The 57,671-nt window shown below is 46.3% G+C and carries 52 protein-coding genes, 5 tRNA genes, 1 pseudogene and 1 riboswitch (1 of these 59 only partly in view); of the genes and pseudogenes, 29 read left to right on the top strand and 29 right to left on the bottom strand.

Annotated features, from left to right (window positions below):
* Positions 1-64, bottom strand: partial view of a hypothetical protein gene (locus J3U76_RS05650; protein ID WP_208004944.1) — the start only. 1,010 nt of this gene lie to the left of the window's left edge; 64 of the gene's 1,074 nt are visible here — the first part of the coding sequence; its start codon is at positions 62-64; the stop codon falls past the left edge of the window.
* A 144-nt stretch (positions 65-208) separates the two neighbouring features.
* On the opposite strand from J3U76_RS05650, the gene J3U76_RS05645 reads away from it, so the two are divergent.
* Together J3U76_RS05645 and J3U76_RS05640 are read left to right on the top strand one after the other, a co-directional pair.
* Positions 209-736 carry a transposase gene (locus J3U76_RS05645; protein WP_208004943.1) on the top strand — a complete coding sequence of 176 codons (528 nt, stop codon included), beginning with the start codon at positions 209-211 and terminating at the stop codon, positions 734-736.
* 40 nt (positions 737-776) lie between these two features.
* Positions 777-1,211: a hypothetical protein gene (locus J3U76_RS05640; protein ID WP_208004942.1), complete on the top strand. Its 435-nt coding sequence runs from the start codon at positions 777-779 to the stop codon at positions 1,209-1,211.
* A 396-nt stretch (positions 1,212-1,607) separates the two neighbouring features.
* On the opposite strand, the gene J3U76_RS05635 is transcribed toward J3U76_RS05640, so the two are convergent.
* Both J3U76_RS05635 and J3U76_RS05630 read right to left on the bottom strand, forming a co-directional pair.
* Positions 1,608-2,585, bottom strand: a complete 978-nt coding sequence (locus tag J3U76_RS05635) for a zinc-binding dehydrogenase (protein WP_208004941.1) — start codon at positions 2,583-2,585, stop codon at positions 1,608-1,610.
* A gap of 31 nt (positions 2,586-2,616) precedes the next feature.
* Complete coding sequence (locus J3U76_RS05630; RefSeq protein WP_208004940.1) at positions 2,617-3,594, bottom strand: alpha/beta hydrolase; 978 nt, start codon at positions 3,592-3,594, stop codon at positions 2,617-2,619.
* A 116-nt stretch (positions 3,595-3,710) separates the two neighbouring features.
* Here J3U76_RS05630 and J3U76_RS05625 point away from each other — a divergent pair, with 116 nt between their 5' ends.
* The gene (locus tag J3U76_RS05625; RefSeq protein ID WP_243454092.1) at positions 3,711-4,625 is read left to right on the top strand and encodes a LysR family transcriptional regulator; all 915 of its coding nucleotides are present in this window, start codon (positions 3,711-3,713) and stop codon (positions 4,623-4,625) included.
* Positions 4,626-4,678: 53 nt separating this feature from the next.
* Here the strand turns inward: J3U76_RS05625 and J3U76_RS05620 are convergent, their stop codons facing one another.
* Entirely contained in the window at positions 4,679-5,095 is a 417-nt protein-coding gene (locus J3U76_RS05620; protein WP_208004939.1) for a TnsA endonuclease N-terminal domain-containing protein, read from the bottom strand.
* Between the two features lie 1,286 nt (positions 5,096-6,381).
* A riboswitch (glycine riboswitch) is annotated at positions 6,382-6,487 on the top strand.
* A gap of 171 nt (positions 6,488-6,658) precedes the next feature.
* Here J3U76_RS05620 and J3U76_RS05615 point away from each other — a divergent pair.
* Entirely contained in the window at positions 6,659-7,888 is a 1,230-nt protein-coding gene (locus tag J3U76_RS05615) for a D-amino acid dehydrogenase (protein ID WP_243454091.1), read from the top strand.
* 74 nt (positions 7,889-7,962) lie between these two features.
* On the opposite strand, the gene J3U76_RS05610 is transcribed toward J3U76_RS05615, so the two are convergent.
* Positions 7,963-10,329 carry a fatty acid cis/trans isomerase gene (locus J3U76_RS05610; protein WP_208004938.1) on the bottom strand — a complete coding sequence of 789 codons (2,367 nt, stop codon included), beginning with the start codon at positions 10,327-10,329 and terminating at the stop codon, positions 7,963-7,965.
* Positions 10,330-10,396: 67 nt separating this feature from the next.
* Here J3U76_RS05610 and J3U76_RS05605 point away from each other — a divergent pair, with 67 nt between their 5' ends.
* The 4 genes from J3U76_RS05605 to J3U76_RS05590 all read left to right on the top strand — a co-directional run bounded on the left by J3U76_RS05605 (position 10,397) and on the right by J3U76_RS05590 (position 12,111).
* The gene (locus J3U76_RS05605) at positions 10,397-10,666 is read left to right on the top strand and encodes a DUF1496 domain-containing protein (RefSeq protein WP_243454090.1); all 270 of its coding nucleotides are present in this window, start codon (positions 10,397-10,399) and stop codon (positions 10,664-10,666) included.
* A 308-nt stretch (positions 10,667-10,974) separates the two neighbouring features.
* Positions 10,975-11,547 carry a hypothetical protein gene (locus J3U76_RS05600; RefSeq protein WP_208004937.1) on the top strand — a complete coding sequence of 191 codons (573 nt, stop codon included), beginning with the start codon at positions 10,975-10,977 and terminating at the stop codon, positions 11,545-11,547.
* A gap of 52 nt (positions 11,548-11,599) precedes the next feature.
* Complete coding sequence (locus J3U76_RS05595; RefSeq protein ID WP_208004936.1) at positions 11,600-11,758, top strand: YqaE/Pmp3 family membrane protein; 159 nt, start codon at positions 11,600-11,602, stop codon at positions 11,756-11,758.
* On the top strand, positions 11,755-12,111 hold the full coding sequence (locus J3U76_RS05590; RefSeq protein WP_341534308.1) for a DUF4112 domain-containing protein: 357 nt from the start codon (positions 11,755-11,757) through the stop codon (positions 12,109-12,111). Before J3U76_RS05595 ends, J3U76_RS05590 begins: the two co-directional genes overlap by 4 nt.
* Before the next feature lie 83 nt (positions 12,112-12,194).
* On the opposite strand, the gene yfaE is transcribed toward J3U76_RS05590, so the two are convergent.
* From yfaE to ubiG, 4 genes are all read right to left on the bottom strand, one after another.
* A complete protein-coding gene (yfaE, locus tag J3U76_RS05585) occupies positions 12,195-12,467 on the bottom strand; it encodes a class I ribonucleotide reductase maintenance protein YfaE (RefSeq protein ID WP_208004935.1) in 273 nt (90 codons plus the stop codon).
* Complete coding sequence (gene nrdB / locus J3U76_RS05580; RefSeq protein ID WP_208004932.1) at positions 12,464-13,597, bottom strand: class Ia ribonucleoside-diphosphate reductase subunit beta; 1,134 nt, start codon at positions 13,595-13,597, stop codon at positions 12,464-12,466. Before nrdB ends, yfaE begins: the two co-directional genes overlap by 4 nt.
* 46 nt (positions 13,598-13,643) lie before the next feature.
* On the bottom strand, positions 13,644-15,917 hold the full coding sequence (gene nrdA / locus J3U76_RS05575) for a class 1a ribonucleoside-diphosphate reductase subunit alpha (RefSeq protein ID WP_208004928.1): 2,274 nt from the start codon (positions 15,915-15,917) through the stop codon (positions 13,644-13,646).
* 478 nt (positions 15,918-16,395) lie between these two features.
* Positions 16,396-17,109: a bifunctional 2-polyprenyl-6-hydroxyphenol methylase/3-demethylubiquinol 3-O-methyltransferase UbiG gene (gene ubiG, locus J3U76_RS05570; RefSeq protein ID WP_208004927.1), complete on the bottom strand. Its 714-nt coding sequence runs from the start codon at positions 17,107-17,109 to the stop codon at positions 16,396-16,398.
* Positions 17,110-17,268: 159 nt separating this feature from the next.
* On the opposite strand from ubiG, the gene gyrA reads away from it, so the two are divergent.
* The 4 genes from gyrA (at position 17,269) to aroA (ending at position 23,918) form a co-directional block, all read left to right on the top strand.
* Positions 17,269-20,031: a DNA topoisomerase (ATP-hydrolyzing) subunit A gene (gyrA, locus tag J3U76_RS05565; protein ID WP_208004925.1), complete on the top strand. Its 2,763-nt coding sequence runs from the start codon at positions 17,269-17,271 to the stop codon at positions 20,029-20,031.
* A 206-nt stretch (positions 20,032-20,237) separates the two neighbouring features.
* Positions 20,238-21,329, top strand: a complete 1,092-nt coding sequence (serC, locus tag J3U76_RS05560) for a 3-phosphoserine/phosphohydroxythreonine transaminase (RefSeq protein WP_208004923.1) — start codon at positions 20,238-20,240, stop codon at positions 21,327-21,329.
* A 66-nt stretch (positions 21,330-21,395) separates the two neighbouring features.
* Positions 21,396-22,496: a histidinol-phosphate transaminase gene (hisC, locus tag J3U76_RS05555; protein WP_208004921.1), complete on the top strand. Its 1,101-nt coding sequence runs from the start codon at positions 21,396-21,398 to the stop codon at positions 22,494-22,496.
* A 141-nt stretch (positions 22,497-22,637) separates the two neighbouring features.
* Complete coding sequence (aroA, locus tag J3U76_RS05550; RefSeq protein ID WP_208004919.1) at positions 22,638-23,918, top strand: 3-phosphoshikimate 1-carboxyvinyltransferase; 1,281 nt, start codon at positions 22,638-22,640, stop codon at positions 23,916-23,918.
* A gap of 28 nt (positions 23,919-23,946) precedes the next feature.
* Here aroA and J3U76_RS05545 read toward each other — a convergent pair whose 3' ends face one another.
* The gene (locus tag J3U76_RS05545; RefSeq protein WP_208004917.1) at positions 23,947-24,339 is read right to left on the bottom strand and encodes a MerR family transcriptional regulator; all 393 of its coding nucleotides are present in this window, start codon (positions 24,337-24,339) and stop codon (positions 23,947-23,949) included.
* Between the two features lie 170 nt (positions 24,340-24,509).
* Here J3U76_RS05545 and J3U76_RS05540 point away from each other — a divergent pair, with 170 nt between their 5' ends.
* The gene (locus J3U76_RS05540) at positions 24,510-25,004 is read left to right on the top strand and encodes a hypothetical protein (RefSeq protein WP_208004915.1); all 495 of its coding nucleotides are present in this window, start codon (positions 24,510-24,512) and stop codon (positions 25,002-25,004) included.
* A gap of 19 nt (positions 25,005-25,023) precedes the next feature.
* Here J3U76_RS05540 and J3U76_RS05535 read toward each other — a convergent pair whose 3' ends face one another.
* The 5 genes from J3U76_RS05535 to J3U76_RS05515 form a co-directional block, all read right to left on the bottom strand.
* Positions 25,024-26,841, bottom strand: coding sequence for an EAL domain-containing protein (locus J3U76_RS05535; protein ID WP_208004913.1), 1,818 nt, complete (start codon positions 26,839-26,841; stop codon positions 25,024-25,026).
* Positions 26,842-26,955: 114 nt separating this feature from the next.
* Positions 26,956-27,031: transfer RNA gene (locus J3U76_RS05530), tRNA-Asn, on the bottom strand.
* Between the two features lie 56 nt (positions 27,032-27,087).
* Positions 27,088-27,163 (bottom strand) — tRNA-Asn (locus tag J3U76_RS05525).
* Between the two features lie 42 nt (positions 27,164-27,205).
* Positions 27,206-27,281: transfer RNA gene (locus J3U76_RS05520), tRNA-Asn, on the bottom strand.
* A gap of 42 nt (positions 27,282-27,323) precedes the next feature.
* Positions 27,324-27,399: transfer RNA gene (locus tag J3U76_RS05515), tRNA-Asn, on the bottom strand.
* A gap of 339 nt (positions 27,400-27,738) precedes the next feature.
* Between J3U76_RS05515 and glnS the strand changes: the two genes are divergently transcribed.
* Positions 27,739-29,403 (top strand): glutamine--tRNA ligase, encoded by a 1,665-nt coding sequence (gene glnS, locus J3U76_RS05510; RefSeq protein ID WP_208004911.1) that lies wholly within the window; start codon positions 27,739-27,741, stop codon positions 29,401-29,403.
* A gap of 85 nt (positions 29,404-29,488) precedes the next feature.
* Here glnS and fur read toward each other — a convergent pair whose 3' ends face one another.
* A complete protein-coding gene (fur, locus tag J3U76_RS05505; RefSeq protein ID WP_208004910.1) occupies positions 29,489-29,926 on the bottom strand; it encodes a ferric iron uptake transcriptional regulator in 438 nt (145 codons plus the stop codon).
* Positions 29,927-30,101: 175 nt separating this feature from the next.
* Here fur and J3U76_RS05500 point away from each other — a divergent pair, with 175 nt between their 5' ends.
* On the top strand, positions 30,102-30,566 hold the full coding sequence (locus J3U76_RS05500) for a DUF4442 domain-containing protein (RefSeq protein WP_243454103.1): 465 nt from the start codon (positions 30,102-30,104) through the stop codon (positions 30,564-30,566).
* A 131-nt stretch (positions 30,567-30,697) separates the two neighbouring features.
* Positions 30,698-30,940: an LPP leucine zipper domain-containing protein gene (locus tag J3U76_RS05495; RefSeq protein ID WP_208004904.1), complete on the top strand. Its 243-nt coding sequence runs from the start codon at positions 30,698-30,700 to the stop codon at positions 30,938-30,940.
* 263 nt (positions 30,941-31,203) lie between these two features.
* Here J3U76_RS05495 and J3U76_RS05490 read toward each other — a convergent pair whose 3' ends face one another.
* From J3U76_RS05490 to J3U76_RS05470, 5 genes are all read right to left on the bottom strand, one after another.
* Positions 31,204-32,109, bottom strand: a complete 906-nt coding sequence (locus J3U76_RS05490) for a L,D-transpeptidase family protein (RefSeq protein WP_208004903.1) — start codon at positions 32,107-32,109, stop codon at positions 31,204-31,206.
* 126 nt (positions 32,110-32,235) lie between these two features.
* On the bottom strand, positions 32,236-32,763 hold the full coding sequence (fldA, locus tag J3U76_RS05485; protein WP_208004899.1) for a flavodoxin FldA: 528 nt from the start codon (positions 32,761-32,763) through the stop codon (positions 32,236-32,238).
* Positions 32,764-32,808: 45 nt separating this feature from the next.
* Positions 32,809-33,093, bottom strand: a complete 285-nt coding sequence (gene ybfE / locus J3U76_RS05480) for a LexA regulated protein (protein WP_208004897.1) — start codon at positions 33,091-33,093, stop codon at positions 32,809-32,811.
* A gap of 3 nt (positions 33,094-33,096) precedes the next feature.
* Positions 33,097-33,318: a DUF2788 domain-containing protein gene (locus tag J3U76_RS05475; protein ID WP_208005022.1), complete on the bottom strand. Its 222-nt coding sequence runs from the start codon at positions 33,316-33,318 to the stop codon at positions 33,097-33,099.
* 56 nt (positions 33,319-33,374) lie between these two features.
* Positions 33,375-34,145, bottom strand: coding sequence for an alpha/beta fold hydrolase (locus J3U76_RS05470; RefSeq protein ID WP_208004895.1), 771 nt, complete (start codon positions 34,143-34,145; stop codon positions 33,375-33,377).
* Between the two features lie 133 nt (positions 34,146-34,278).
* Here J3U76_RS05470 and seqA point away from each other — a divergent pair, with 133 nt between their 5' ends.
* From seqA to J3U76_RS05450, 4 genes are all read left to right on the top strand, one after another.
* Positions 34,279-34,794, top strand: a complete 516-nt coding sequence (gene seqA, locus J3U76_RS05465) for a replication initiation negative regulator SeqA (RefSeq protein WP_208005021.1) — start codon at positions 34,279-34,281, stop codon at positions 34,792-34,794.
* Between the two features lie 38 nt (positions 34,795-34,832).
* The gene (pgm, locus tag J3U76_RS05460) at positions 34,833-36,476 is read left to right on the top strand and encodes a phosphoglucomutase (alpha-D-glucose-1,6-bisphosphate-dependent) (protein ID WP_208004893.1); all 1,644 of its coding nucleotides are present in this window, start codon (positions 34,833-34,835) and stop codon (positions 36,474-36,476) included.
* 71 nt (positions 36,477-36,547) lie between these two features.
* Positions 36,548-37,618 carry a succinylglutamate desuccinylase gene (astE, locus tag J3U76_RS05455; RefSeq protein ID WP_208004891.1) on the top strand — a complete coding sequence of 357 codons (1,071 nt, stop codon included), beginning with the start codon at positions 36,548-36,550 and terminating at the stop codon, positions 37,616-37,618.
* 219 nt (positions 37,619-37,837) lie between these two features.
* On the top strand, positions 37,838-38,695 hold the full coding sequence (locus J3U76_RS05450; protein ID WP_208004888.1) for an outer membrane protein OmpK: 858 nt from the start codon (positions 37,838-37,840) through the stop codon (positions 38,693-38,695).
* Between the two features lie 253 nt (positions 38,696-38,948).
* Here J3U76_RS05450 and J3U76_RS05445 read toward each other — a convergent pair whose 3' ends face one another.
* A complete protein-coding gene (locus J3U76_RS05445; protein ID WP_208004887.1) occupies positions 38,949-39,452 on the bottom strand; it encodes an HPP family protein in 504 nt (167 codons plus the stop codon).
* Between the two features lie 118 nt (positions 39,453-39,570).
* Here J3U76_RS05445 and J3U76_RS05440 point away from each other — a divergent pair, with 118 nt between their 5' ends.
* Positions 39,571-39,786, top strand: coding sequence for a hypothetical protein (locus tag J3U76_RS05440; protein WP_208004885.1), 216 nt, complete (start codon positions 39,571-39,573; stop codon positions 39,784-39,786).
* Positions 39,787-39,852: 66 nt separating this feature from the next.
* A tRNA-Ser gene (locus J3U76_RS05435) sits at positions 39,853-39,943 on the top strand.
* 563 nt (positions 39,944-40,506) lie between these two features.
* Here J3U76_RS05435 and J3U76_RS05430 read toward each other — a convergent pair.
* The 3 genes from J3U76_RS05430 to J3U76_RS05420 form a co-directional block, all read right to left on the bottom strand.
* Entirely contained in the window at positions 40,507-41,643 is a 1,137-nt protein-coding gene (locus tag J3U76_RS05430) for a MalY/PatB family protein (protein WP_208004884.1), read from the bottom strand.
* A 66-nt stretch (positions 41,644-41,709) separates the two neighbouring features.
* The gene (locus J3U76_RS05425) at positions 41,710-42,603 is read right to left on the bottom strand and encodes a LysR family transcriptional regulator (RefSeq protein WP_208004883.1); all 894 of its coding nucleotides are present in this window, start codon (positions 42,601-42,603) and stop codon (positions 41,710-41,712) included.
* Positions 42,604-42,693: 90 nt separating this feature from the next.
* Positions 42,694-43,461, bottom strand: a complete 768-nt coding sequence (locus J3U76_RS05420) for a YciK family oxidoreductase (protein ID WP_208005020.1) — start codon at positions 43,459-43,461, stop codon at positions 42,694-42,696.
* 191 nt (positions 43,462-43,652) lie between these two features.
* On the opposite strand from J3U76_RS05420, the gene sohB reads away from it, so the two are divergent.
* Entirely contained in the window at positions 43,653-44,672 is a 1,020-nt protein-coding gene (gene sohB / locus J3U76_RS05415) for a protease SohB (RefSeq protein WP_208005019.1), read from the top strand.
* Between the two features lie 204 nt (positions 44,673-44,876).
* Here sohB and astB read toward each other — a convergent pair whose 3' ends face one another.
* The gene (astB, locus tag J3U76_RS05410) at positions 44,877-46,244 is read right to left on the bottom strand and encodes an N-succinylarginine dihydrolase (RefSeq protein WP_243454088.1); all 1,368 of its coding nucleotides are present in this window, start codon (positions 46,242-46,244) and stop codon (positions 44,877-44,879) included.
* 332 nt (positions 46,245-46,576) lie between these two features.
* Between astB and topA the strand changes: the two genes are divergently transcribed.
* Both topA and J3U76_RS05400 read left to right on the top strand, forming a co-directional pair.
* Positions 46,577-49,207 carry a type I DNA topoisomerase gene (topA, locus tag J3U76_RS05405; RefSeq protein WP_208004882.1) on the top strand — a complete coding sequence of 877 codons (2,631 nt, stop codon included), beginning with the start codon at positions 46,577-46,579 and terminating at the stop codon, positions 49,205-49,207.
* Positions 49,208-49,280: 73 nt separating this feature from the next.
* Entirely contained in the window at positions 49,281-49,457 is a 177-nt protein-coding gene (locus J3U76_RS05400) for a hypothetical protein (RefSeq protein WP_208004880.1), read from the top strand.
* A 103-nt stretch (positions 49,458-49,560) separates the two neighbouring features.
* On the opposite strand, the gene lysC is transcribed toward J3U76_RS05400, so the two are convergent.
* On the bottom strand, positions 49,561-50,898 hold the full coding sequence (gene lysC / locus J3U76_RS05395; RefSeq protein ID WP_208004879.1) for a lysine-sensitive aspartokinase 3: 1,338 nt from the start codon (positions 50,896-50,898) through the stop codon (positions 49,561-49,563).
* Positions 50,899-51,034: 136 nt separating this feature from the next.
* Complete coding sequence (argA, locus tag J3U76_RS05390) at positions 51,035-52,363, bottom strand: amino-acid N-acetyltransferase (protein ID WP_208004878.1); 1,329 nt, start codon at positions 52,361-52,363, stop codon at positions 51,035-51,037.
* A gap of 301 nt (positions 52,364-52,664) precedes the next feature.
* Here argA and nhaD point away from each other — a divergent pair, with 301 nt between their 5' ends.
* From nhaD to J3U76_RS05375, 3 genes are all read left to right on the top strand, one after another.
* A complete protein-coding gene (gene nhaD, locus J3U76_RS05385; protein WP_208004877.1) occupies positions 52,665-54,110 on the top strand; it encodes a sodium:proton antiporter NhaD in 1,446 nt (481 codons plus the stop codon).
* 367 nt (positions 54,111-54,477) lie between these two features.
* Complete coding sequence (locus J3U76_RS05380) at positions 54,478-54,756, top strand: pirin family protein (RefSeq protein ID WP_208004872.1); 279 nt, start codon at positions 54,478-54,480, stop codon at positions 54,754-54,756.
* A complete protein-coding gene (locus J3U76_RS05375) occupies positions 54,753-55,418 on the top strand; it encodes a pirin family protein (RefSeq protein WP_208004870.1) in 666 nt (221 codons plus the stop codon). The genes J3U76_RS05380 and J3U76_RS05375 overlap by 4 nt, the downstream gene beginning before the upstream one ends.
* A 54-nt stretch (positions 55,419-55,472) precedes the next feature.
* Here the strand turns inward: J3U76_RS05375 and J3U76_RS14425 are convergent.
* Positions 55,473-55,640 (bottom strand): annotated as a pseudogene (locus tag J3U76_RS14425) (ISAs1 family transposase); the annotation flags it as partial.
* A gap of 310 nt (positions 55,641-55,950) precedes the next feature.
* On the opposite strand from J3U76_RS14425, the gene J3U76_RS05370 reads away from it, so the two are divergent.
* Complete coding sequence (locus J3U76_RS05370) at positions 55,951-57,465, top strand: catalase (RefSeq protein WP_208004868.1); 1,515 nt, start codon at positions 55,951-55,953, stop codon at positions 57,463-57,465.
* The last annotated feature ends 206 nt before the right edge of the window (positions 57,466-57,671 follow it).

Raw genomic sequence — 57,671 nt, 5'->3', positions numbered from 1 at the left:
TGGTAAAGTGAAAGTTGAATCTCTCTAGCAGAGTGTCAAGTTGATGTCCGTATGATGTTGGCATATAAGTCCTTCTGGTTACTACCGATAATAACAGTCGAAGCTATCACGTTTAGCCAAAGCTAACTAGACACCCATGTTAGTTGGTTAGCTTTTGGCTTAGCACCTACACTTGAAAGGTGTGTTTTTGTAGAGTGAGGAGGCTCTGATGCCTAGACCACGTTCTGCACAAGTGAGCTTGGAAGATACGCCCTTTTATCATTGTGTCAGTCGCACGGTGAGGAGGGCTTTTTTGTGTGGTATTGATCACTACTTTCTCCTCATCAATATGGGTCAATCCTTTGAGCATCGCCGAGGTTGGGTAGAGCAACGCTTGCTGCGGCTATCTCGGGTGTTTGCCATTGATATCGCCGCTTATGCCGTCATGTCCAATCACTTGCATGTAGTGTTGAGAATTGATGCGGAGACGGCACAAGCCTGGTCAAGTAATGAGGTGGTTCATCAATGGCATCAGTTGTTTAAAGGCACCTTGCTGACCCAAAAGTTCGCTAAAGGTGAGCCTATTGCAGGTTATGAGCTCGATAGTCTTAACGACACCATTGCCGAGTATCGCCGTCGGTTGCTAGATATCAGCTGGTTTATGCGAGCCTTGAACGAGCCTATCGCCCGCCAAGCCAACAAGGAAGATAACTGCACCGGGCCATTACTTTATGAAATAGCGGGAAGGGCGCTTTAAGTCCCAAGCATTACTGGACGAAGCGGCCGTGCTGGCGTGCATGACCTACGTCGACTTGAATCCTGTTCGCGCCAAAATGGCGACTACCCCAGAGCAATCACACTTCACCAGTATTCAGCGTCGTATAAAAGCCGCGATGCGTGGCAAGCAACCCGAGAGGCTGTTACCTTTTGTGGGTAATGAGCATCAAGCAATGCCCAAAGGATTAACGTTTGACGTAACAGACTACCTGGCACTGGTGGATGATACCGGTCGGAGCCTGCGTAGTGACAAGCGCGGTGCTATTGCATCGGGTACTGCCAACATACTGAACCGGCTTAATATTCCGCTTGAAAGCTGGCTTAAAATCACCCATGAGTTTAAGACCCTTTTTACAGGCCCAGTCGGCACACTCGAAGACTTAACCCGATATTGTGCGCATTTAGGTAAGAAGCGTATTGCGCATGCTAGCAGCTGCCGACATTGGCATAACTGACGACTTGTTGAGAGTTAAGCCGCGGCTTAAATCGCAAGCATACTTTGTTACGCTCCTGCTGGCGTGCACGAATGCTGCCAGAATGAGGCTCATTTCTCGTGTGCGGCATCAAAACCAGTACCAAGCCCTCATTTGTTTAGTTATTCCTCGTTATTCACCTTGCTGATGATGATCGTCAACTCAGGTTGTTGGTTCTTCAGGGCGCTTGTCGGTCGAACTTTTTACATGGGTGTCTTGTTAGTTTTTTAGTTTTGTTAGTTTGGGCAGTTACACAATTTGGTTTGCAGGCTCCCTCAGGCTCAAGGTGGGTTGGCCCAGAAGAAGCGCAGGCATTTCTTATCTGGCTCGACTCCACAGGCCAGATAAAATGACGGCTCTTGACTTGTGGGTCATTCATTATGGACGAAGCAGTACTTTACCCTTGCGCGATGACTGCAGGCTTGCGGTTAGCGCACTCTTTACATCATTCATCGGGTAAATCGCATCCACTGGCAACTTCAGTTTCCCGGTTTCTGCCAAGCCGATCAGTTTCGCCATCATTGACTTCCTCTTTTCCACGGCCATGGACTGATTGATCTTCTTCTGCCAAAAGCCTTTGACCGTAATCTGCTTGAAAGCAATGTCAGCAGCAGGAATATGCATCGGCTCCCCTGACATGGACCCAAAGGAAACCAGCAGGCCATTTTCTCCTAATAATCCAGTCAGCGCTTCAGTTGCAGCACCTCCTACAGAATCAAGGGCATAACTGATAGAGGCGCCACCGGTCAGCTCATGAACACGTTGTTGCCAGTCTTGATTGCCGGTCGAAACGACATGCTCAATGCCTTGCGCTGTCAACTCTTTTTCATTGTCACTATTACGAACGAGACTGATGGTGTTCACACCCTGCTCCCTTGCAAGGATCGATACTGTTTTGCCAATCGCTCCACCTGCCGCATTTTGAATGATCCATTGCCCTGCTTCCGCATTCAGAAACTCAAGTAATAACAGCGCACTAAATGGCATAGAAGCAAGCTGCGCACCAAGCTCATCACTGACGGTGTTGGGAACGACCGTTAATAATTCTGCTGGGGCCAAGAAATATTCGGCCCATACCCCCATAATGGGTGACCCCACAACACGCTGGCCCGGTGAGAGTTCTTTGACCCCATCACCGACCGCATCGATGATCCCCAAGGCCTCGCTACCACCAATGGCTGGCAAAGTAGGCTTGTGGCCATAGGTTCCACGGAGTGTCCATAGGTCGTGGTTATGAATAGGGGATAGAATCGTCTTGACTCTGACCTGATTAAAGCCGGGTGCTGGCAGAGCTGTTTCTTCTTCATTAATGACCTCGGAAGGCTCACCAAATTGATGATAAATCGATGCTCGCATAAAGCCCGCTCCTCATAGTGGTATTGTTCAGTTAATCTTTTGTGATGCGCTTTATTAAATCGCTGTCTGGTTCTGTAAAAAGAGAGGTGAGTATTTCAAAGTGGTTTGCACCACCCACCTCTGTCACAGTCATACGGTAATCGTGTTCTTGTAATTTACCAGCATAGTTGAGAGTTTGCTCTTTGAGCTCTGGTTGCTCATCACCCCCATAGTAAATATAAATAGGTAGTGAGCTCTTGTTTGCTGGGTGAATGTTGTTGATTGGGCTTAGCTTGACAATTTCATTGTCACTCAGTTGTAAGGCGGCACCTATCTTCTTTGTCGCAGCAATAGGCGATAGATTAAACAGGCCACTGATAGGCAATACGGCTGAGTTGACAACCGGGTGATCTTTCCAGAGGGCGGCAAGATGACCACCTGCAGAGTGTCCAGACAAATAAGTTGGCAGTCCAGACATATTATTATCTTGCATATACGCCTGTAGGGTATCAAGAGCCCGGCCAACCTGATTAACCAAGGCTGTCATGCTCACTCGTGGAATAGTTTTCCCATCGACCACATTTTCTTTTGTGAGGTCGTACTCAATTAACATAACATCAATATTCTTTGCTAGCAGCTGCTCTGCGATAAAAGCATAAGACTCTTTAACTTCACCTTGCCAATAACCACCATGAATAAAAATAAATACACCACGGGTGTCTTTGTGGTTGAATGTTGGATTATGGAAATGATCAAAGGTTTCTCTAGGGCCAAGACCATAAGGAACATTTTTTTTATAAAGGTATTTATCGTAAACACCCTTGCTTTTGTCTTGAAATACACTCAGTTGCTGCTTGGCTTTGTCTAAGCCAATGTAATTCAAGGTGTCGTAATCCTCAACATCTGGTTTATTACCGATATGCGAACTATGCATTCTTGTTTTTTCTTGAGTGACGGGTTCACTCGCTTGTATCGACGCAGCAAAGACGAGGCTCAACGCAACAATCAGACTCACAGGTTGAAGGCTCACAGGTGCTCCAGTAGCTTGTTTGTAATAGGTTTTAAAGATAACAGAAGCTGTTGATGAATAAACGCAGTATTATTGCATCCAGCTAATGCAAAAATGCATCATGACAGGCAGCTAAGATGAATTGGGACGACGCCAAAATTTTTCTGGCCCTCTATCGCGAAGGCACCCTGAGGGGCGCAGCCCGCAGAGTGGGGGTTGATCAGGCCACGATCGGTAGACGTATCGCCGCTATGGAGCACGCGTTATCAGCCACGTTATTCCTACGTACCTCAAAAGGTTATCGTCTGACCCAGGTCGGTGAGGTGGTGCTCGCCAGCGCCCAGCAGATGGAGTTGGCAGCGACTGATTTCGTTCGCGCCGCACAAGGTGTCGATAACCGATTGGTAGGAGAAGTGAATGTGGCAACAACAGACACCCTGGGCACGGATTTCCTGCTACCAGCCTTAGCGGCTTTGCATCGCGACCATCCTGATATAAGAGTGATCCTCAAGACTTCCACGCAGGTGGTTAACCTGCCCCTTCGTGAGGCCGACATAGCCATTCGCACGGTGAGGCCGTCCAACCTCGACTTGATCATCCGCAAGCTGGCCTCTTGGCCGATCGGTCTCTATGCTTCCCAGGACTATCTGGCTTGGCATGGTCTGCCGAAGATGGGTAGCGGCTTTAATGGTCACTCCTTGGTCGTTTACGAGCCCCATTGGCAGAGCTCCCGCGTCGCCACTCTACTGGATGAGCCTGCTGATGGCGCTAAGATAGTTGCAGGGGTAGATACCAGCCTGATGTTACGCCAAGCGCTTTTGATGGGGCTGGGGCTTGGCGAGATGGTTGTACCGCTGGCAGAGCGAGCGGGATTGGTGCGGATCTGGCCAGAGCGGCAACGCCCCAACCCCCCAACCCCTACGAAATATGGCTGGTCACCCATCAGGATGTGCAGCAAGCTGCACGAGTCAGGGCAGTTATTCATGCCATCGAAACGGTATTCGAGGCGGTGTTGTAAACCTTGGCTGAAATGGGTATCGAGGGTTGCATGATATCCATCGATTGGCATTTGCCTTTGAACGAGGCCGCTTAGCAGACTGTCACTTTATACTCTGGCGGCATAGAGCGTTTCCAGGTTCTTCACCACGGTTCCCGGGATCTGCTTTTCCGTTACCAGGCACCAAGAGATGCCTTTCTGTTTCCAGTACCGGCGCTCAAGCTCCAGCTTCTCGATGGTTCTTGAATCTTTTAGATCGGATGAGCTTTTAACCTGAATGGCTATTCGCTGTGCCCCGGAGGAGGCCGAGAAATCAACAACGAAATCGGTGGACATGACTTGTGTATATCCACCGATTTCCGGGTGCCGTATGTTGGCTTCTTCAGCTAGGCGGAGCGTGTCTTCTACGTGAAGGGGAAATTGCTCCCAGATGTCACTGACCGTTGAGTTCCATTCAAGCAAAAAGAAAGTCGCCAGGTCCAGGTCAGAGAGAAAGTGATGGGTACGTTGCGTCAGGTGGCCCATTACTCGGTGTGAACGGCCTTGGGAGGGTAAATCTCTGACAGTGAGCCAGGGGCGGTAGTCCTTACCATTTCCCTTGCCCTTCTTTGACCCACTTCTTGGCACGGTTGTCGAGCTTATAGTCGGTCATTCCCTAGATTCCTGAGAAGAATGCCCCGACTTTGCCACAACGTTCGGTAGTTACCAACTTTATTATGATCCCACAACTACTGCCCGGGCCCATTCTCACACCAGTAGGCAAGTGAGGCCGGAAAGCGTGACGTTCTTCGTCATGGCCTACAGCTTGGCCAATGCGGTTTGTGCATTCTTCTTCGGCGTGTTGTCGGATCGGTCGGGAACAATGAAGATTCTCATCCCGGCGTCAATTATCTTCGCTGAGGCCAAAGCCGGGTGGCGAACCTACCGTGCGCCGCTTGACCCCGGATGAGCTAGCTGGGCTACGGCGAGAGATGGCGGAAGCGTCAGCTTGGGCGCGTACTGAATTGAAACGGCGGAGAGCCGCTGTACAATCACAGGCAAATATTTCTGAAAATGGTATTTATAATGGTATTGTTAGCTAGTCTGTTTTTATGTGTTTGATTTTAAATGAAAATTATCTTCTATCTACAATAGAGTGGAATCAGCAAGCCTGAATAAGGCAAGCTGTAAATGACAAAGGGGCGCTTAGGCGCCCCTTTTTGTTTTCAAGAAAAGATCTTTTGCCACGACTTTTTGTATGTGAGTCACGGAAGAACACGGAAAAGTTAATAGCTAGTATCTAGACAGGCATAGCTGGGTGCAAAGAGTCAGTAGGACTGCCTCCATGCGACGCTCGGTAAATGCCGTCCATAGGCATTTCATGGCAAGCTCTATGAATCGTTTAGCCATAAACGGCTAATTCTCAATTATTAGCCAAAAGTGGCTAAATTGATATCTAGATGCAAGAAGGAGCTTAATGGGGAAGATGTTTCCTGGCGTTTTGTTATCACGTTGACGTTGATTTGGCTTGTCTGTTGAATCGGCTATTGGCTTTGGTCTTGGTTTAAAACTTATTATTTTATCCTTGTCTTTACTAAGTACATCCATCGTTATTGGATAACGGTTGCGAAAATTTACTGGATGTTGGTGCTATTTTCCCTTTACTCGGCTGCTACAGGTGCGCTGAATATAAGCATGACTTTTTCAGCTTGATACAAAGCGGTTAAAAAGTGGTGAAAAAGGAGAGATATCGCACAAAGCATTACTTTGTTGGTGGGTAACAGCATATTTAGATTGAATCGTTGCTGGTTTGTTAATAACCTGTAGGTCAATCAGGCCATCCGGGAGAGAGCGTTGACTTATCTTGGTTAAGATAATCGCGCCGCCGAAGGAGCAACGACCCCGTAAACTCTCAGGCAAAAGGACCGGTGGCTGTAGGCATATCCGAAGAGTAGTCTGTGCACTTTAGACTCGCCGAAGGAGCAAGCCGCTTTACACAGGTGTAAAGTTGGTGAATCTCTCAGGCACCCAGACGGATGGGGAGGTCAGGCAAATACAGTTGCGCTGTTTATTACATGCAACCGCCTGCAAAAATAAGAGTGCTTTGCTATGTCTAAAATGCAAACAATTGCTGTATTAGGTGCTGGAATTACCGGTATTACCACTGCTGCTAAATTAGCCGAGCAGGGATTTGATGTAACTGTAATTGATCGCCAACGTTATGCGGCCATGGAAACCAGCTTTGCGAACGGCGGCCAGTTGTCTGCCTCTAACGCGGAAGTATGGAATACGTGGGGAACGGTATTAAAAGGCATTAAGTGGATGCTGCAAGCCGATGCGCCGCTGCTGGTTAACCCTAAACCGAGCTGGCACAAGATAAGCTGGATGCTCGAGTTTATGAGCAATATTCCTCATTACGAACGTAATACCATTGAAACGACTCGCTTGGCCATTGCTGCTCGTCAACATTTGATTGACTTAGGGCAGAAATGGGGCGTGAAGTTTGATTATTCTGAATGCGGTATTATGCATGTTTATTCAGATCAGAAAGAGCTTGAGCATGCGCGCAATGTCACTCAGTTATTAGCAAAAGGGGGCCTAGAGCGCTCTGAGCTAACAGCGGAGGATATTAAGCTAAAAGAGCCGACCTTACAGGGTAACTACATTGGCGGCTTTTGGACGCCCAGTGATAGTACGGGTGATATTCATAGCTTTACCTTTGGCCTAGCTGAAGCTGTTCGCAAAGCCGGCGTTCAGTTTATGATGGAAACTGAATTGTCTGATGTCAGCATTGAAGGCAAGGGCGTGCGGGTAACAGACGATAAAGGTCAGTCTCACTACTTTGATGGCGTGGTGGTGTGTGCGGGTGTAGGCAGCCGTGCGTTGGCGAAAAAGCTAGGGGACAGAGTGAATATCTACCCCGTCAAAGGCTACTCGATTACGGTGAATTTGCGTGATGAATTAAGCCGCAACAGTGCGCCGCAGGTATCTTTGTTAGATGAAGAAGTGAAGATTGTTACCAGTCGCTTGGGGCCAGATCGTTTCCGTATTGCAGGGACTGCCGAGTATAACGGCGATAACCGTAATATTCGTCAAGACCGTATCGACCCACTGATCAAATGGTGTAATCGACACTTCCCTGATGTGTCTACCGAGAGCGTAGTGCCGTGGGCTGGCTTAAGACCTATGATGCCAGACATGATGCCTAAAGTAGGGCGCGGGCGTCATCCGCAGGTGTTTTATAACACAGGCCATGGTCACTTAGGCTGGACCTTAAGTGGTATTACCGCTGATACGGTTGCCGGTGTGGTGGCAGCAGAGCGTGATAAACAGCGCTAATTGACACAACGACCGCTTTTAAAAAATGCCAGTCAGTTAACTGACTGGCATTTTTTTGGCTTGATGTTTACCCCTTATAGGTTCTGATAGCGGTTCATATCTAATAGCCCTGCTTCTATGGGGGTGGTTTCTTTCATGTAGCTGTGCATATCGTGAAAGTAAAACCAAAAGTCGGGATGCGTCCGCCTAATACCATATTGGTCGGCGATTGCATGTAGCCCTTCAGGATCCCTTAAGCTGGTGAGGGCACTAATAAAGTTAGCAAGCTCGGTTTGTTTGACGTTAAAGATAAAGTTGGGATAACTACTGATCACGCCGGGTAAAATGCTCAGGGTGTCGTTTTCTGGGCGTAGGCGTAAACCTTCCCCCATCATAAAGGCGACGTTACTGTGGTCGCGGTTATGCAATAGGCTAAATACTTGCCTCTCGCCACTGTGCTCGTCTTCAATGCGCAACAACGTTACTTCGGGCAGCCATTTAATAACGGGTAATAAACGAGCACTAAAGCCGGTTAAACGCCTGAGTTGGTCATTAATACGCGCTTGTTGACTCTCTAATTTATCGCTGTTGTCTGGGTTACAGTCAATTTGCTGACACCGGTTAATAAGATCGGTGGGGCCTGCCACGGCTGCGAGCTTGTGCAATACCTGTTGGCTAAAGTCAGCTAAGGGTCGCTTGGCATCGGTGTAAATACGACTTGGGGTGGTTTCATCAACATCGGCATAGCTGGTAAACAATTTAATACGCCCGCTGTTATCGTACCACTGATGTAATAAGGGATTACGTTGCGCTGGTGGTAAAAAGCGCAACAAGTTAGCTTCGGCTCCGTTGCGGATCAGGTCAAAGTAGAGCCGCGTTTGTGCTTGATGAGACACACTGCCATACACATCAAAGTTGGCCACCAGTGAGTAATAAGAACGTTCTAGCAATGGATAATCCATCACCCACATGGTTTTAGGGGTATCGCCTTGCCAGCCTTTTACTACACTGGCGCTGTCGTGGTGACGAAACACTGTGAGTAAGGCTTGGTCGTTATACTGGTCACCATTCCATAGGTGGCTAAGGCTTGGGCCTTGGGGATAGTGATCAGCATAAGCGAGCTTTCGTTGCTGTAAATAATTATTACGGTCGGCTTTATAAGAAGCCCAGTCCGCGCCTAGGCTAAGCAGGTTGGTATCTAGGCCGGGTACGCCCAACCAAGGTCTAACTTGAGTCTGGTGGCTGGCATCGGTAATAAAAATATCATGCTCGGGGGCTTGAAACGCCACCCAAAACTGATCGCGGATCACATCGGTGGCTATTTGGCCACGACACACAGGGCCACGAATAAAAGAGCGTACAAAGTATTCCGCATTATCGAGTAAAAATTGATAGCGCGCTTTTACAGGAATGGCGTTGTAAGTAAAAAAGGGATTGGCAGCATAATCTTTGTTATAGCGCGGCATTTTTTTAATATGCCAGTCGGTGCTAAAAAACAACGTATTAAGACGCTGCATTTTCTGATCACTAAGAGGATAAGTGATATGAGTTTTGTGGATACGACTTTCTAACTGTGGCCGCAGACGGTAATAAACAGGCCCATTAGGGTTATCGGTAGGGCGAGTGGTGGCGATAATATCAATGGGCTCGCCGGGGGGCGTATAAGAGCGGACGAGCTCAAAGAAAATATCCTGTTCGCTTTCATCTTGATCGCTAAAATATAGCTGTGCTAAAAACCAGTGCTCGTATAAATAGCGCGCCACCAGCTGGTAACGATGACTCCTTCGATTTAGCCAGTCTTCCCATTTTTTAACCATGGCGGTTTGTGCCAGAGATAAGGTGACAACCTGCTCGGGGACGTCGGCACCCTGTGCCATCCAACGACTCACAGTTAAATATTCTTGATCGGTTAAGCCTGTCACCGCAAACGGCATACCCATTTGTGGGTGTTTACGCGTAAACTGGTCAAACTCATTGGGGTTGCTGCATTGGTTGGTACGATTAATTGACAAATCTAGCGCTTCGGGCAGGCGTTGATTATTGCCCCAATTTGACTGTTTCCCTAGTGCTAGGCTGCGTAGCATCACCGCCGCTTGGCCATCTTTACTGTCGAGTACACTAAAAAAATTACGTTTACGCCACGCTTGTTCGCCTTGGGCATCAACATATAGTCGAGAGGGGGAGGCATTTTTAGCGCGCGCGCCATTGTAAACCACATCTTTGCTGGCGCCACGCAGTACGCCTTCGTTACTGGAAAGTTTAAGCTGACAGGGGGCATCGTAGCAGGCATGGCAGGCAATACACTTTTTTTCAAAAATAGGCTTAATATCTTGTTGATAATCAACAAGTTGGTTGTTTGAATTAGCCGCTGCAATATCGCTGTGTTGTGCCGCTTTGGCGGTGGCAAAAGAAAATGTGGCGCTGAGAGCGAGTACTAGCAGTAGCCAATATCGTTTGGTCATTGTTAAGCCTTATTCTATGTTCTAGGGTGTTACTATGTATTTATATTAAGCGAAAGGGAAGGGTATCATGATGAAGGTCTTAGTTTTTTTTCTACTCATTATTTCAGCATCGGTAGCTGCTAATACAGTTAGCACACAGCCTTCGTTAGAGCTAAACGTAAACTCTGGGCTAGAGCGAGTATGCTTTTATGCTAATCAACGCTACTCCAAAGGTGCGGTTATTGAGGTTGGAACACAGCTGTTTGTGTGTGAGCGGGAAAAGTCGTATGAGCAAAACGGTCGGTTAGGCTGGCTCCCTTTTCCTGCTGCTTCTGCAGATAGTACTAAGCGTAATTAAGTGCGCTGCTAATTTTTAAGTGTTAAATATATAGCAGCTTAATTAGTTGTATTTTATATGCCAAATAAATTTTATATTATAAAAATTATTAATCCGTTATAAGACTTATGTTGGGTTATTCTTCATTAACTCATTTAACGACTCTTAATTAACTGTTCCCCTGTTATTTGAACAATATAATAGTCAGTGTGATTTTAAATTTTCTAAGCAATACCTTCTATTGCTCAGTCACCAAAAATTGCTTGAGTGTTCAGCGATACGGTGTGATTATACATAAAATTCAATGAGCAAAATGCCTAGGAGATTATATGTTAAAACTAAAACAGCGATACATGAAAACGCTTTTGTTAGCTTTATCGATGGCTTTTGGTTTAACCGCCTGTTCTACTCCTTCAGCTACATTATCAACCGGTGCCCAGCTCGCTTACACGGATAGCTGGTGGTATGACGATTACTGGTATTATCAATATCACATGTACCCCAATTGCTGTGATAGTGATGGTGATTTTAAAGATGCCGTTAATAGTTGGTGGAATACGTTAGACGCAGATAAGCAAGCTGAGATTAAAGATAAAGTTGATAACTGGCGGGGTGATGGACCAGACTTGTCTGCACTCAAGACAGATTTTAATAAAAAATGGCAAGCCTTACCCGCAGATAAAAAACAAGAGGTAACGCAAAAACGTCAGCAAATTCAAGATAAAATGAGTGGGAATAGCCTTTCTGTTGAACAGAAACAAGCAGTAAGACAACAATGGCAAAGCAAGCAGCGGCCAACACTGCAAAGAGCCCCTCAGCGGCGAATGAGTATGCCAAGCGCACGCCCTCAAATTAGAAGCCATATTCCACGTGCAAGATTGGGTGGCGGTAGAAGACATTAATTTTTCAGGTGTCATTAAACGTGAATTTAATTGGTAATAAAAGGAGGCTGTTATGGACTTATTACGCATTATTATTGCAATTTTACTCCCACCGTTAGGGGTGTTTTTGCAAGTAGGACTCGGCAAGCACTTTTGGATAAATATTATACTGACCTTGCTAGGTTACATTCCGGGCATTGTGCATGCGGTATGGGTGATTGCTAAAAAGTGAATGATAATGCGTTGCTTCGCAACGCAGCAGTTAAGCGACGCATAGAGCGTTTAGCTTGGTTGTTGGATGCTGGGATTAGATTACCTGGCGGCTTTCGAATTGGTTTAGATGGCATTATCGGACTAATTCCCGGCATAGGTGATCTGGTTGGCGCTGTTTTGTCATCTTATATCGTTGTTGAAGCTGCGCGATTAAAAGTGCCGCTTAGAATACGCGCACGTATGGTGCTTAACATACTCATTGAGCTGGTGGTGGGAGTGCTCCCCATAGCTGGTGATCTATTTGATTTTGCGTTTAAAGCGAACTTGCGTAATGTAGGTTTACTAAATGCGTATTTAAGTAAAGGCGAGTAGAAGCTATCGGCGTGAAGTGAAAAGCCGGAAGAAAGACCCAATATATTGCTCTAATATTTAGGTGTCATCCCTTCCGACTATCTTTAAGCGTGTTGTTTGATTTGCACCATATCAATATCTAATTCCACTTCGCCTTTGGGGTGGCAGCAACAAGGCAGTACTTCGCCTGCGCTAACAAATGCGAGTGGGGGAGTGATGTAGCTGACCTCACCGGAAATAAGCGTGGTGCGACAAGAGCCACAGTAGCCACCACGACATTGGTATTCTACATGGTGACCGGTGCGCTCAAGACCATCAAGCAGGGTTTCCCCTGCTCTTAGTTCAAAGTGGGTGGCTTGGGTGCACACTTTGCTCACAGTTCAAAGTCACCTAGGTCGTCTTGATCCATTTGCGAGTCAATTTGCCCAATCAGGTAGGAGCTAATTTCCACCTCTTGTGGCGCAACTTGTACATTATCTGACGATAACCAAGCGTTAATCCAAGGGATCGGATTTTGTTTCGCGCTGTCAAACGCTGGCTCTAAGCCCACCGCTTGCATGCGCAAGTTAGTAATGTATTCCACATATTGGCATAAAATATCTTTGTTTAAACCAATCATAGAGCCATCTTTAAACAGATATTCAGCCCACTCTTTTTCTTGAATGGCAGCATCGCGAAAGATGTCAAAGCATTGCTGTTCACACTCTTTAGCAATTTGTGCCATTTCAGGGTCGTCTTCACCGGCGCGCAAAATATTAATCATGTGCTGGGTGCCGGTTAAGTGTAGGGCTTCGTCACGGGCAATCAGCTTAATAATTTTGGCGTTACCTTCCATCAGCTCACGCTCGGCAAAGGCAAACGAACAGGCAAAGCTGACATAAAAGCGAATGGCTTCTAACACGTTGACACTCATTAAGCATAAGTAAAGCTTTTTCTTTAGCTCGTAGCGGCTAATGTTGAGCGGCTTGCCTTTATGCTCAAGTGAGCCTTCACCATGTAAATGATACAGGCTGGTGTAGCGGATCAGCTCATCATAGTAGTGAGCAATATCGCCGGCACGTTTAAGAATTTCTTCATTGGCCACAATGTCATCAAACACCACGCCGGGATCATGCACTATATTACGAATAATATGGGTATAAGAGCGTGAGTGAATGGTTTCAGAAAAGGCCCAGGTTTCTACCCAAGTTTCTAACTCAGGAATAGACACTAACGGCAGTAACGCCACGTTAGGGCTGCGACCTTGAATGGAATCCAGCAAGGTTTGATATTTTAAGTTGCTGATAAAAATATGCTTTTCATGATCAGGCAGCGCTTGATAATCAATGCGGTCTTGAGACACGTCCACTTCTTCTGGACGCCAGAAAAAGGACAGCTGCTTTTCAATCAGCTTTTCAAATACATCGTATTTTTGTTGATCATAACGCGCCACGTTAACGTGATTACCGAGAAACATCGGCTCTTTCGTATGATCGTTTTGTAATTGACTAAAAGTAGTATAAGACATAATACAATCTCACTTAACATGGCGAGGGAATCCCTCGCCATTCATATTAAATTTTGCAGGCGCCACCGGCACAATCATCTTCTTGCATGTCGTTTTGGGCGTCGGCTGCACCATCGCGAGTATTGTGGTAATACAGCGTTTTAAGGCCAAACTTATACGCAGTCAGTAAGTCTTTTAATAGCTGCTTCATGGGCACGCGGCCTGCGTCAAATCGGCTTGGGTCGTAACTGGTATTGGCAGAAATAGCTTGGTCAACAAACTTCTGCATCACACCTACCAAGTGTAAATAGCCATCGTTAGACGGCATTTGCCATAACAGTTCATATTGATTTTTTAGCTCAACATAATCCGGCACCACTTGCTTTAAGATACCGTCTTTAGATGCCTTCACCGATACCAAGCCCCGTGGTGGTTCAATACCATTGGTGGCGTTAGAAATTTGGCTCGAGGTTTCTGATGGCATTAAGGCTGTTAGGGTACTGTTACGTAGCCCCTTGGTTTTAATTTGTTCACGCAAGCTTTCCCAATCTAGGTGCAAGGGCTCTTGGCAGATCGCATCTAAATCTTTCTTATAGGTATCAATCGGTAAAATACCTTGCGCGTAAGTGGTCTCGCCAAAAGAAGGGCAGGGGCCAAACTCTTCGGCAAGTTTAGAAGATGCTTTCAATAAATAATATTGAATGGCTTCAAAGGTTTTATGGGTTAGTCCTAATGCACTGCCATCGGAATACTTCACCCCGTGCTTGGCCAAGTAATAGGCATAGTTAATGACGCCTATGCCTAAGGTACGGCGATTCATTGAGCCATTTTGCGCAGCCAACAGCGGATAGTCTTGATAATCAAGCAAGGCATCTAGGGCACGCACGGCTAAGTCTGCCAAACCTTCTAGCTCACTTAAATCGTTAATGGCACCTAAATTAAAGGCTGACAGCGTACAAAGGGCAATTTCTCCCTCAGCGTCATTCACATCCGTTAGAGGCTTAGTCGGCAAGGCAATTTCTAAGCACAGGTTACTTTGGCGAATAGGTGCAACGCTTGAATCAAACGGGCTGTGAGTATTGCAGTGATCCACGTTTTGAATATAGATACGACCCGTGCCCGCGCGCTCTTGCATCATTAATGAAAACAGTTCTAAGGCTTTAATGGTGCGCTTGCGAATGCTGGCATCTTGTTCGTACTGTAAATACAGGGCTTCAAACTTAGCCTGATCTTCAAAGAAGGCATCATATAGACCTGGCACATCTGAGGGCGAGAACAAGGTAATATCGCCGCCTTTAATTAAGCGCTGATACATTAAGCGGTTAATTTGCACGCCATAATCCATGTGGCGTACACGGTTTTCTTCTACGCCCCGGTTATTTTTTAACACTAACAGTGATTCTACTTCTAGGTGCCACATAGGGTAGAATAAGGTGGCCGCCCCTCCGCGTACACCGCCTTGCGAGCAGCATTTAACCGCCGTTTGAAAATGCTTATAAAAGGGAATACAGCCAGTGTGAAAGGCTTCGCCATTACGAATAGGGCTACCCAAAGCACGAATACGGCCCGCATTTACCCCAATGCCTGCGCGTTGCGATACGTAACGCACAATGGCGCTAGAGGTGGCATTAATAGAGTCTAGGCTGTCGCCACACTCAATAAGTACACATGAGCTAAATTGGCGAGTAGGAGTGCGCACACCGGCCATAATGGGCGTTGGCAATGACACCTTAAACTGTGAAATGGCATCATAAAAACGGCAAATATAATCAATACGCGTGTCAGCAGGATACTTTGAAAATAAGCAAGCAGCCACCAACATATATAAAAACTGTGGGCTTTCGTAAATATCGCCATTGATGCGATTTTGCACCAAGTACTTACCTTCTAACTGCTTGACTGCAGCATAAGAGAAGTTAAGGTCGCGGTCATGATCGATATAATTATTTAAGGTGTCGAGCTCTTCACGGCTGTAGTCGGCCAAAATATGCAGATCGTACTTACCTAGCTCGGTTAAGCGTGCAACATGATCATACAAGTGTGGTGGGGTAAAGCGACCATAGGCTTTTTTACGTAAATGAAACACCGCTAAACGCGCCGCTAAATATTGGTAATCTGGGGTCTCTTCCGAGATCAGATCTGCGGCAGCCTTAATAATGGTTTCATGAATATCTTCGGTACGAATACCTTCATAAAATTGGATATGTGAGCGCAACTCAACTTGAGACACAGACACATTATCTAATCCTTCTGCTGCCCAATCGAGTACACGATGGATTTTGTCCAGATCAAGGTGTTCTTTGACACCAGAGCGCTTGGTGACCAGCAGATTTTTATTCATGAAACAGCCCTTTTAGTCGTAAATGTCGTTGTTCTGTATGAGGTGCATTTGTCAATGCATTTCACTATATAGTGTGTTTAGTTAACAAAGTTAACACAATATATAGTTGTTGAAGTCGTTGTGCGTGCACAATATAGAACCTAGTGAGAAAATTCTCAAGTCGGGTAAGTGGTGCAAAAGAGGCTTGATGAAGCAAAAGGTTTGCACTTGCTAACGGCTACCCCTTTGGGGGGCTGGTGTTGGCGAAAGGTTGCTGTTTTTCTGCACGGTGAGAAAGATTTAAAAAAATATTTGGCTTGCAAAAATGCCGAATTAACGATCTTGTTTGATCTTTCAGCGCTTGGCTTCAAGTGCGTCTTTTTACGCGGCATACGATGACAAATGACCATGGTCTTATCACGGCTGAGATATTAGCCTAGGTGCCATGCAAATGACACTGCATGGCCTGACATATTATACGCGCGCTAGGTAGTGTATTTTAAATTACTGTGGTGGGATGAGGTTTAATCGCATGCACCATATAGTTAACGTCGGCGTCATGACTGAGCTTAAACTGGCCACTTAACGGTTGATAAACGGTGCCGCTAATATCTTGCACCACTAAGCCGGCCGCCTCTATATACTGGCAAAGTTCAGCGGGAGTAATAAACTTTTTATGATCATGGGTGCCTTTAGGTACCATGTTAAATACATACTCAGCCCCAGCAATCATCATTAACCAGGCCTTAGGGTTGCGGTTAATAGTGGAAAACACCAAGGTGGCGCCCGGGGTGGCTAAATCGGCACAGGCCTGCACAACGGATGCAGGGTTGGGCACATGCTCAAGCATTTCCATGCAGGTGACCACCTCAAATTGCTCGGCATGTTCTGTGGCTACTTGCTCGGCTGTGCCTTGGCGGTAGTCGACACTGACACCGGCTTCTAGGGCGTGTAGGCGCGCCACGGCTAATGGCTCTTGGCCCATATCAACACCGGTCACGTGTGCGCCTTCTTGGGCCATACTTTCGCTTAAAATGCCGCCGCCGCAGCCAATATCAATCACTTTTTTATCAAACAAACCGCCTGCTTTGTCACTGATCCAGCCCAAACGCACGGGGTTCAGTTTATGCAGTGGCTTAAAGTCGCCGTCTAAGTCCCACCAGCGGGAGGCCATGGCGGCAAATTTCTCGATTTCCTGTTGGTCTACATTCATGAACGGCGCCTTTATGACAAATAAAATGACAAGAGAGAGCCACTATTATAACTAAGCAGACTTTCACTGCCAGCATCAGTGCTCTTTGTGTGCATTTGTATGGTAGAATGGTGCGTTTTTTATTGCGATATCAACAATAAACTGGGGACAAGACTAGCTATGACCGATCTGGCCCGAGAAATCATGCCGATAAACATCGAAGATGAGCTGAAAAGTTCCTACTTAGATTACGCCATGAGTGTAATAGTAGGGCGTGCGCTACCCGATGTACGAGATGGTTTGAAGCCAGTGCACCGCCGCGTGCTGTTTGCCATGAACGAACTAGGCAACGACTGGAACAAACCTTATAAGAAGTCGGCCCGTGTGGTGGGTGACGTAATAGGTAAATATCACCCCCACGGTGATAGTGCCGTGTATGACACCATTGTGCGTATGGCACAAGAATTTTCAATGCGTTATACCTTGGTGGATGGCCAAGGTAACTTCGGTTCTGTCGACGGCGACTCTGCCGCTGCCATGCGTTATACCGAAATTCGTATGGATAAAGTGTCTCACGAACTACTGGCCGATCTCGATAAAGAAACCGTTGACTGGGTGCCCAACTATGATGGCACCGAGATGATACCTGCGGTGATGCCCACTAAAGTGCCTAACCTATTGGTGAATGGCTCGTCGGGTATTGCGGTGGGGATGGCGACCAATATACCGCCTCATAACCTTAATGAAGTGATTGATGGTTGCTTGGCGATTATTGACGATGAAGACGTGAGTATCGATCGCCTGATTGAACTGATCCCAGGCCCTGACTTCCCAACCGGCGGTATTATTAACGGTAAGTCTGGCATTATTGATGCCTACCGTACTGGGCGCGGAAAAATTTATGTGCGCGCCTTGGCTGAAGTACAAGAAGACGAAAAAACCGGTCGCGAAACCATTATAGTGTCTGAATTACCGTATCAGGTAAACAAGGCGCGCTTAATTGAAAAAATTGCCGAGCTGGTTAAAGAAAAACGCATTGAAGGCATTACGGCACTGCGTGATGAGTCTGATAAAGACGGCATGCGTATTGTGATTGAAGTGCGTCGCGGCGAAGTGGGTGAGGTTATTTTGAATAACCTGTATTCACAAACCCAAATGCAAAATGTGTTCGGCATTAACATGGTGGCGCTAGATAACAACCAGCCGCGCATCTTTAACTTAAAAGACATGCTGAAATGCTTTATTCAGCATCGCCGTGAAGTAGTAACGCGCCGTACCATCTTTGAACTGCGCAAAGCCCGTGACCGTGCGCATATCTTGGAAGGTTTGGCCATTGCCTTGGCTAATATCGACCCCATTATTGAGCTTATTCGTGCGTCATCGACCGCCGCCGAAGCCAAAGCCGGCTTAATCAGCCAAGGCTGGGAGCTGGGTAACGTGGCCAGCATGCTAGAGCAAGCGGGGGATGATGCGGCGCGCCCTGAGTGGTTAGAGCCAGAATTTGGTATTCGTGATGGTTTATATCACTTAACCGAGCAACAAGCTCAAGCGATTCTTGATTTGCGTTTGCACCGATTAACCGGTCTTGAGCATGAAAAAATTCTGGAAGAATATAAAAATCTGCTGACTTTAATCGCCGAGCTGCTTTATATTCTGAATAGCCCAGAGCGCTTAATGGAAGTGATCACCGAGGAGTTAGAGTTGATAAAAACTCAGTATGGCGATGCTCGCCGTACCGAAATTACCAACTCCAGCTCTGAGATTAACATTGAAGACTTGATTAACCGTGAAGATGTCGTGGTTACCTTGTCTCATCAAGGTTATGTGAAGTATCAGCCGTTAACCGATTATGAAGCGCAACGTCGTGGTGGTCGGGGTAAATCTGCCACCAAGATGAAAGAAGAAGATTTTGTTGAACGCTTATTAGTGGCCAACACGCACGATACTATTTTGTGCTTCTCTACCGCAGGTAAAGTGTACTGGCTTAAAGTGTATCAACTGCCAGAAGCCAGTCGTGCTGCCCGTGGGCGTCCTATTGTTAACTTATTGCCATTGGATGCCGATGAGCGCATTACCGCGATTTTGCCGGTACAAGAATACTGTGATGATAAGTATGTGTTTTTTGCCACCGCCGACGGCACGGTGAAAAAGACCAGCTTATCTGCTTTTGCTCGCCCATTAGCCTCGGGTATTCGTGCCATCAACTTACGCGAAGGCGATGAGTTAATTGGGGTGGATATTACCGATGGCAGCAACGAGATCATGTTGTTCTCGGATGCAGGTAAAGTAGTGCGTTTTGCTGAAGGCAATGGCCATGCTGAGGTTGAAGCTGGCCAAGTTGCTGAAGGCGAAGAAGTGGAAGAAGCCACAGACAGTGACGCCGGTGAGAATAGGCCCTTTAAAGGGGTGCGCCCTATGGGCCGTACGGCGGCCGGGGTGCGCGGTATTCGCTTAGGTGATAATGACAAAGTGGTGTCGTTAATTGTACCGCGCGGTGAAGGCCCTATCTTAACCGTGACCGAAAACGGCTATGGTAAGCGAACAGCCTTAGAAGAGTATCCAACGCGCAGCCGTGGCACTATGGGTGTATTGTCCATTAAAGTGGGCGAGCGTAATGGTGCTGTTGTGGGGGCCACACAAGTTGATGACGGCCACGAAATTATGCTGATCACCAATGGCGGCATTTTAGTACGTACTCGCGTATTAGAAGTGAGCCTGATTGGCCGTAACACGGCAGGGGTTCGTTTAATTCGTACCGGAGAAGATGAACTTGTGGTTGGGTTACAACGCATTGAAGAGCCAGAAGAAGACGAGTTATTGGACGGTGATGCTGTCGCAGAGGGAGAAAACAATGAGCTTGATGAGCAAGCTCAAGACACCCTCGATGAGAGCGGCGATGCAGGTGAAGGTACCTCACCTGACGCGTCCAGCCAGCAACAATAAACGCTTAGTATAAGAAGGGGCCCTTGATGGCCCCTTTCATTTATCTCATTAGCCACAGACAAAACTGCTTTAACTTAACCGCATTGCGCTATAAAGCCATGCAAATAGGCACATTTTCATGACAGCATTGTGCTTGCAGTGCGTACATTAAGATTAAGTTAGATGTGGTATTTCTTTATTATTTAGCCAATAGGGTAGTGTAGGAAATGGAAAACACGGTTTATAACTTCAGTGCAGGTCCGGCTATGTTGCCAGTTGACGTTATGCAACAGGCACAGGCTGAGTTTTGTAACTTTAATAACTTGGGCGTGTCTGTGATGGAGTTAAGCCATCGCAGCCAAGACTTTATTAGTGTGGCCACTCAAGCAGAGCAAGACTTGCGTGATTTAATGCACATTCCAGACAACTATAAAGTGTTGTTTTTACAAGGCGGTGGTCGTGGGCAGTTTGCCGCCCTTGCTCTTAACCTGATGGGAAAGAATGCCAAGGCCGATTACATTGTGACCGGCCAGTGGTCTAAGTCTGCCATTGCTGAAGCAGAAAAAGTAGGGCAAGTACGCGCCCTAGACGGTTTTGTAAAAGCAGAAAATGAACAGGGGCCGCGCGCATTGGCTACTGAGTGGGATCTCGACCCGAATGCGGCCTTTGTGCATTACTGCATTAATGAAACTGTAGACGGCATTGAATATCCCTTTATCCCCGAGACTGGTGATGTGCCATTGGTTGCTGATATGTCATCAACCATTTTATCGCGCCCTGTGGATGTGACTAAATTTGGTCTTATTTATGCGGGTGCACAAAAAAATATTGGCCCCTCTGGCTTAGCCGTAGTGATTGTTCGCGACGACTTGCTGGATCAGGCTTTTCCTAATACGCCGGCCATTATGGATTATGCTGCGTTAGCCAAAGCCGACTCTATGCTGAATACGCCCCCTACTTATGCGTGGTACTTAGCCGGTTTGGTGTTTAAGTGGTTAAAGCGCCAAGGTGGTTTAACTGTGATGGGTGAGCGCAATAAGGCCAAAGCCGACTTGCTGTATAACTATGTTGATGCCAGTGATTTTTATAGCAACTCAGTTCATCCTGAGGCGCGCTCTTGGATGAATATTCCGTTTCAGCTAAAAGACGACAGCTTAAATGAGGCTTTTTTGGCGCAAGCGAAAGCGGCGGGCTTAGTGGCATTAAAAGGCCATCGTTTAGTGGGTGGCATGCGTGCCAGTGTGTACAACGCTATGCCCATTGAAGGCGTACAGGCATTAGTGGACTTTATGGATAAATTCGCCAAGCAACAGGGTTAACACACAGCGGTAAGCTATCAGCTATCAGCTATCAGCTGACAGCTATTAGTTATATAAGGATTTTTTGTGAGTATTGATTATTTAGCCTTGGCGAATGCGGGGGTGGAGACATTGCACCCTTATCAACCGGGTAAGCCGGTTGAAGAATTAGAACGAGAGTTGGGGATTAGCCACAGTGTTAAACTGGCGTCTAATGAAAACCCACTGGGACTCAGCCCTAAAGCAAAGACGGCCATTGAACGCGCCTTGCCTGAGCTGGCGCGCTATCCCGATGCCAATGGCTTTGCACTAAAAACGGCGCTGGCCAATAAACTGGGGGTAGATACCCAGCAGTTAATATTGGGCAATGGCTCAAATGAATTGATTGATTTAGTGTTTCACACCTTTGTGGGTGCCAAGCAGCAGGTGGTATTTTCGCAGTACACCTTTATTGTGTATGCCATGGCCACTCAAGCCCACGGCGCACAAGCCGTAGTGGTGCCCGCAAAAGACTTAGGTCACGACTTAGATGCCATGGCCGCTGCCATTACTGAGCAAACTAAGTTGGTCTGTATTACTAACCCTAATAACCCTACGGGTACCTTTTTAAGTAAGGCGGCCTTGGCGGCGTTTTTAGCCAAAGTACCTGAGCATGTGTTGGTGATATTGGATGAAGCCTACACCGAGTATGTGACTGAGGAAGAGCGTCACCCTTCTATAGACTGGTTGGCACAATACCCTAACCTGATAGTGTCGCGTACTTTCTCTAAGGCCTATGGCTTGGCTGGGTTGCGAGTTGGTTATATGGTGGCGCATCCTGAGTTAATTGGCGTGCTTAATCGGGTACGAGAGCCGTTTAACTGCAACAGCCTGGCTTTGGCTGCGGCCGAGGCAGCCTTGGGTGATGAGGCGTACTTATCTGAAGCTGTGGCACTTAATAGTCGGGAAATGGCGCGGTATGAGGCTTTCTTTGACAGCCAAAACTTGCGTTATGTGCCTTCGCGCGGCAACTTTATTACCCTCGACTTACAGCGCGATGCCATGCCTGTGTATGAAGCCTTATTGCGTGAGGGCGTGATAGTGCGTCCTATTGCCGGTTATGGCTTGCCGCACTGTTTGCGCATTAGTATTGGTCTTGAGCATGAAAACCAACGCTGTATCGAAGCCCTAACCAAGGTGCTTGCTTAAGCTGTGTATTAAGGTGCCTTGCCTAGGCGCCTTAGTCTTGCTAACGTTAAGCGCTTATATGCCAGCTGTGATGCGTGTTAATGCGCAATAATAGCTGGCGCTAAGTTGCCCCATTTTATTTAGCCTTACTTTAGGAATGTTATGGAAAGCCTCAAACTGTCTCCTATTGCCCACGTTGCGGGCACGGTGAATTTACCCGGCTCTAAGTCGCTCTCTAATCGTGCTTTGTTGCTGGCCGCTCAGGCTCATGGGGTGACCCGACTAACCAACCTGCTTGATAGCGATGATATTCGTTATATGCTGGATGCGTTAAAAACCTTGGGCGTGCAATATGAACTGTCCGATGATAAAACCGAGTGTGTGGTGCACGGGCTTGGACGCGCCTTTAGTGTTAGTGAGCCGGTCTCCTTATTTTTGGGTAATGCAGGAACGGCCATGCGTCCTTTGTGTGCCGCTCTGGCACTGGGTACGGGTGAGTTTACGTTAACCGGCGAGCCGCGCATGTGGGAGCGCCCCATTGAGCATTTAGTGGATGCGCTGCGCGAAGCCGGTGCCGATATTAGCTACCTTAAAAATGACGGTTATCCGCCGGTATTTATTAATGGTAAAGGCTTGTGGGGAGGAGATGTTCATATTGATGGCTCTGTTTCTAGCCAGTTTTTAACCGCGCTGTTAATGGCCGCGCCCATGGCTTCTGGCGATACGCGAGTGCACATTAAAGGCGACCTAGTCTCTAAGCCCTATATTGATATTACCTTGCACACCATGAGTCAGTTTGGCATAGAGTTAGAGCACGATAACTACCAAACGTTTTATATTAAGGGTAATCAAAGCTATGTGTCGCCAGGAGATTTCTTGGTGGAAGGGGATGCGTCTTCGGCATCGTACTTTTTAGCAGCAGGTGCCATTAAAGGTAAGGTTAGAGTGACCGGCATTGGCCGCAATAGTGTACAAGGCGATATTCGCTTTGCTGATGTGTTAGAAGCCATGGGGGCAAAAATAACTTGGGGTGATGACTTTATTGAAGCCGAGCATGTGGCCCCTTTACAAGCGGTGGATATGGATATGAACCATATTCCCGATGCGGCCATGACCATTGCTACCGCGGCTTTGTTTGCCACCGGCACCACTCGTCTTCGTAATATTTATAACTGGCGAGTAAAAGAAACTGATCGCTTATACGCCATGGCCACCGAGTTAAAAAAGTTGGGGGTTGAGGTTGAAGAGGGGGAAGATTATTTAGTGGTTACCCCAGCGGCGCAGTTACAAGAAGCAGAAATTGCGACCTATAATGATCATCGCATTGCCATGTGCTTTTCATTGGTGGCGTTAAGTAATACGCCTGTGATTATTCTAGACCCTAAGTGCACCTCTAAAACCTTCCCTGATTACTTCGACAAGCTCGCCAGTATCAGCGGTTAACGACAGCGCCCGGAGCTGGGCGCTATGTTTAATGATGTTTCATTTTCTCTAGGGTATCACGGGCTTTAATGTCGGCGGCATCCAGCTCTGCCAGTACTTTTTCTATATCTTCTTGTTGCTGGCGTAGGCTGGCGCGCTTTTCTTCTATCATGGCGACCATAGAGTATAGCTGTGGGCGGGTGCGATGCTCGGCATCATAGAGTTCGAAGAGTTCACGCATTTCTGCCAAACTAAAGCCTAAACGTTTACCTTTAATGGTGAGCGCTAATCTAAACTTATCTTTATGACTGTAAAGGCGTGTATTCCCTTTACGTTTAGGGGTGAGTAGCCCTAGCTCTTCGTAATGGCGCAGGGTGCGGGGAGTGATCTCAAACTCATGAGCCAATTCAGAAATACGGTAGGTCACTTCCTTGTTGGACATGACAAACACTCCTTACATTTAGTAATCAAATTAGCAGCCAACTTTACACTCATAAGTGAAAACTGTGAAGCGAGGTTTTAATTCTGATGACGATTACAGCCTAAGGGAGCAGCTTGGGAAGTTTGCATGACGTGGTGGTTCGTTTTTGCTCATAATAACGGAGTTATGGTGTGTTTATTTTTAAAGTGCGAGGCGCCAGAGGCGGCCAAGCCGAAATTCGGTTGCAGGCGCTCGATTGGGGAGAGCAGGGGAGCACGACCTTTATTTGCGATAGCGATGCCTTGGCTGTGCACTTACTGACTCAATGTCGGTCTGGGCAAGGCTATTTTGAGCTATTAGCCGGCACTAAGCCTATGTATGTAGAGCAGTGGTTAGAATACTTACAAGAGGCGGGGGTGTTGTCTGAGGTTACGGTAAATATTTACACCCCTCTAGATGAGGGCTATGGCGCCCTGTGTGGTTTAGATGAAGAGCAGATTAGTCATTTGCTGAGTTTAGTTTATAAAGTAGGGGGCTTTAACCGCTTACAAATTATGCGCTACCTTAAGCATCGGCATAACCCCACCCAAATGTCGACTCGCTATAACCCAGATGAGCTAGCGCGTTATCGACATTTAGGGGAGTTAATTAATTTATTGCTACGCTTTAAAGCGCCTTCGGCATAGTGACCTAGGCTCGCTTGCCCTACATGACTAAGCCTTTAAAGTGACTCATATCGCAGGGTTTGGCAATTAAGTAGCCCTGTACGCCGTCAATGTGCATTGATTCAAGCAGGTCTTTTTGTTGTTCTGTTTCTACCCCTTCGGCAATAACGAAGCAGCCTAAGCGCTGAGATAAATCCACTATCATGCGTATAAATTGTAGTGTGGTCCCGTCCTCTTGAATTTGTCGGACTAATAAACCGTCTAATTTCACATAGTCAGGCTTAATGTCTTTTAATAAACGAAATGAACCATAACCATGACCAAATTGACTGACGGCAAAGCGCGCACCAGAGCGGCGGATCATGGCGAGCAGACGTTTAGCCGCCACTAATTGATGTTGTAAGACCTGCTCGTCTAGCTCAAAAACCAGTTTTGATGCAATATCGCGATCTCGCATCAGTATGCGTTCTAACCAAATAAGAAACGAACTCTGCTGTAAGCTTGCGGGGGTAAGATTAATCGCCCAACGTTGCTGGGGCAGTGCGTGGCTGTGTATTTGCGCAAGTATCATCTCAATAATTTTTTGCTCAAATAGCATCGACATATTAAGACGTTGTAGCATGGCAAACACAGTGCCCGCCTGATAAACGCCACCATCCTCATTAGGAAAGCGCGTATAAATCTCGTTATAGCCCAGCATTTCTTGCTTATATACTTTAACAGGCTGAACTTGTAATAAGATTCTATTATCTGTCAGCATGGTTTGTAAGCGTTGGCGCCACTGACTTTCACCCATGTTTTCATTTTTATTTTGCTTAAGCACCATACTCCAGGTGTTGGGCTCGCCACCTTGTGCTTGTGCCAGAGCTAAATCGGCCCGGATCAATACCTGCTCTGCTGCTTGGCCTGGTAATATCTGAGTAAAGCCCATATAGGCCGCACAGCTAAGGTGGTGTATATGCTGGTAGTGATGTAACTCTTGGTTTAATAGGGTGCCCAGTTGCTTAGCCAATGGCTCACACTGCCCTTTGGTGAGTACTGCAAATTCGCTGCCGCCGACTCGGTAGGCGGTGGCACCCACCTCAGACTGAATGGTTTTGCGTATGAGTGCCACCATATCTTGTAGGTATTGGTCGCCGGCCTGAAACCCTTGCTCGGTGTTAATTTCTTGCAAGGCACTGGCTCGTACCATCATTAAGGTGGCGGTAGCCAGTTGATTTTCATCATCCAAAATTAGGTTAAGATCACGACGAAAAGCAAAGCGATTACCTAAGCCAGTTAAACTGTCTTGATAGCTTTGTTGCTCTGCTCGCTCAAGTTGTTGCTGTAAGTTGTCTAATTGATCATGATGATGGCGATGAAACGCCACTATGCCTTGCTCTATTGGAGATTGGCTGTTGGGTTTAGCCTGTTCAGGTGAGTGCAGTAATGTTTGAAAGTAGCTATCTTGTTTGTACTGAACTTTGCGCCAGCTACGATATAAAAATGTGAAAATGAGCAGCGTTAGTAAAATCAAAGGCAACGAGATTTGTACCCATTGGCGTGTGGCAGTCTCAATGTCGAGCTGATAGAAAACGGGTGTTTTATCTACAGTATATTGATGATTAGCTGCAACTTGACCAAACCACCATGCTTGATTTTGGCTTTCAAGGGGGCGTCCACGAGAGAGCGCGGCAATATTGAACAGCGACAAAGATGAAGAGGGAGCCTCAACTATGTAAGCAAGGTGGTTATTAACCTTGTCTACTTGTTGCTGCAGCGAGTGATGGCTGGCCCACCAAGGTAGTAACGTGCTGAGTAATAGTGCAATAAATCCTGACAACAGCAAAGTCTGACCAAAGGGACGAGTTACCCGCATAGCCACAATCCTTGTTAAACGAGATATTTAAAAGATAGTACACTTCTGAAAGGATTCAGACGAGTTATTATAGTGGAGTACTTATAGCTGGATTTTTTAGATAAGACAAGAAATTGGCTCCCCTTGCTGGACTTGAACCAGCGACATACGGATTAACAGTCCGGCGTTCTACCAACTGAACTAAAGGGGAACAACTTAAAACGATGACTAGATTTTAATAGATGTATTAAATCTAGGTATTGAAATTGGCTCCCCTTGCTGGACTTGAACCAGCGACATACGGATTAACAGTCCGGCGTTCTACCAACTGAACTAAAGGGGAACAAAAACTAACGACTTACTTAACTTTCTTACTACTTAAAAGTGGCTCCCCTTGCTGGACTTGAACCAGCGACATACGGATTAACAGTCCGGCGTTCTACCAACTGAACTAAAGGGGAACAAAAACTAACGACTTACTTAACTTTCTTACTGCTTAAAATTGGCTCCCCTTGCTGGACTTGAACCAGCGACATACGGATTAACAGTCCGGCGTTCTACCAACTGAACTAAAGGGGAACAGGCATTGCTTGAATGCGAGGCGAATGTTAAATGGTGCACAGTGAGCTGTCAACACTCAAAAGCGCATAACTTACTAAATACGCGCGTTTGTTGAAAGTATGTGCAGTAATGGCATAAATATACACCAACTTGCATTATTTAAGTGGGGCGGCGTGACGGATGCTTATCGAGTTAGCGGATTTATGTCGCGGTAGATGAAAAAATAGCCGACTCCAAAATACGAGGGTTTAGGTGGTCTTTTTTGAAAGTTTATTCGGTGTGAGCTCTTGAGCCGCAGGCGTAGATAGTGGATCATAGTATTTTTGAGAATGCCATTCCCACGTTCGAGGTGTATGAATGAGTCAGGTGGACCCGAGTCCTAGTAATTTTATTCGTCAAATCATTAATGATGATTTAGCCAGCGGTAAGCATCAGTCGGTACAGACCCGTTTTCCGCCAGAGCCAAACGGTTATCTTCATATTGGTCACGCCAAATCCATCTGTCTAAACTTTGGTATTGCTGAGCATTACCAAGGGAAGTGTAATTTACGCTTTGATGATACGAACCCAGAAAAAGAAAATGTTGAGTATGTTGCATCTATTCAGCAAGACGTGCGCTGGTTGGGTTTTGAGTGGAGTGGTGATATTCGCTACTCTTCCGATTATTTTGAGCAGCTATATGGGTATGCGGTTGAGCTTATCGAAAAAGGGTTGGCCTATATAGATGAGCAAACACCAGAGCAAATCCGTGAACATCGTGGCACCTTGACCTCGCCAGGAACGAATAGCCCTTATCGAGATCGCCCCGTGGCAGAGAGTTTAGACTTATTTGCGCGTATGCGTAATGGTGAGTTTGAAGAAGGTGTGATTTGTCTGCGTGCTAAAATCGACATGGCATCGTCGTTTATGGTGATGCGTGATCCTGTGTTGTATCGAGTGCGTTTTGCTCATCACCATCAAACCGGTGATAAATGGTGCATCTATCCGATGTATGATTTTACGCATTGTATTTCTGATGCACTGGAGGGGATCAGCCACTCGCTATGTACGTTAGAGTTTCAGGATAACCGCCGATTATACGACTGGGTGTTAGATAACATTAGTATCGATTGTCATCCGCGCCAGTACGAGTTTTCTCGCCTTAACCTTGAATATACCATGATGTCTAAGCGCAAGCTTAACCAGTTGGTTGTAGAGGGTCATGTTGAAGGCTGGAATGACCCGAGAATGCCAACTATTTCGGGCTTGCGCCGTCGTGGTTATACTCCTGCTGCTATTCGTGAGTTTTGTTTGCGCATTGGGGTAACTAAGCAAGACAACACCATTGAAATGGGCATGTTAGAAGCCTGTATTCGTGAAGATCTCAATGAAAATGCGCCGCGTGCTATGGCGGTGTTAAATCCCGTACGCGTAGTGATTGAGAATATGCCGGCGGATCACGAAGAAACCCTGCAAGCGCCGCTGCATCCTAATAAGCCGGAAATGGGGACACGTGCTTTACCTTTTACGCGTGAAGTTTTTATTGATGCGGCTGACTTTCGTGAAGAAGCCAACAAAAAGTATAAGCGCTTGGTATTAGGCAAAGAAGTTCGCTTGCGTAATGCTTATGTAATTAAAGCAGAGCGTATTGAAAAAGACGCAGACGGTAACATCACCACTATTTTCTGTACCTATGATGCTGACACCTTAGGTAAATCGCCAGCCGATGGCCGTAAAGTAAAAGGTGTGATCCATTGGGTATCGGCGAGTCATGGGGTACCGGCTGAAGTACGTTTATATGATCGCCTGTTCAATGTGCCAAACCCAGGCGCGATTGAGTCATTAGAAGAGACACTCAACCCCACTTCTTTACAAGTATTAACGGGCGCGATTGTTGAACCATCACTGTGTGATGCTAAGCCCGAGCATGCCTATCAGTTTGAACGAGAAGGCTATTTCTGCCGCGATAATCAAAGTGAGGGAATGGTGTTCAACCTAACAGTGGCTTTACGTGACTCTTGGGGTAAAGAAGAAGGCGCCTAACTCATGTTTAAATATGGTGGTGTTAGCCGCCCATAAAAAAAAGCCGCACAATTGTGCGGCTTTTTTATTTAGAACACGTTAACACTTACTCTTGTGCATCATTATGCTGACAAGGTGTGTCGTGACAATGTCCATACAGATATAAACTGTGGTTGGTCAGTTTAATATTAAACTGATTAGCAATGATCTGTTGGCGCTCTTCAATGATTTCGTCATGGAACTCAATGACCTTGCCACAATCTAGGCACACTAAATGGTCATGGTGTTCTTGAGTCGCCAATTCAAATACTGACTTGCCACCTTCAAAGTGATGGCGGGCGACGATGCCGGCATCATCAAATTGGTTAAGTACACGATAAACGGTAGCCAAACCAATTTCTTCACCCTGATCAATCAGCATTTTGTAAAGATCTTCAGCACTTACATGCTCAGTGTCGGGGTGTTGTAGCAGTTCAAGGATTTTTACGCGAGGAAGCGTCACCTTGAGACCTGCTTTCTTCAACGCTTGATTGTTGTCAGCCATAAGAATAAAGTTTCGCAATTTGTGAGGTTATTGCTTTCATTGTGCGTGTTCTGCTCTTTAAAGGCAACCTTCAATCGGCTTTTGTACACACTTGCCATGATCTAGAGCAATAACTCTGATTATGACACCTTATTTTGTTAGTATTGCTTTTTCTTTAGCCTGGTCAGATGAGATGATGAGATATTTATTTGCTCGCCCACGTTTACTCAAATGGCTTATGAATTGCTGGCCGCCTTTTTGGGGGGCGGGTATTCGTATAGAAAAGTTGGGTCAAGACTATCGATATTGTCGAGTGGGACTAAAGCTCAGGTGGTGGAATAAAAATGCCAACCGCACGCAATATGGTGGTAGTTTGTTCTCTATGACAGATCCTGTCTATTCGATGTTATTAATGGGAATTCTCGGAGAAGACTATTATATATGGGATAGAGGGGCCAATATTACCTTTATTAAGCCGGGGCGAGGCCGTGTTTATGCTGATATTCATTTGAGCCAAGAGCGGCTTAATGAGATACTCAGTGCGACCCTAGATGGTCATAAGCATTTTCCTCGTTTTCGTATTAATATCTTAGATGAGGAAGGGGCGCTAATAGCTGAGGTAGAACGAACACTCTATGTGCGCAAAAAAACAAATAAGTAATATAAGAGAAGAGCAGAAATTTTTTCTTATGTTATAAATTGTAAAATTATTTGCGATTACTAGGGAACTTCGTCCATACTTAAGCTGCCTAAGAGGTCTTTTTGACTATCATAGAAACCAAGGAGCATATAATGCGCAATAAAATGATGTTAACTGCAGGTATCGTTGGTACTTTGATGCTAGCTGGTTGTAGCTCAAACACTGGCGTTGAAACTAAGCTGGACGGTCTGTCACAAGACATCCAAGCTGTTCAGCAAGGTCAGCAAATGAACTCTGCTAAAATTGATCGTTTGGCTGCTGATGTTGCTGAAGCTCGTGCTTCTGCAGATCGCGCTAATTCTCGTCTTGATCAGATGGGTCGTTACACTAAATAATATTAGTGAAACGGAAAAGCCTGGCTTCGGCCAGGCTTTTTTTTGTCTAAAATTTAGCAGTGTTATGTCGATATTCTGTTGGACATCAAGGTTTGGCACTATATTGTGATGCGCCCTTATTTCGTCTTTGCGAGCGTAGCGCGGCAATCAATTTCGAAAGAAAGCGCTACATCTAACGCTAACCGCTTTACATTAAAGAGAAACTGCGGTTTTGTTTTTTCGTCAGGCGCTTAGTGTAAAGAGTACGGCTGCTAAATCGCGTGTTAAGGCAGTTGACCGACCACTTGTGGCATGCCTTGGCGATGGCCAATAATTTGCTCAATCAGTTCTTGATTAGCACCTCGTTCTATCAAGGGCGTTAAGGTACTCATATCTAGTGGCGTTTCATCTGCTAAGCCCTCGGGCGTTAAGGGCTCATGAGACTCAATAAAGGTCTGCCCATACTCATCGGTACTCACTTTAAGGGCTTGATTAACAATTTGTACCTGTACGCCACGAGCCACCTGTGCAAATAACCATTCAACATGCTCAGGGTACATACGAATGCAGCCCGCACTGGAGCGCAAGCCGACATCTAATGGCGCATTGGTGCCGTGAATAAGATACTCGCCACGGCCATAGGCTAAACGCATGGCATACTCACCAAGCGGATTATCAGGTCCTGCAGGTACAACCGCAGGCAAAGGTTTGCCCATTTCTTCGTATTCGCGGCGGGTAGTGGTAGTGGGGGTCCAGGTCGGATCTTTACGCATTTGGCTAATGCTGGTGGTCATCTCAGGGGTTGAACGCCCGACACGACCAATACCAATAGGGAATACATAAACATCGCTGCCATCTTCAGGGTAGTAATAAAGACGCAGCTCAGCGAGGTTGATCACTATACCTTTAGTATCTGCGTTAGGCAGTAACAACTGATTAGGAATAATGACCTCTTGCCCTGGCTTTAATAATAATAAGTCTTGGTCTGGGTTGGCTGCCATCAACAAGATAGGACTCACTCCATAATACCGTGCTAGGCTGGCTAAGGTGTCTCCTTCTTGTGTGGTATGCAGTAATATTTGACCAACAGGCTGTCCTTTAGTTTTGGGCAGCGGCAGGGGAGTAATGTTAGCTAATACAGACGTGCTAGGTAGTAGCAGAAAGAGCAGTAAAATCGTTAATTTTTTCATAATAAAATTCTCGTCACCTGATCGTCGTATGGACTCTATTATATTAGTGCATCATTGCAGGTTAACTTTGAAGATACAAAAAAAAGGGACGCAGCTTTGCATCCCTTATTAGGCTAAAAAAGCGGATTAAGACTCTAGCTCTTTCAAGCACATTTCTTCATATACTTGTTTACACCAGTCTTTAACACGTTTTTGTGTTAGCTCTGGCTGGCGATCTTCATCAATGCCTAAACCAATAAAGTGAGCATCATCTACCAACCCTTGAGAGGCTTCAAACTCGTAGCCTTCAGTTGGCCAGTGACCGACTATAATGGCTCCTTTAGGCTCAATGATGTCACGCAGTGTACCCATGGCATCTAGGAAATACTCTGCATAATCTTCTTGGTCACCACAGCCAAAAATAGCCACTAACTTATCGTTAAAGTCGATGGTTTCTAGTTCAGGGAAAAAATCATCCCAATCGGCTTGAGATTCGCCGTAATACCAAGTTGGAATACCCAGTAGCAATAGATCGAAGCCAGCAATATCTTCTTTCGTACTCTTTGCAATATCATGTACGTCAATCAGATTTTTGCCCAGTTCTTTCTGGATCATTTTGGCAACGGCTTCGGTATTACCGGTATCACTTCCAAAAAATAGACCTACACTTGCCATAATAAAGTTGCACCTATCGAAAATGTGAATAATCAGGCCATGGGCCTATTGGCTGTCCTGTAGTTCAAGCTGTTGCAACAGCAAGACTTGGATCAAATCGGCTCGACTAAGCTGTTGCTCGGCGGCCAGTAAATTCAATCTAGTTAATAATGCCTGATCGACCTTTAGTTCTATGCGACTGAGGCCGCGTTCGCGATCACGCTTAAGTTGGTTACGCTTATTGAACTTAAGCTGCACTTCTCGTGGCAGAGGGTTGGTTTTAGGTCGACCTCGCCTGCGTTCATCAGCAAATAAATCCAGCGTTGTTCTATCGGTATCTTGCTTTGCCATGAGTTAACCTACACCGGATCCTTCCCATAACGCTTCTATAATGCCTTTTGCAATAAAGCCAGAGCAGCCTAAAAATAAGACGAGCCATACTACGTAACGGCCAAATTTAGGCACATTACCTCTCTTGAGTACATCTTGAATTGCGAGCCCAATCAACAGAAAAATAGCTACAAAAAAAAGCTTTAGGCCCCAAGTTTCTAGTAGCTCAATTTGTTCTAAAGACATCATATCGTCCGACCACTGTAAATTAGCGTTACTATAACATAAAGGATTTAAGGCTGTTAACTGACCTGAGCAAGGAAATCTTCTACTAGGCGATTAAATAACTGAGGTTTTTCTGCGTGTAACCAGTGCCCGGTGCCTGCTATTACCTTGGCTTTTGCTTTTGGAAACTGGCGTATCACCTCAGCTTGATACTCGGGGGTTAAATAATCCGACTCGCCGCCTTTAATAAAAAGAACTGGGCCTGAGTAGGGGGACTCAAAGCCTGGCCAGCCCATAATATTGGGGTAATGCTCCAGTAAAGCGGGCACGTTAAAACGCCAAGGCTTAGTGGGGCTATTGGGGATAAATGATTTTAATAAAAATTGGCGCACTCCCATCATCTGTACATGCTGGCCCAGTACTTCATCGGCTGATTTTCTATCTTGAGGCTCAGCCTTGATGACTGCTTGTAAACCGGCAAAGACTGCATTATGACGAGCTTGGGTATAGGCGACTGGCGCCATATCCGCAACTATAATGGCGCGGATCAGTTCAGGTGCCAGGCCGGCTGCCATCATGGCCACTTTTCCGCCCATAGAGTGGCCGATTAATATCGGCTTGCTTAATGCCAGCTGCTCGATAAGTGCGATAATATCCTTGGCCATTGTGGGATAGTCTAAGTGTGCACTGCGTGGTGAGAGCCCATGATTGCGCAAATCAACACTAATAACGTCATAATTTACGGCTAATGCCTTGCTCAAGCCATTTAAGTTATCCAAACTGCCAAATAAGCCGTGGATCACAATTACCGCTTGGCCTTGGCCTTGGCGACGAAAATTTAATTGCATGAGAGCTCCCTAGCGAGAATTTAAAGCAGATATTGTTGCTTGAACGTGCATTAGGCGCAACCCGCTTGGGCTCAACCCAAGCTCCATGTATAATCAGGCTCCGTCATTGGGAGTGGACATGCCAAACAACATGATGAAAAGCATAGAGATCGATGAAGATCTATATCGTTATATTGCCAGTAATACCCGCCATATTGGGGAGAGTGCGTCAGACATTCTTAGGCGTTTGTTACAGCTTGAGTCAGTTGAGGCTCAAGCTAAAGAGCCTGCAGCCAATGTAGCCAAAACTGCCGCCCCCGAGGTTGCAGTCGGCCAACGTGTTCAAGAAATGCTAAAAAGTAATGTATTAGTCGAGCAAGAATCGGCTATTGATCGCTTTATGCATATATTATCGGTTTTATATCAAGACAACCCCAGCGCTTTTGCTCAAGCGAGTGATATTAAAGGCCGTAAACGTATTTATTTTGCCGACGATGAAGCCGCTTTGTTAGCCAGTGGCAATACTACTAAGCCTAAAGCCATTGCAGGTAGTCCTTATTGGGTGATTACCAATACCAATACTGGACGTAAGCGCAATATAGTGGCGCAGCTAATGGCTGCCATGGGGTATTCGCATAGCTTGATTGAGCGAGTGTGTCATAGCATTTAATTTAAGTTAAACAGCTGAACGCTGATATAAGGAAGGACATGAGTAGACACCCCAGAGCCGGTATGCGTGCTAATGCCACTGAGCTGGTCAATGTTGCGCGATTAATATCTGCGTACTATCAATACATACCCGATGCATCTCAAGTAGAGCAACAGGTGTCTTTTGGTACCTCGGGGCATCGGGGATGCGCTTTGGATTTAAGCTTTAATGAAATGCATATCCATGCCATCTGTCAGGCAATTGCTGAATATCGCCACACACAACAGATAACGGGGCCTTTGTATTTAGGGATGGATACTCATGCTTTATCAGAAGCGGCTTGGGGCTCAGCGCTTGAAGTATTAACCGCCCACAACATTGAAGTAAGAATACAGCCTGAGCGAGGCTATACACCAACGCCTGTGGTGTCTCATGCCATCCTTAATCATAATCGGGTTCACCCTGCTGCATTAGCCGATGGCATCGTCATTACGCCTTCCCATAACCCGCCTCGTGATGGAGGCATCAAGTATAACGGCCCCGATGGTGGACCTGCTTCTAGCATTACCACAGGTTGGATCCAAGACAGAGCAAATCACCTTATTGCACAGCGAGGTAAAGGCATTAATAAACAGCCACTGGCTGAGGCACTAACCCAAGCCGTACCCTTTGACTATATTGACAATTACGTTAGTGAGTTAGGTGAAGTGATCGACATGGAGGCGATTCGTAAAGCTCAATTGCGAATAGGTGTCGATCCCCTAGGCGGTGCAGGTTTAGCTTACTGGCCGCATATTGCCAAACGCTATGGCCTTGATATTACCGTGGTTAACTCGAGCCAAGATCCAACTTTTTCATTTATGACGCTAGATCATGACGGAAAAATTCGCATGGACTGCTCAAGCCCCGATTGCATGGCTAACTTGCTAGGCATGAAAGACGACTTTGATATTGCTTGTGCTAATGATCCTGATTACGACCGCCATGGTATTGTAGATAGTGAAGGCTTAATGAATCCTAACCATTATTTAGCGGTATGCATTCATTATCTCTTTACCCATAGACCGGCTTGGTCTAATGATCTCGCAGTAGGAAAAACATTAGTTTCATCATCCATGATCGACCGCGTAGCGGCACAGTTAGGGCGGCGCTTAATGGAAGTGCCAGTGGGCTTTAAGTGGTATGTTAATGACTTACTTGAAGGTCATTTAGGATTTGGCGGAGAAGAAAGCGCTGGCGCTTCGTTTTTACGGATGAATGGTCAAGTATGGAGCACTGATAAAGACGGTTTTATCCCTTCTTTATTGGCCGCTGAAATATTAGCGGTCACAGGTCTTACACCGCATCAATATTACGCACAGCTGGTTGAGCAATTAGGCGATCCTGTGTATGCCCGTGTTGATGCCCCCGCCACTTTTGAACAAAAACAGATATTAGCCAAATTAGAGGCCGATGCGATAAAAGCTGAGACCTTGGCCGGTGACCCTATTATTGCACGGCTCACGCAGGCCCCTGGCAATAATGCCGCAATTGGCGGCCTTAAAGTGGTGACCGATCATGGCTGGTTTGCCGCGCGCCCTAGTGGTACCGAGCAGGTATATAAAATTTATGCTGAAAGCTTTCGGGGAGCTGAGCATCTAACGCGTCTTATTCAAGAGGCGCAATCGCTAGTAAACGCCACCTTTACTAAATCCGGTGTCTAGTTAACTGTTGTGAGGGGGAGGTGTGATGCGCTTAGCCTCCCTAACCCCTCACATTTTTAGGTGAGGTACCTATGAACGCCAGTCGACTTAATGATTTTCTCGCCCTCAGTTGTGCTCATCCGCACTACCTTGCACCCTTTAATGAAACCTTGCCTGATGGCACACAAATACAGGTGTGGAATACCGGTGTGGTGTGTATTGAACCCCCAGCACCTGCCAATCTCGATCTGGTGTTATCTTGTGGTATTCATGGTAATGAAACTGCGCCCATTGAGCTGTGTACTCGGTTACTGAATGATATTGTGAACGGTCGGCTGCGTTGCCAACAGCGATTACTACTGATCTTTGGCAATCTCTCAGCCATTAACTTAAATGTTCGCGAAGTGAAGACTAACCTCAATCGATTGTTTTCAGGAGCACACGGTTTAAAAGAGCATATAAAGGTGCAAGTACAGGCGGGCAGGGCGGCTGACGGGCAAGATACAGAGTCAGACAGAGCTGCGTGGCTGGAGCATTATGTGACTCGTTTTTATCAAAAGCGTAAGCATCATAATATTGAGCGGCGACATTACGACTTACATACCGCTATTCGTGCTTCACAATACCCCCAATTTGCTATCTACCCTTTTACTCATGGCGCCCCATATCACACCCGCGAGTTGGCATTTTTATGCCACTCAGATGTTAATACTATTTTGCTCGCGCACGGGCCTACTACCACCTTTAGCTATTTTAGTGCCCATCACTTTGGCGCCCATGCCTTTACTGTTGAGCTGGGTAAAGTACACCCCTTTGGTGAAAATGATGCCAGTCAAGTTGCGGCACTTGAACACAATTTAGCGCAACTGCTGCAAAAGCCAGACTGGCAGCCTCCTCAACTTAATGTTGCGCACATGCGTGTATTCCAAGTGTGCCAAGAAGTAATAAAACAAAGTGAACAGTTTTGTTTTCATTTTTCTGATGATGTGGCCAATTTTAGTACTTTTTCTCCTGGCACTTTGCTGGCAGAAGATGGTGATTGGCAATGGCGAGTCGGCGAAAAGCCGCAAGCTATAGTGTTTCCCAATGCCAAGGTCGCCTTACAGCAACGAGCAGCATTAATGGTAGAAGTAACTGAATTAAAAGGAAATATGTTGGTTTAAACACTAAAATTAGCGATGAGTTATTGTTAACAAAAGTTGCGTTAGATCACACTAGCACCTTTAAGTTTAATTACTTGATTTATTTTGTGAACAAAATGTAGATTTTTGGTGTCGATGTGTGTAATTTATTACTCATCAACATCCAGTCGATAGTATACAAGTAACGCTATGTCTTATATTAGCTGGTGCGTTATATTTTAATAAGTGAAGGAATCACAAATGAAGCAAATGAGTAAGCGCATTTTAACTGTTTCTGCATTGGCTATGGCCGTAGCCGCCCCTCACGTTAGCGCCGCTAACTGGTCTGATACCTCTGTCGGTTATCGTTATGGATCGGATTTTACGGAACCTTTTAATCCGAATGATGTGGAAAAGCATATACTAAGCCTGACCCACGCTAGCGGTTATGATTACGGACAAAACTTCTTCAACGTTGATTTGTTACAATCAGACAATCAAGATCCAGCGAATGGTGACGCACGAGGTGAGGGTGACGGTGCATTTGAAGCTTATGTGACTTATCGCCATCAGTTGCACTTAGGTAAAATATTTGATAAAGACTTAAGTTTCGGCCCAGTTAAAGAAGTTGGTCTAACTGCTGGTTTTGATCTGAATACCAAAAATACTGAAGTCGCTCCTCGCAAGCAAATGTTGGTAGTGGGCCCTACTTTAAAGTTTGATGTACCTAAAGGTTTCTTAGATTTTAGCGTGTTATACGCTCATGAGCGTAATCATAATGGAAAAAATAGCACCCTTCTTACTCCAAAACCTAATGATGTAACGTTTAATGACTACACAATCTATAACTTAACTTGGGGACTGCCTTTCCAAGTAGGTTCAGTACCCATGAAGTTCCAGGGCTTTGGTAACTACAATACGGCTAAAGGTAAGGGCACTACCGATGAGCAACTAGTACGTACCTCTTTAATGGTTGATGTAGGTCAGTTGGCTTTCAATAAGAACAACACTGTTTGGGCGGGTGTAGGTTACGAATATTGGAATAATAAGTTCGGTATTACTGGTGCTCCCGGTGTAGATACACATGCGCCAACCTTCAATTTAGAATGGCACTTCTAAGTATATTTAACGGTTAGCATATAGCCATTACAGATAAAAAGAGCGCCCAATGTGGCGCTCTTTTTATTGGTGGTACTAGCTAAACTGCCCTTTGGTCATTGCGAGTCGCGAAGCGACGCGGCAATCCATTTCAAAAGAAAGCGCTATGCCTAACGCTGAGCGCTTTACGTTAAAGAAAAACTACAGTTTTGTTTTTCATCAGGCACTCAGCGTAAAGCGTACGGCTGCTTGTTAGCGGTGACAGCCGTATTGGCTATACCGTCTTTTTTTCTGCTTTCGCCACCTTAGGGCCAAAAGGGTAGCGTCTATGGGTAAAAATATAATGATAGATGCTGGCAAAGCCAATCATAAACAAGGTGCCAAACAGAGTGGGTAAAATAAAGTCTAATGCGGCCAGTTCAGGATCAGCTAAGTAAATAAGAATCGGATTGGCACCGGCGGGTGGGTGTAAGGTATCGGTTAACACCATTAAGGTAAAACTTAAGCCAAAGCAAATTGCCAGTCCTATCATGGGGTCAGGTATGAACTTTAGGCCTATAATAGAAAGAATAGTGGTGAGTAAATGGCCCAAAATAACATGTTTAGGGCGAGATAAAGGGGCCGAGGGCAGCAGTAATAACAATACTAACGTTGCCCCTAATGGCGCACTCAAGATCATAAAGTGAGTCCAGTTCTTTAGATAACTCAATACAATGACGGCAGTAAAAGCGGCGAGTCCTGCGAGAGTGGCGTCGCGCAGTCGATGTTTTAAGTGCATATAACCTCAGTGTAAAAGGGTGAAGTGGATCTCAGGAAATTAAAAGTGTATTCAAAGTACATATCAATTTAAAGGTAAATGTAAAACGCGAATGTAATAACTTAGTACTGGAGGCGATATGAGTGAACATGAATCGTTACGTAAAGCCATAGCCTGGATCGTCGAGCATACGACGATTGACGAACATTTAGTGAATGAAGCCAGTCGGCGCTTTGACCTTTCTCCTTTAGATGATGCCTTTTTGCAGCAATACTTTGTTGAATTACAGCAGCCCAAGTCTCAAACTTCACCTGATAATACCGACCGTAAGCCAGAAAACGATCAAAGTGATTAATTAGTCAGCAATCAAACAATTAGCTGTTTACAGCAGGGCTAACTATCAGTACTATTCATCTCGTTCGGAGGGGTGGCAGAGTGGTTGAATGCACCGGTCTTGAAAACCGGCATGGGTTTATAGCCCATCCAGGGTTCAAATCCCTGCTCCTCCGCCATAAGAAAACAAAAAAGGCCTTGCTATATAGCAAGGCCTTTTTTGTGCCTGACATTTATCATTATTGTTTAAACCTTAACGCCTCTGTGCCATCGTCGGTGTTCTTTTGTAGATACTCTGTTGGATGTCAAGGCTTTGTACTATATTGTTATGCGCTCTTATTTCGTCTTTGCGGGCGTAGCGCGGCAATCCATTTCAAAGAAAGTGCTACGTCTAACGCTGACCGCTTTAGGTTAAAGAAAAACTGCGGTTTTGTTTTTTCGTCAGGCGCTCAACGTAAAGCGTATAGAAAGCCGGAAGCTCAGAGCTGGAAGCGGTAAGCTAAACAAAAACACTAAGGCATTTTTATTTTTGGTTTTACTTCCGGCTTCTAGCTTCAAGCTTATTACTGTCTGTTAGATGGATTGCCGCGTCGTTGCACTCCTCGCAATGACCAAAGGGGGGCTCTGGCTTTTTGTAAGGGCGAACTTATTCGCACAAGAAGCACAGCGCCAAGCTAATAAAAACGCCGCTTAGCTACATTAGCTAGGCGGCGTTTTTATTATTTCAGCTACAGCTTTAAAGCTAGCGCGCTGCTATGGCACTAATCATGCGATCTAGCGCTTGCTCTAGCATGGCGCGAGGGCAACCGAAGTTGATGCGAATAAAGTCGCTACCACCAAACTGACCTCCCGGAGAAACGCCCACACCAGCTTGCTCAAAAAAGCCCACCGGATCATCAAGCTTAAGAGCACTAATATCTACCCATGCCAAATACGTTGCCTCAGGGGATAACACCCTAACCCCCGATACTTGATTTAAGCGGGTGACCAATAAGTCGCGATTCTCGCGCAGGTACACTAGCTGTGCGGCCAGCCAGTCGTCGCCGTCTTGGTAAGCGGCTTCGGCAGCCACAAAACCTAATAAGTTTACATCAGCCATAATACCGCGTGCGGCACGGGTAAACTGCTGGCGTAACTTAGGGTTAGGAATAATGGCAAAAGAGCAGCATAAACCGGCAATATTAAAGGTCTTACTGGGGGCCATTAAGATCACACTGCGGTTAGCGGCGTCGTCACTCACGGCGGCATAAGGAATATGCGGCTTGCCTTCATCGAGCAATAGGTCACAGTGAATTTCGTCGGAGCAGACAATCACATTATGACGTTCGGCAATGTCATTAATGGCTTGTAGCTCTGCTTGGGTATAAATAGTGCCACCAGGGTTGTGTGGGTTACACAATAAGAAAAGATCACTGTGTTTGGCTTGCTCTTCAAGTTGTGTCAAATCGAGTAACCAGCGGCCGTCTTGTTCAACCATATCCACATAAGCCGCTTTACGACCATGAAAACCTGGAGCGTGTAAAAATGGATAATAGATAGGCTTAGCAGTAATAATATTGCTATTGGGCTCGGTAAAAGTATCACACGCAAGGTTGAGTGCAGGCACCACACCCGGCATATATACCAGCCAATCGGCGTCTATGTGCCAGTCATACAAATCGGCCATGCGCTTGATAATAAGCTCAGTGAGTTGTGGGCTGGGGCGACTATAGCCAAAAATACCGTGCTCAACACGCTCAGATAACGCCTTAATGACTGCGGGTGGCGCTTTAAATTCCGTATCGGCTACCCACATAGGTAAAATATCGGTGCCTTCGTATTTAAGCCATTTAAGGGCACGGGTAGGGCGTCTGTCTATCCACTGATCAAAATCAAACATTAGGGATCCTTGTCAACTGTTAAGGGGCTAGCATAAGGAAGGCGTTGGCCACTGGCAAGATCAAGCCTAGGTTGTGTTCTTGTCAGGCAAGCCGTAATGATGGCGAATAAGGGTTAATAGTAAACTAGCAGCCGGGCCGGGCGGGGTGCTTTGGGGTAATATTAAATGGGTAAATCGCTTACGTTGTACTTGGTTGGTCATGGTAAGGCGAGTCAATATATTGGCCTGAATAAGCGGTGCCACTACATCTTGCGGTAGCCAAGCAAAGCCAACGCCTCGGCGTAATAAAGACAAAGTGTCATGTAGGTGGTTAATCACCCAAGGTTGCTCTGTTCCTTCCCAACCTTCTTCTGATTCATTACCATCGGCCAATATTAATTCTAACTCTTGCTCTAGATCGTGAGAGCTAACCTCTGCCAGTGTTGCAAGCCGGTGTGTTGATGAGCATACCGGTAAATAAGCGGTCGTAATCAGCGGTAAGCTGGTGACACCACTAAATGCTTTGCTGGCAAAGACTAAGTCTGCTGCCTGTTGCTTGATAACAGCGGCACAGCCGCTGGGCTGGGCTTCTGCTAAGTGGATGCGACACCCTCGCGAGCGAGCAGAAAAATCAGCTAATGCTTGATATAAAGGCTGGCGTGGTAGAGATGCTTCTACCACAATTCGCAAAACCGGCTCCCAGCCACTGGCGAGCACATCAGCCAACAACTCCAGCTCTTCAATTCCTTGAGTTAGCTTACGAGAGCGCCGCAAAAAAACTTCTCCCTCAGGAGTAAGAAAGGCCTTGCGACCTTTCACTTCTAGCAGGGAAACCTCTAATCCTTGTTGTAATTTTGCTACGGCATGGTTGAGAGATGACTGGCTTTTATTCAGTATTTTAGCGGCTTGGGCATAACCTCCGTGGTCTACCACTGCCTGAAATATTCGCCACTGCTCTACCGTACTTTTGGGACGATACATGGCTTGTTATATCCTTGTCACAAGCGCTCAGTCTATCAATCTGAGCTAAGAGCTAATAATAAAAATACCGTGCTTAGATGCTGTTATGGCTTAAGATGTGCTGCCTGAGCGAACTTTATCTGGTTGAGCATCCAGAGATTGACCACGAACATCACGGCTATCTGCCCCCATTAAATACAGATAAAGGGGCATAATTTGTTCTGGAGTCCGTAATGTTGCGGGATCTTCTCCTGGGTAAGCCCGTGAGCGCATATCGGTACGAGTTGCGCCGGGGTTAATGCAGTTTACCCGCACTTGAGTATTACTCAGTTCATCGGCCAATACTTGCATCATGCCTTCGGTGGCAAACTTTGAAATAGCATAAGGCCCCCAATAAGCGCGCCCTTGTTTGCCAACCCCTGAGCTGGTGTAAACGATAGATGCGTGCTCAGTCGCTTTTAATAATGGCAGCAGTGCTTGAGTCAGTAAAAATTGCGAGCGAAGGTTAATTTGCATGACCTTGTCCCACTCATCTTCACCAATCATTTCAAACGGGCCCAGTACACTTAAGTGACTGGCATTAAACAATACTCCGTTAAGTTGTCCAAATTGTTGTTTTAAAGTTTCGGCCATCTGTTGATAATGATCTTTGGTAGCGCCCTCTAAATCGAGGGGAATAATGGCCGGCTCTGGGCTACCTTGGGCTAATAGCTCATCGTATACCGCTTCTAACTTACTGACGGTTTTTCCTAACAGCACTACGGTGGCACCATGAGCACCGTAGTGCAGTGCGGCTTGGCGGCCGATACCGTCGCCGGCGCCGGTAATTAAAATCACTTTGTTGTTAAGTAAGTCAGCAGCTGCTTGATAGTTATGCATATCGGCTTGGGTCTCTTTAAACATTAATATAGAGCGATCAAACCAGACTATGAGCAGGGATGCCAGTACTTAACAACAAAATCAATATAAAAAGGGCATTGGTGTTCGTGCTTAAGGCTTTTACAATGAGGTAAGTAGTTAAATTTTAGTAATCACTTCTTGCCATTTTGATAATTAAAGGAAATATCATGTTGGAATTTTTATATGAGTATGGCTTGTTTGCCGCCAAAGTGTTGACGGCTGTGGTCGCCATTGGCGTTGTAGTGGCGCTGATAGCGGGTACGGCATCGCGACAAAATCGCAGCGGCGATAAGCTGGAGGTGGACGATCTGAGCGCAGATTTACGCCGCCAGCAGCGCCAGCTACAAATGGCCACCGCCACCAAGGATAGCGAGCGTAAAGCGCTAAAGCAGCAATTTAAACAAGCAGCCAAGGCCGAAAAAAAGCAAGCAGGCACCACTGAACGTCTCTATGTTTTAGACTTTAAGGGTAGTATGGATGCCAATGAGGTGAGCGGGCTAAGCCGTGAAATTACAGGGTTACTGCAGCTGGCCAAGGCCGGTGATGAAGTTTTGTTGCGTTTAGAGTCAGGCGGCGGTGTGGTGCACGGTTATGGGTTAGGGGCGGCAGAGCTTGCACGGCTTAAAGACAAAGGGCTACATCTGACGGTGGCGGTTGATAAAGTGGCCGCCAGCGGCGGATATATGATGGCGTGTGTGGCTGAGCGTATTATTGCCGCGCCCTTTGCCATTGTGGGCTCCATTGGCGTAGTGGCACAAATGCCAAACTTTAATAAGTTTTTAAAAGGCAAAGACATAGACGTCGAATTACACACAGCCGGTGCCTATAAGCGTACCTTAACCCTGTTTGGCGAAAACGATGATGAAGGGCGCGCTAAGTTTCGTGAAGAGTTAGAAGTGATTCACCATCGCTTTAAAGATTTTATTGCACAAAACCGTCCGGCATTGGCGCTAGATGAGGTGGCCACCGGCGAACATTGGCTGGCCACCGATGCCAAAAAATTAGGTTTGGTTGATGAATTATCGACCAGTAGCGAATATTTGTTGGCGCAAAGTGAGCATAAACGGATAATCCGCTTACATTTTGCTCCTAAACAAAGTCTAAAGCACAAACTAGGGAAAGCTGCAGAAATGGGCGTCAGCCGCGCCGTCACCAAACTCATAGAAGCCGGCCAGCGACCGTTTTATTAATGAAAAAAGACTCATAACCCTTCGCAACGCAATCCACGGGCCCACGAAAGAAGAGCCAGTTTAAAGACGAAAAGCTTATTACTTGTAAGCTCTTACACCTTAAAAAGAGTTTTTCGATCTTATCTCATCTTAATTTTTCCGTGGATTTTGTGGCAGAAATAGGTTTAGCTTTTAAGGTTTATACCGTCCATCACCCTTTAGGTGTTAACGCTGAAACGGATACACGCCACCTAGCTGGAGTATTTGTGTTAGCTCATCGAGCGCGGTGCGCGACTCTTGTAATAAGGCGGGGTCGCGCAAATCATTGAGTGTGAGCCGATCACGATAATGTTGATCAATCCAACGATTAAGGCGGTTAAATAAGGTCTGACTCATCAAACAGGCAGGGTTGGTCGCGGCTAACTCTGCTTTATTTAAAGCCACCCTTAATCGTAAGCAAGCCGGGCCGCCCCCGTTTTGCATGCTCTGTTTAACATCAATATAGTGCACCTCTTTTATCGGAGTATTTAAAGACGGCAACTGCTCTAAATAGGCGTTGACTGAACTTATTTCAGCGCACTCTGTAGGAGCGATAAGCGCCATGTGTCCAGACTTAAGGGTGACTAATTGGGTGTTAAACAAATAGCTGCGAATGGCATCAGACAGGGGCACCTGATTTGGCGCTACCTCAATAAAATGTAGCTGTGTATCGGGCATCTTTTGACGGATCTGCTGCAACACGCTTTGTGTGTCTAAAAAAGCAGATTGATGATAAAAAAGGACGTTTTGATTACCCACCGCAATCACATCGTTGTGAAATACCCCTTGATCAATTACCGCCGGATTTTGGGCAATAAAGAGTGTATTAGACTCATTTAAACCATGCAGTCGCGCCACAGCCTGAGACCCTTCTAGGGTTTGGCGAGCAGGGTAGCGTTTGGGCGCAGCTTGGCTGCTATCAAAGGCACTGCGACCATAAACAAATAGCTCGAGCCCGGGTCTATCGTAGCGAGCGCACAGGCGAGTATGATTGGCAGCACCTTCATCACCCAAGGCTTCGTGGCTTGGTAGGGCGCTATGATGGCAAAAGTAGGTCTCATCAGGAAATACGCGGCGCAAAATACGCCCCGTTACTTCATGTTCAATGGCGCGGTGAAACTTATTGACCAAGTTTGCGGGTGTGAAATGTACACGACCATCTTGGGTATCAGCACTAGGAGAGACAGTGGCGGCGTTGGCCGTCCACATACTTGAGGCTGAGTAACAGGCTGCCAGCAAGGCGGGACTGTCGCGATACGCTTTTTCTAATACTTGAGCATCATTGCCGCTAAAGCCTAATTGACGTAGCGTAGCCATATCGGGGCGCTCTTGAGGAGCCAGTACGCCTTGCACCAGTCCTAACTCGCTTAGCCGGTGCATTTTTTGTAAGCCTTGCTTCGCAGCTTGCTTTGGGTTGGAATGTACATGGGCGTGTTGGTGTGAGGCGACATTGCCATAAGATAAACCGGCATAATTGTGTGTGGGCCCCACAAGGCCATCAAAGTTCACTTCGTGTGTGATACTGGTGTTGGTTTTTTTTATTGTAGATGTCATTACCCTACCTTCTAAAATACGCGCGGCGAGTCAGCCAGCTAATATGAGTCAGTGTAGTGAAACTTTGTCTGTACTTGTAACCTAACATTAACAACAGCTATCATCTTTGTGTTAACAATGCATAAAAAGCGCTCGAACAAACAGTCTAATCAAAAAAGCGGTTGATTCTTGTGAGTATCAAGGTGTTAATAAGTACAGAGATATACCATTAAATTATTTCCGGCACTAGCTTGGCAAATTTGCATTTTACGGCGTTTTCACTTATACAGCCGTCATTACCTTGCCGCCGGACCCCGAATGTGGGCCAGACTTTAAGGATTTAAACGCGCTTTATGAGTAAATCGCTGGTTATAGTGGAATCGCCTGCTAAGGCAAAAACCATCAACAAATATCTGGGTAAAGACTATATCGTCAAATCCAGTGTCGGCCATGTGCGTGATTTGCCTACCGCAGGCTCGTCCGTTGTTAAAAAAGCGCCGGCTAAAAAAACAGATACTAAATCGTTGAGCCCAGAGCAAAAAGCCAAGCTTAAACGCGAGAAGGATCAAAAAGCCTTAATTGCTCGCATGGGTATCGATCCTAACAAGGGTTGGAAAGCCAACTACCAAGTGTTGCCGGGCAAAGAAAAAGTAGTGACAGAGTTACAAGCCTTGGCCGAAAAAGCAGACATTGTTTATCTGGCAACGGATTTGGACCGCGAAGGGGAAGCCATTGCATGGCACTTAAAAGAGCTGATCGGTGGTGACGATGCACGCTTTAAGCGGGTGGTATTTAATGAAATCACCAAATCAGCCATTCAAGATGCTTTTAGTGAGCCATCGGAGCTCAACCAAAACCGTGTTAATGCACAACAAGCCCGTCGATTTTTAGACCGCGTTGTGGGTTATATGGTGTCGCCGCTATTGTGGAAAAAAGTGGCTCGCGGCTTGTCTGCCGGTCGTGTGCAATCGGTGGCGGTACGCTTGCTGGTTGAAAAAGAGCGCGAAATTAAAGCTTTTGTTCCTGAAGAGTTTTGGGATATTCAAGCCCAGTTAAGTAATGATAAAAAGCTGGCGCTGTCGATGGCGGTGGCTAAGTACCAAGGGAAAGAGTTTAGGCCCAACAACGAAGCAGACACCATGGCGGCGGTGAATACGCTCAATGCGAGCCGCTTTGAAGTGGTGTCTCGAGATGACAAGCCTACGCAAAGCAAAGCGCCTGCGCCTTTTATTACCTCTACGTTACAGCAAGCGGCCAGTACCCGATTAAGCTTTGGGGTTAAGCGCACCATGATGCTGGCGCAGCGCTTGTATGAAGCCGGTTATATTACCTATATGCGTACCGACTCCACCAACTTAAGCCAAGAGGCGGTGGGCAGTGCCCGAGAATATATTGCACAAGAATACGGTGCTAATTATTTGCCCGACAACCCCAATGTGTATAGCGCTAAAGCTAATGCTCAGGAAGCCCACGAGGCGATTCGTCCCTCAGACGTGGCGTTAAGTGTTGATAAGTTGCAAGGCATGGAGGCGGATGCTAAGCGGTTATACGACCTGATTTGGCGCCAGTTTGTGGCCTGCCAAATGGTGCCAGCTTTATACGATAGCACCACTATTAAAGTGCAGGCAGACGATTATGAGTTAAGAGCCCGTGGTCGTATTTTACGCTTTGCCGGTTGGACCAAGGTACAAGAAGCCACGACCGGTCGTAAGGGCGAAAATACCGAGCTACCGGCCGTTCAAGAGGGGGAAATATTAACCCTTAACCAACTTGATCCTAAGCAACACTTTACCAAGCCACCGGCACGTTTTAGTGAAGCCTCTTTGGTCAGAGAGTTAGAAAAACGCGGTATTGGCCGACCTTCAACTTATGCGTCTATTATCTCGACCATTCAAGATAGAGGTTACGTTAAAGTAGAAAGTCGTCGTTTTTATGCAGAGAAAATGGGTGAAATCGTCGCCGACCGACTGCAAGAAAGCTTTGCTGAGCTGATGAATTATGACTTTACCGCCCAAATGGAAAGCAAGCTCGATGAAATTGCCGACGGTGAGCTGAATTGGACCCAAGTGTTAGATGCTTTTTATGCTGAATTTAGTGAAGAGCTAACCAAAGCAGAGCAACCAGCCGATGATGGCGGTATGCGTACTAATGACATGGTGTTTACTGACATTGAATGCCCCACCTGTGGTCGAGAAATGGGTATTCGTACTGCCAGCACAGGGGTATTTTTAGGCTGCTCGGGTTACGCACTGCCCCCTAAAGAGCGCTGTAAGCAAACCATTAACCTGATCCCAGGTGATGAGTTTGTATTAGCCAATGATGACGAAGCCGAAACAGAAGCACTGCGGGCTAAGCATCGTTGTCATAAGTGCGGCACCGCCATGGATGCTTACTTAATTGATGAACAGCGCAAACTGCATGTTTGTGGCCAAAACCCCGACTGTGAAGGTTATGAGCTAGAAGAAGGGCAGTTTAAGCTTAAAGGCTATGAAGGCCCTGTGATTGACTGCGAGCGCTGTGAGTCAGAAATGCAGTTGAAAACTGGGCGTTTTGGTAAATACATGGCCTGCACCAATGAAGAGTGTAAAAACACCCGTAAGATCTTAAAAAATGGTGAGGTTGCACCGCCTAAAGAAGATCCAGTACATTTGCCTGAGTTACCTTGTACGCAGTCAGATGCCTACTTTGTGTTACGCGACGGGGCAGCGGGTATTTTTATGGCCGCCAGTAACTTCCCTAAATCTCGGGAGACGCGTGCTCCTTTGGTGGAAGAGCTAGTACGCTTTAAAGACAGATTGTCACCTAAGTTTGCCTATTTAACCGAAGCACCGGTAAAAGATCCCGATGGTAATAAGTCGGTAGTGCGCTTTAGTCGTAAGAATAAAGAACAATATGTGATGACTGAAATTGATAAAAAAGCCACTGGCTGGACGGCTCACTATGTAGATGGTAAGTGGGAACAACGCCAAAAAGGTAAAAAGTAGTATACTAAGGCCAACGCAATGCGTTGGCCTTTTCATTTATAGTACTAAATTACGGTGTAAATGAGGGATGAATATGGACATTCATGATGTGCGACCCGGTATGATTTGCTATACCTCTGACAGTTCAGGTTATGTATTAGAAGTGGATACGCAAAGCCAATTAGTATTATTACAAAACGACCAAGCCATTCCTTTTCAAGTACATGTGAGTGAGCTAACAGACGAACCCCAACCTTCCGGACTGCTTTAAGCTGTCAGTTAAAGACTAATAGCAGCTATACGCCTTACGCTGTACGCCGTAAGATAAAGGTCAACAGCGATATGGGTCTTTGGCTTACGGCGTATGGCTATTTTTACGAAGGTAATAACTCGGTATGCAAGTCGTTGAGTACCTGGTTGGCATCGTCTTCAGGCACTAAAAAGCATAAGTTATGTGCGCTAGCGCCATAGCAGATCATGCGAATATTGATCTCAGATAACGCCTTAAACACCTGAGTACCCACGCCGTTAACTTCACTCATCCGATTACCAATTAGCGCGACTAAGGTTAGATTTTCTTCTACTTGCAGATGACAGTGTTTATCTAACTCAGCACGTACTTCATCGGTGAGTGACTCTGCACCTGAATCAAGCGTCAGTGATACACTGATCACCGACGTAGTGATTAAATCGACCGAAATTTTATGCTTGGCCAAAATACCAAATACTTCTGCCAGAAAACCGTGTACCTGAAACATACTTTGGTTAGTCAGGGTCAGTAATACCTGATTACGGCGTAATGCTAAGGCGCGAAACAGTGGCTGGCTGTTGGTGTGATTACGGATCCAAGTACCACCGGCGGCAGGGTCTTTACTTGAGCCAACAAACACCGGAATTTGCTGGCGAACAGCAGGTTGTAATGTAGCAGGGTGCAAGACTTTCGCGCCAAAGGTAGCCATTTCTGAGGCTTCGCTAAAGGTAATTTCACTAATCGGGCGTGCCTCACTGACTAATCGAGGATCTGTAGTGTAAATGCCTGGCACATCAGTCCAAATTTGGATGGCCTTTGCCCCTAGCGCTTCGCCCAGTAAGGCTGCAGAAAAGTCGCTTCCCCCACGCCCCAAGGTAGTGGTGCGGCCATCTTGGGCGCTGCCAATAAAGCCTTGGGTTACCACTAACTCATTGGCGAACAAGGGCTGAAGTTCTTTTTCCACCTCGGCTTGTAGTCTTGCTAAGTCGGGGGTGGCCCGACTAAATTTATCGTCGGTACGCATCACTTTGCGCACATCAAACCACACGGCAGGAGTACCACGGCGGCGCAGTAGCTCCACAAATAGTCGGGTCGACATTAGCTCACCTTGCGCCACTATTTCATCGTGCAGCGCGTGGGTTGGGCTAATGGCAGCGCTGTCAGCCAACTCTTTAATATATACTAATATATCTTCTATATGGCGGGTGAGCGTTTCTGGTTTCTCTAGACTATTAAGAATACCTTGTTGGATCTCGGTTAACTGTTGCAGTAGTGTCGCACGGGCATCGGGCTGATGTTCGCCAGACGCCAGCGCCACTAATATATTAGTGACGCCAGAGCTGGCACTTAATACGGCTAAGCGCGTATCTGGATTTTGTTCAAGAATGGCAGCGCAGCGCTCCATAGCATGCGCGTCTGCCACGCTGGTACCACCAAATTTAGCAACGGTTAACTGACTCACGTACAGCTCCTTGATAGGGACAAGTAATAAATATAGGTAAGGCAAAGCACTGTGCCTTACCTTTTAAGCTCAGATATTGAATGGTGTTTGCTGCACCGTAGAAGACATTTTGCTAAATGTCTGATGTAAATAAGGGTTAAATTACATCTTTCATCATGATTTTAGAACGACGCTGGTAATTATATAGCGCCTGCTTGCTCATCGGTAAAGCACTAACATCAACCGGTTCAAAACCCCGTTCTCTAAACCAATGGATAGAGCGAGTGGTCAGAATGAATAATCGACTCATGCCCCGTTTTTTTGCTTGCTCTTCGACTTTTTGTAATAGCATATCGCCTCGGCTACCGCGGCGATAGTCGGGATGAATCGCCACACATGCCATTTCGGCCATTAATTCATCAGGAAAAGGGTACAAGGCCGCACAACCAATAATAGTGCCGTCTTTTTCAATAATCGTAAATTGATCCACCTCCATTTCAAGTTGCTCGCGAGAACGACGTACTAATATGCCGTCTTCTTCTAATGGCCGTATTAAGTCTAAAATGCCGCCAATATCATCAATGCGTGCCACGCGTGCTTGCTCGGCACTTTGGTTAACCAGCTGTGTGCCTAAACCGTCACGGGTGAACAACTCTTGAATAAGTGCGCCGTCTTCTTTGTAGCTCACCAAGTGGCTGCGTGATACGCCACCGCGACAACTGGCTATTGCCGCACGCAAATAACGAGCTGTGCCCGATAAGGTATCTCCTTCGGCTATTAAGCGCTGTAAGTGCTGTTCTGCTTCGGCAGGGAAAAGCTCAGGAATGGCTTGGCCGTCTTCATCGGTTACGCCGTGCTGAGAGCAAAAGCCGATGAGCTTGGTGGCTTTGAGCTCAATAGCTAACCTGCGAGCCAGCTCTTCTGATGAGAGGTTGAAGCTTTCACCGGTTACTGAAAAGCCAATGGGTGAGATCAATACGGTTGCGTCATTGGCAAGTTGATGATTAATGGTATCGGTATGAATACGGCGTACACGGCCCGAGTGCTGATAGTCTACGCCATCATCAATGCCTAGCGGTTGGGCGGTCACAAAGTTACCAGTTACCACATTAATACGGGCATTTTGCATGGGGGTGTTAATCAGCCCCATTGATAGTCGCGCCATAATATCCATTTGTAAGCCACCGCATACATCTTTAATAATGCGAAAGCTATGTTCGTCTGTGACTCGAGTGTGTTTGTGAAACACACTCTCAAGGTGAGCCTCAGCTAAGCTTTTATCAATTTGTGGACGAGCACCAAACACAATCACTAGCCGAATACCTAGGCTGGTGAGCAGCGCGATATCGCTAACAATATTAGGAAAGTTGTCTTGTTCGATGGCTTCGCCGCCTATCATTACCACAAACGTTGAGCCTCGGTGAAGGTTGACATAAGGGCTAGACTGACGAAATGCTTTGACCAAGGCTGCATCGGTATCACGCACGGAAAATCCTTTTAAATAACTGATATCAAAGAAGCATAATCGTGAAAATTAATGCAAAAAACAAGACTAAATATGTGAATTTTTCACGGTGACTTTACTTGTTATTTTTAAATATAGAGAAGATGACTAAGCGCAAGTAATGATTAGGGAATATAGCGTAATTTAACGTTAAAAGTGCGAGCGGCTCCGAGTAATGTCATCTGCCTCGCCTCAAGCTTTATGGTAACCTGCTTACGAGGGGATGCATAGAATAACCCCCAACATAACTATAGCTAAAATAACAAGAAGAGAGACAAATATAATGCGAAGCAAACTGTGCTTATCCACACTCGGAGGGCTGTCTGTATTGTTCAGCTCGTCAGTACTGGCAGCTGATGCACCGCTAGATTTAACCACGACTTGGGTCGGTGTTTTTGCGGTCATCACCTTTATAGTGGCCTACTTATTGGTGATGGGTGAAGAGTATTTAGGCCTGCGTAAATCTAAACCCGTATTGGTGGCTGCGGGTATTATCTGGGTGGCCATTGGTTGGACTTATGTTAACCATGACTTTGGCGACTTACCTCAAGAAGCGTTTCGCCATAACTTGCTAGAGTATGCCGAATTACTGCTCTTTTTATTGGTTGCCATGACCTATATTAATGCTATGGAAGACAGAGGCTTGTTTGATGCCTTACGTAGCTGGATGATCCGTCGCGGATTTAGCTATAAATCTTTGTTTTGGCTGACCGGTATTATGGCTTTCTTTATTTCTCCGGTTGCCGATAACTTAACCACGGCCCTCTTAATGTGTGCTGTGGTGATAAAAGTGGCAGAGGGCGATAAAAAGTTTATCAACTTATGCTGTATTAATATTGTGATTGCGGCTAATGCTGGAGGAGTGTTTAGTCCTTTTGGCGATATAACCACCCTAATGGTATGGCAGTCAGGCCTTGTGGAGTTTAATGAGTTTTTTGTACTCTTTATCCCTTCTGTGCTTAATTACCTTGTACCGGCTGTGTTAATGAGTTTTGTGATTGAAAACCGCTGCCCAGTGGCTGTGTATGAGCAAGCGGTGCTCAAGCGTGGCGCTTTTAGAATTGTCTTTTTGTTTTTACTCACGGTGGCTACCGCGGTTGCCTGCCATAGTTTATTGGGGCTCCCCCCGGTGCTAGGTATGATGACCGGTTTAGGTTACTTGCAGTTCTTTGGTTACTTTTTGCGCAAGACATTGCCGCAATCTGTGGCGCGTCAAAAAGTAATGGCGGCAAAACGGGGTGATGAGGCAGCTCTAAAACGTTTAGGAAGTGTGGTGCCCTTTGATGTGTTTAGTCGTGTGGCGCGCGCAGAATGGGATACTTTGCTGTTTTTCTATGGGGTGGTGATGTGTGTGGGTGGCCTTGGTTTTATGGGCTATTTAGCACTAATGTCAGAAGCACTTTATGGCGGTTGGAATGCCACTTATGCCAATATTGCGCTAGGGGTTATATCGGCGGTAATTGATAATATTCCGGTAATGTTTGCGGTATTAACCATGGAGCCTGAGATGTCTCATGGTAACTGGTTGTTGGTGACGTTAACGGCAGGTGTGGGCGGTAGTTTACTGTCTGTTGGATCGGCTGCAGGGGTTGCCTTAATGGGGCAGGCTCGGGGCATGTATACCTTTTTTGGCCATTTAAAGTGGGCACCCGCTATCTTTTTAGGGTATGCGGTCAGTATTTTGGCCCACCTATGGCTAAACGCCGACAGCTTTAACGTGTTTGGTTAAGCACTCGTTGTTGCTTAATGTCACGCGATAAAAAGCCCCTATACTTGACATTCCGGCACCTAGTTTTTGATTTGTTTTTCTTGATACGGCTCCGCCAGTTTGATTTATTACTTCTATTTGGCGGCCGTATCATGACTACTCCTTTTTATCGCCTCAAGGATCACGACCATCTAAGCCTAGTGGCGGGCATGTGCTGTGAACTCGGCCTAGCACGGATTGTGGGTGGATGCTGCCTTACCGAAGCATCATGTTACTCAGTTAGGCTTAAATAGTAGCGCCGTTACTACCTAACTATTTATTCTTAAATCAGGTGTGGAATGTCGGTTATAAAGCTTATATATGAATTTAGTGTCTAAATAAGAGGTGGATGATGAGTATTCAAACCCTAGAGCCAAGGCTGGCCGATGTCGGCGGTATTCCGATTGCCCGTTTATTACCCAATAGGGGGAAACAGCCTATCGGTGCATGGTGCTTTTTAGACCACGCTGGCCCCGCTGACTTTGATGAAGATGATTTAGGCATGCAAGTTGGTCGTCATCCCCATACCAACCTGCAAACCTTTAGCTGGATGTTAAATGGTGAAGTGCTGCATAAAGATAGCTTAGGTAATGAGCTATCTTTACTAAGAATCAAGTCAATGTCATGACCGCAGGTACGGGGCTGGGCCAAGGTATCAGCCATACTGAGCAAAGTGTCTTTCCAGAAACTGGTGGCTCATCCGATGCGGCGCGTGCTATCAGTATGGTACAGCTCTGGATTGCGCTACCAACAGATCAAAAAATTGAGCGTAGCTTCCATCATTATCCAGAGCTACCAACGTGGACGGAAGAGGGTGTTGAGATGATCCTGACCACCGGTAGCTATACCAATGCATCAGGTCAGCACTTTCAAGCGCCTACTATCCAATACTCTAGGTTGGTCGGCATCGACGTGTACTTTACCCAAGATGGCGAGGCGACACTGACTTTAGAGCCAGGCTTTGAATACGGCGTCTTAGTTTCAGAGGGTGAGATAGAATCTGAAGGAAAGGTATGTAAGCAGGATCAACTGTTTCGTTTCCACGATAGCGATGTTGCTAATAACGAAAGCATCAAATTATTTGCTAAAAAAGGCACACGGGTGATGTTTATTGGCGGTGAACCATTAAATAACCAAGTCTTACTCTGGTGGAACTTCGCTGCTGATAATAAGGAAGAGCTCGAACAGTCAATTACCGATTGGAATAACGGCCATGAGCGTTTTGGTGATGTGGACTCTAATACGCAACGTTTACTAGCGCCTGATTTACCTCAAGGCTTTAAAGGTTGATTACCATTTCGCTTTATAACTTAGCTTTTAATCACTTAAACTCATAAATTATATCATAGACACCAGAGCACCCCGTAAGTCGAGCACTTTCAGTAGCGTTGGAATGATAGTGATTTCGTTGCTTTTACTGTCTACCTGCTCTAGTGCCATCTTATTTGCTGAGTAATATGCATTGACCATCTATATAGTCGCGTTACGATCTTTTCTAGTGGCTTTGCTACGGCTACACCGCCGGCAAGTATAGTTACGATTAGAGGCGAAAGCTTAGGCCACATGACTAAGTTATTGGGATTTGCTTGGGCTTGATTTGGGTGCTGGAAAGCACCATCATAGCTTATTACTTAACTGGTCACTGGAGTTATGCGGCCGATGGCCACCAGTCGTCCTTTCTATTACGACTTAACTTCCATGACATGGGTGCAGCTAAACTCAACGGTAGTAAGTCTTACACTCTGTTAATGACTTGAAGTTGCTATGTATTCTGTAGTTTTAGACTTTATTAGCAGCATTAAGTTTACTAAAGGAAACCATCATGTCCGATGAAATATTGAACAAAGGCAAATGTCCAGTAACACATCTGACAACCGCTTTTGGTGCTCCGGTTGTTGACAACCAGAACTCGATGACCGCTGGGAAGCGTGGGCCTGTATTAGTTCAGGATGTCTGGCTCAACGAAAAACTTGCAAACTTTGTGCGTGAGGTTATCCCTGAGCGCCGCATGCACGCCAAAGGCTCTGGTGCGTTCGGCACGTTTACCGTAACTCATGATATCACACGCTATACGCGAGCTAGTATTTTTAGTGAAGTAGGTAAAAAGACCGAAATGTTTGCCCGTTTTAGCACTGTGGCGGGGGAGCGTGGCGCAGCCGATGCTGAACGTGATATTCGCGGCTTCGCACTCAAGTTCTACACTGAACAAGGCAACTGGGACATGGTGGGTAACAACACGCCTGTGTTCTTTATGCGGGATGCTAAGAAGTTTCCAGATCTGAATAAAGCGGTAAAGCGTGATCCGAAAACTAATATGCGCTCGCCGACGAACAACTGGGATTTTTGGACGCTTTTGCCAGAAGCTCTGCACCAAGTGACTGTGGTGATGTCGGACCGTGGCATTCCCAAGAGCTACCGACACATGCATGGTTTTGGTAGTCATACCTACAGTTTCTGGAACGAGGCAGGTGAGCGTTATTGGGTGAAATTCCACTTTAGAACCCAGCAGGGAATTGAGAATTTGACTGATGCCGAGGCTGCAGCAGTTGTTGCTGATGATCGTGAAAGCAATCAGCGGGACCTGTATGAAGCGATTGAGCGTGACGAGTTCCCACGTTGGAAAATGTATATACAAGTGATGCCTGAAACCGACGCTGAAACCTACCATGTGCATCCATTTGATCTGACCAAGGTTTGGCCAAAAGGGGACTACCCGCTCATTGAGGTTGGTGAATTTGAGTTGAACCGAAATCCAGAAAACTACCATATGGATGTAGAGCAGGCGGCCTTTTCGCCCTCGAATCTTGTCCCTGGCATCAGCGTCTCCCCAGACAAGATGCTTCAGACGCGGCTCATCAATTATCCCGATTCGCAAAGATACCGCTTGGGCGTAAACTATCAGCAGGTACCGGTTAATGCAGCTAAATGTCCGGTTATGAGCAATCATCGGGATGGCTCTAGCAGGGCTGATGATAATTATGGCAGCTTGCCGCATTATCAGCCAAATAGCTTCGGCCAATGGAAAGATCAGCCGGAATATGCCGAGCCACCATTTAAGATTGACGGGGATGCGGCCATGTTCGATTTCCGTGAGGATGATGACGATTATTACAGCCAGCCGCGCAAGCTGTTTCAACTAATGACTTCTGAGCAGCAACAGGTATTGTTTGAAAATACGGCACGAAATATGGGCGATGCTCCAGACTTCATTAAACAACGCCATATTGATAACTGTACCCGCTGCGATCCTGACTATGGCGCCGGAGTTGCCAAGGCGCTGGGCATGTCGGTTAAGTCTCTAGGTACGCTGTCTTCCAAACCTGAGTTGGCAGAGTAACGCTAGCCGCATAATAGGAGCCCTTCGCAAAGGTGACATGGCTCCTAATCTCAGCTCTTAATAGGAAAAGGGTAGCTAAACAGTTGCCCTAGCCTTGAGCTTTAGGTAGTTCTGAGCTGAGCTCGATAACACAAAAAAGGAACTCTAGCGGTATTGATGCTTTCTATAAAAGACACCATCAAGGGTGTTATTAATATCCTTGATGG

The organism is Oceanisphaera pacifica (assembly GCF_017498065.1).
GTDB lineage: Bacteria > Pseudomonadota > Gammaproteobacteria > Enterobacterales > Aeromonadaceae > Oceanimonas > Oceanimonas pacifica.
This window is presented reverse-complemented; position numbering and strand designations above follow the sequence as displayed.

Excerpts from the sequence above, each read along its gene's own strand:
- J3U76_RS05645 (WP_208004943.1), top strand. The coding sequence starts at position 209 with ATGCCTAGACCACGTTCTGCACAAGTGAGCTTGGAAGATACGCCCTTT.
- J3U76_RS05640 (WP_208004942.1), top strand. The coding sequence starts at position 777 with ATGACCTACGTCGACTTGAATCCTGTTCGCGCCAAAATGGCGACTACC.
- J3U76_RS05635 (WP_208004941.1), bottom strand. The coding sequence starts at position 2,585 with ATGCGAGCATCGATTTATCATCAATTTGGTGAGCCTTCCGAGGTCATT.
- J3U76_RS05625 (WP_243454092.1), top strand. The coding sequence starts at position 3,711 with ATGAATTGGGACGACGCCAAAATTTTTCTGGCCCTCTATCGCGAAGGC.
- J3U76_RS05620 (WP_208004939.1), bottom strand. The coding sequence starts at position 5,095 with ATGGGCCACCTGACGCAACGTACCCATCACTTTCTCTCTGACCTGGAC.
- J3U76_RS05615 (WP_243454091.1), top strand. The coding sequence starts at position 6,659 with ATGTCTAAAATGCAAACAATTGCTGTATTAGGTGCTGGAATTACCGGT.
- J3U76_RS05610 (WP_208004938.1), bottom strand. The coding sequence starts at position 10,329 with ATGACCAAACGATATTGGCTACTGCTAGTACTCGCTCTCAGCGCCACA.
- J3U76_RS05605 (WP_243454090.1), top strand. The coding sequence starts at position 10,397 with ATGATGAAGGTCTTAGTTTTTTTTCTACTCATTATTTCAGCATCGGTA.
- J3U76_RS05600 (WP_208004937.1), top strand. The coding sequence starts at position 10,975 with ATGTTAAAACTAAAACAGCGATACATGAAAACGCTTTTGTTAGCTTTA.
- J3U76_RS05595 (WP_208004936.1), top strand. The coding sequence starts at position 11,600 with ATGGACTTATTACGCATTATTATTGCAATTTTACTCCCACCGTTAGGG.
- nrdB (WP_208004932.1), bottom strand. The coding sequence starts at position 13,597 with ATGTCTTATACTACTTTTAGTCAATTACAAAACGATCATACGAAAGAG.
- nrdA (WP_208004928.1), bottom strand. The coding sequence starts at position 15,917 with ATGAATAAAAATCTGCTGGTCACCAAGCGCTCTGGTGTCAAAGAACAC.
- ubiG (WP_208004927.1), bottom strand. The coding sequence starts at position 17,109 with ATGAATGTAGACCAACAGGAAATCGAGAAATTTGCCGCCATGGCCTCC.
- gyrA (WP_208004925.1), top strand. The coding sequence starts at position 17,269 with ATGACCGATCTGGCCCGAGAAATCATGCCGATAAACATCGAAGATGAG.
- serC (WP_208004923.1), top strand. The coding sequence starts at position 20,238 with ATGGAAAACACGGTTTATAACTTCAGTGCAGGTCCGGCTATGTTGCCA.
- aroA (WP_208004919.1), top strand. The coding sequence starts at position 22,638 with ATGGAAAGCCTCAAACTGTCTCCTATTGCCCACGTTGCGGGCACGGTG.
- J3U76_RS05545 (WP_208004917.1), bottom strand. The coding sequence starts at position 24,339 with ATGTCCAACAAGGAAGTGACCTACCGTATTTCTGAATTGGCTCATGAG.
- J3U76_RS05535 (WP_208004913.1), bottom strand. The coding sequence starts at position 26,841 with ATGCGGGTAACTCGTCCCTTTGGTCAGACTTTGCTGTTGTCAGGATTT.
- glnS (WP_208004911.1), top strand. The coding sequence starts at position 27,739 with ATGAGTCAGGTGGACCCGAGTCCTAGTAATTTTATTCGTCAAATCATT.
- fur (WP_208004910.1), bottom strand. The coding sequence starts at position 29,926 with ATGGCTGACAACAATCAAGCGTTGAAGAAAGCAGGTCTCAAGGTGACG.
- J3U76_RS05500 (WP_243454103.1), top strand. The coding sequence starts at position 30,102 with ATGAGATATTTATTTGCTCGCCCACGTTTACTCAAATGGCTTATGAAT.
- J3U76_RS05495 (WP_208004904.1), top strand. The coding sequence starts at position 30,698 with ATGCGCAATAAAATGATGTTAACTGCAGGTATCGTTGGTACTTTGATG.
- J3U76_RS05490 (WP_208004903.1), bottom strand. The coding sequence starts at position 32,109 with ATGAAAAAATTAACGATTTTACTGCTCTTTCTGCTACTACCTAGCACG.
- fldA (WP_208004899.1), bottom strand. The coding sequence starts at position 32,763 with ATGGCAAGTGTAGGTCTATTTTTTGGAAGTGATACCGGTAATACCGAA.
- ybfE (WP_208004897.1), bottom strand. The coding sequence starts at position 33,093 with ATGGCAAAGCAAGATACCGATAGAACAACGCTGGATTTATTTGCTGAT.
- J3U76_RS05475 (WP_208005022.1), bottom strand. The coding sequence starts at position 33,318 with ATGTCTTTAGAACAAATTGAGCTACTAGAAACTTGGGGCCTAAAGCTT.
- J3U76_RS05470 (WP_208004895.1), bottom strand. The coding sequence starts at position 34,145 with ATGCAATTAAATTTTCGTCGCCAAGGCCAAGGCCAAGCGGTAATTGTG.
- seqA (WP_208005021.1), top strand. The coding sequence starts at position 34,279 with ATGAAAAGCATAGAGATCGATGAAGATCTATATCGTTATATTGCCAGT.
- pgm (WP_208004893.1), top strand. The coding sequence starts at position 34,833 with ATGAGTAGACACCCCAGAGCCGGTATGCGTGCTAATGCCACTGAGCTG.
- astE (WP_208004891.1), top strand. The coding sequence starts at position 36,548 with ATGAACGCCAGTCGACTTAATGATTTTCTCGCCCTCAGTTGTGCTCAT.
- J3U76_RS05450 (WP_208004888.1), top strand. The coding sequence starts at position 37,838 with ATGAAGCAAATGAGTAAGCGCATTTTAACTGTTTCTGCATTGGCTATG.
- J3U76_RS05445 (WP_208004887.1), bottom strand. The coding sequence starts at position 39,452 with ATGCACTTAAAACATCGACTGCGCGACGCCACTCTCGCAGGACTCGCC.
- J3U76_RS05440 (WP_208004885.1), top strand. The coding sequence starts at position 39,571 with ATGAGTGAACATGAATCGTTACGTAAAGCCATAGCCTGGATCGTCGAG.
- J3U76_RS05430 (WP_208004884.1), bottom strand. The coding sequence starts at position 41,643 with ATGTTTGATTTTGATCAGTGGATAGACAGACGCCCTACCCGTGCCCTT.
- J3U76_RS05425 (WP_208004883.1), bottom strand. The coding sequence starts at position 42,603 with ATGTATCGTCCCAAAAGTACGGTAGAGCAGTGGCGAATATTTCAGGCA.
- J3U76_RS05420 (WP_208005020.1), bottom strand. The coding sequence starts at position 43,461 with ATGCATAACTATCAAGCAGCTGCTGACTTACTTAACAACAAAGTGATT.
- astB (WP_243454088.1), bottom strand. The coding sequence starts at position 46,244 with ATGACATCTACAATAAAAAAAACCAACACCAGTATCACACACGAAGTG.
- topA (WP_208004882.1), top strand. The coding sequence starts at position 46,577 with ATGAGTAAATCGCTGGTTATAGTGGAATCGCCTGCTAAGGCAAAAACC.
- J3U76_RS05400 (WP_208004880.1), top strand. The coding sequence starts at position 49,281 with ATGGACATTCATGATGTGCGACCCGGTATGATTTGCTATACCTCTGAC.
- nhaD (WP_208004877.1), top strand. The coding sequence starts at position 52,665 with ATGCGAAGCAAACTGTGCTTATCCACACTCGGAGGGCTGTCTGTATTG.
- J3U76_RS05380 (WP_208004872.1), top strand. The coding sequence starts at position 54,478 with ATGATGAGTATTCAAACCCTAGAGCCAAGGCTGGCCGATGTCGGCGGT.
- J3U76_RS05375 (WP_208004870.1), top strand. The coding sequence starts at position 54,753 with ATGACCGCAGGTACGGGGCTGGGCCAAGGTATCAGCCATACTGAGCAA.
- J3U76_RS05370 (WP_208004868.1), top strand. The coding sequence starts at position 55,951 with ATGTCCGATGAAATATTGAACAAAGGCAAATGTCCAGTAACACATCTG.